Here is a 57,671-nt window from a genome sequence, read left to right on the forward strand (position 1 = left end):
ATTACCCTGGCGCAGGGGCTGTTTGAAAGCGGCAGCGGCAACAGCGAACTGGCCAAGGTTGCCAATAACCACTTTGGGATTAAATGCGGCAGTACCTGGGCCGGCGAAAGCTATTATAAAAATGATGATAACGAGAACGATTGTTTTAGGGTTTATAATAACCCCGAGGAGTCTTTTCGTGACCACTCCGAATTTTTAAAGAAAAAGAATTACGCCAGGCTGTTTGAGCTGGATAAAAATGATTTTAACGGCTGGGCATATGGCCTAAAAGCCTGCGGTTATGCAACCAACCCCAAATACCCCCAACTGCTGCTAAACATTATTACCAAATACCAGCTTGACCAATATGACCGGCCCGAAGGCGAACTGGCTAAAATAAAACGCGAAGACCGGGTGTTAGCCCAGATTAACGACAATATTAATACCCCGCAGGACAGCATCTCCAAAACCCCGCCTGATGATAAAATTTACACCGTAAAACAAGGCGATACACTATACAATATTTCTAAACGTTTTGGTATCACTGTTGATGAATTAAAAGCGCTTAATAAGTTATCTGACTATGGTATTAAGCTTGGGCAGAAACTTGTTGTAGTGAAATAGTGCGTTAAAGATTGTTAAAGAATAACATTACCCCCCATAATTATGTAGCTTTAAACTTTATAATGAAGTTATGGCTTGTTCTTTTTTTTAGTGTACTTGGCACAACTGTTTTTGCCCAGCAAAAGCAGTTTACCGGCATTGTGTTTGATAAAGAGAGCAAAGCCCGCGTTGCAAAGGTTAACGTGCAGAATATCACATCGGGTAAATCGGTATATAACAACTTTCAGGGTGAATTTACAATTGTAGCCGGCCCGGGCGATGTACTTGTTTTTAGCAAGGCCGACCATTACAGCGATACCATTAAGGTAAAAAGCTACCAGCCGCTGGCCATTTATTTAAAGCCCAACGCCATAGCCCTGCGCGAAGTAACCATAAGGGACAGTATGTTAAGCCCGCAAAGGCGCCTGGCAAATACACAGCGCGAATACAGCAAAATTTACGGATCGTTAAACAATGCCGACCTGTTAAGTGTAGGCAGCGGCGGTGTAGGCTTTGGTATAGATGCGCTGTATAACGCCTTTAGCAAAAGTGGCCGTAATGCGGCCAAACTGAGGGATATTATTGATGCAGAGTATCGGCAGTCTATCATCGATTATCGTTTCAACAAAGCCTTTGTGCAGGGGGTTACCCATTTAGAGGAACCTAAATTAACCGATTTTATGCAAAAATACCGCCCGGGTTACTACCTGGTTACCACAGCCGGCGATTATGAATTTATAGATTACATCAGAAAGAATTTAACACGCTACCTGCGCCACCCTAAAGCGTATGAACTTGCCCCCCTGCCACAAGTTAAATGGGAAAACGAATAATAGTAACGCCGTTTTTAAAAGTGAGCGGCATGGCGCTGTATCCGTTTATACTCATCAGCCACCAGGCATTGCTGGCTGATGCGGTTTTAATTAACCACGAAAGGATCCATTTAAGGCAACAGGCAGAATTGCTGGTAATACCTTTTTATATTTTATACCTGTTAAATTATTTGATAAACCTGGCTATATACCGCAACCATCAAAAAGCATATCTTAACATTGTTTTTGAGCGTGAGGCATACGCCCGCGAAACCAACCTGAATTATCTTAAAAGCAGAAAATGGTATAATTGGATAATGTATTTTTAATTAATACAATGAAATAACAGATTTTTGCGTTTTATTTGCGAATATGTTGAAAACCAGTATCAGGCTTATTTTCTTACTGTCGTTCTCGATTGCATTGTCGGCAAATGCACAAACTACTGATACCCTAAAAAAGGATACGGTTAAAATAGATACCAATCTGCTTAATAAGTACCGCATTCAAACTAAAAAGAATGCCATACCGGTGCCACCTACCCCTATACAGATACAGCAGGAACTGATACCGGTTACCATGCTGGATTATAAGATTAGTTACTGGCGTAAGTTTGTAACATTTGGCTTAAATTTTAACCAGGCGGCGTTTAGTAATAATTATGCAGCGGGGGGCGTTTCTTCTATCGCACTTGGGTCTACCTTTATATACCGTACAGAATACAACAAAGCGCCGTTTAGCTTTGTATCAGAGCTTAACCTGCAGTATGGTAAATCAAAAAACAAGGGGCAGTCGTCGCGTAAAACAAACGACCGTATTTTTTGGGATAATAAAATAGCCACCCAGATGTCTAAACACTGGTTTTTCTTCGGCTCGTTAAGTTTCGAATCTCAGTTTGACAAAGGGTACCAATACGATGCCAGTAATGTTTTGCCCCCTGTGCTGATCTCGAACTTTATGGCGCCGGGTTACTTAACCGAGTCTGTGGGTTTTGAATATAAGCCAACTACCTATTTCGATCTGCGATTAGGTACGGGTACCGCCCGCCAAACCTTTGTGCTGGATGACGTGGTGCGTAAAACACAAAGTTATGGTGTAGATACCGCAAATAATAAAAGCGTACGCAACGATATCGCGTTCCAGATTGTAGGAATCTTTGATAAAGACATTGCCAAAAACATGCACCTAACATCACGTTATGAAATGTTTATACCCTACGGGCAGCCAATTAGCTATACCCGCCACCGTTTAGATGCCGTGCTTGCTGCCAAGGTTAACCGGTTGATAAATGTATCTATCAACGGCACATTGCTGTTTGATAAAAATACCGGCATTAATGATGTGCAGGGTACCGAGGGATTATCATTAGGGATCTTATATAAATTCCCGTAATTATTATGCACCAAATAAACGCGTCATTGCTTCGTACCGCAATGACGTGATAATAGAATCAATAAAAAATCCCGGCATCTCTGTCGGGTTTTTTCATTGTTTTGAGCAACGCGAATTTACATTTTTGGCATCCGGCGCATCATGTTAGCCATAGCTGCCGGGTTGCTCATTTGTTTCATTACCTTACGCATGTCTTCAAACTGCTTCATCAGGCGGTTAACCTCTTGCAGATCGGTACCAGAGCCTTTGGCTATACGGTTACGGCGGCTTGGGTTGATCAGGTCGGGGTTTTCTTTCTCCTTCGGTGTCATAGATTGGATAATGGCTTCGATGCCTTTAAAGGCATCATCGCTTACTTCTACGTCCTTCATCATTTTGCCAACACCCGGTATCATCCCCATCAGATCTTTCATGTTACCCATTTTTTTGATCTGCTGTATCTGGCTGTAAAAATCGTTAAAGTCGAATTTATTTTTACGGATCTTTTTTTGAAGTTCGGCAGCCTCTTTTTCATCAAACTGTTGCTGCGCGCGCTCAACCAACGATACTACGTCACCCATTCCCAGGATACGGGATGCCATACGGTCCGGGTGGAAAACGTCAAGCGCTTCCATTTTTTCGCCGGTACCAATAAACTTGATCGGCTTGTTAACAACCGATTTAATGGATAGCGCTGCACCACCGCGGGTATCGCCATCCAGTTTGGTTAATACAACACCGGTAAAGTCAAGGCGATCATTAAATACCTTAGCGGTATTCACGGCATCCTGCCCGGTCATGGCGTCAACCACAAACAAAATCTCGTGTGGGTTAACGGCAGCTTTAACCTGCTCAATCTCCACCATCATGGCTTCATCAATAGATAAACGGCCGGCGGTATCAATAATTACCACATTGTTGCCATTCTGTTTAGCCTGTGCAATGCCTTCGCGGGCAATAGCAATCGGGTCTTTAGATTCCGGGTTGGCGTAAACTGGTATGCCCACCTGCTCGCCTAAAACCTGTAATTGGGTAATGGCCGCCGGGCGATAAATATCATCGGCTACCAATAACGGTTTTTTGCCTTTTTGGGTTTTTAGGTAATTGGCCAGTTTACCGGTAAAGGTTGTTTTACCTGCACCGTTCAAACCCGCTATCAGGATAATGGTTGGCGATGGCTTAAGGTCCAGCTCGGCGGTGGTGCCGCCCATCAGTGCGGTAAGCTCGTCGTTCATCAACTTGGTTAAAAGCTGGCCCGGCGAAATGGAGGTTAATACGTTTTCGCCTAATGCCTTTGTCCTTACATCATCTGTAAAGGTTTTGGCTGTTTTATAGTTAACGTCGGCATCCAAAAGAGCTTTGCGTATCTCTTTCATGGTTTCGGCCACGTTTATCTCCGTAATTGATCCCTGACCCTTCAGTACTTTAAACGCCCTGTCGAGTTTATCCGATAAATTTTCAAACATTATTTAATTCCTAATTTTTGAGGATACAAAGTTAAGATTTTGAAGCAATTCGCCTTAATAATCATTACACAATTCGGTATTTAACATTTAGCCGTTAATAATTAACAAAAAAACTTGTAACGTTTTTACGCCTGGCGCATCTTATGAAAACTATTAACCAGCCTGAATGAGAGTTTTTTTACTTGCCATATTGTTGTTTGCTATAACATTAAATGCCTTTTCGCAAAAAGACAAGAAAACACTGGTTGCTGTAAAAACGCAGGCAGCCCCCAAAATTGATGGCGAACTTGATGACGCTGCCTGGCTGAATGTACCCGTCGCAACGGATTTTGTGCAGTTGCGCCCCAATGCCGGTACGCATGAAACCACCGCAGAACGCACGGAAGTAAAAATAATTTATGATAACGAAGCCATTTACATTGGCGCCCGGATGTATGAAAAAGACCCGGCCAAAATTGCCCGCGAATTTGCCACGCGCGATCAGGTGGGCAACGCAGATTTTATTGGGGTGATATTTGACACCTACAAAGACGGAATAAACGCATCCGGCTTTTTTGTAACCGCTACCAACGGGCAGTTTGATGCTAAATATGCGCTGCCAAATGCCGAAGGTAACTCCGAAGACCCTACCTGGAATGCTGTATGGATAAGCAAGGTAAAAATTGACAGCCAGGGTTGGACAGCCGAAATAAAAGTGCCCTACTCTGCCCTGCGCTTTGCTAAAAAGGATATCCAAACCTGGGGGATGAACATCATCCGCAAACGGCAGAACACCCAGCAGCAGCTTTTTTGGAACGAGCTTGACCCAAAGCAAAATGGTTTTATAAACCAGGAAGGCATCCTCACAGGGATAGAGAAAATAGCGCCACCCGTTCGCCTGGCCTTTTTTCCTTATTTTTCTACCTATGTAAACCATTACCCATACAACACAGCGGGCGTTCCAAATACTAAAGCATCTGTTAACGGCGGTATGGATGTTAAGTACGGCATAAACGAAAGCTTTACACTTGACCTTACCCTAATACCCGATTTTGGCCAGGTGCAATCAGATAATAAAATACTAAATCTTACACCATTTGAGGTAAAATATAACGAGAACCGGCCCTTTTTTACCGAAGGTACCGAGCTGTTTAATAAAGGTAACTTGTTTTACACGCGCCGGGTTGGCGGGCAGCCCATTAATTATAATGATGCCTACAACAACCTACAACCCGGCGAAACGGTTGTGAGCAACCCTACCGAAACTAAACTTATTAATGCGTTTAAGCTATCGGGCCGTACGTCAAAAGGGTTGGGTATCGGGCTTTTTAATGGGGTTACCAATACGGCCTATGCAACTATAGAAGATTCGGTAGGTAAACAGCGTCAGGTAGAAACCAGCCCGCTGACCAACTATAATATTTTGGTGCTGGATCAAAACCTCAAGTATAACTCGTCGGTGACGCTCATTAACACCAATGTTAACCGTTTTGGTAAAGATTACTCTGCCGATGTAGGGGGCTTTGTTTTTAACCTTAATAACAAAAAGAATTCGTATAATTTATCTGGCTATGGGTTAATGAGCAATAAGTTTTATAAGGCGGAGCAAACGGTTACCGGCTATAATTACAACCTTACTTTTGGTAAAACGCTGGGTAATTTTACCTGGAGCGTATCGCAAGACCGGGTAGATAAAAAGTACGACCCTAACGACCTGGGCATTTTGTTTAATAACAACTACCTGGATCATAACATTAACCTGTCGCTGGCTAATTATAAGCCCAGGCACCTTTTTACCAAGTGGAGCCTATGGACAAACACCTACTCATCTTACCGGGTATCGCCATACAGCTATCAGTATTTTAACCAAAACTTTGGCGCCGAGGCTAACTTTAAAAACTTTTGGTACGCCAACTTTAACGGGCACATCCGCCTAAGCGGGAACGATTTTTATGAGCCGCGCGTACCCGGCCGTGTATTTAAAACGCCCGAAACCTTTATATTTAACTTAAACCTGCAAACTAACGAAGCCAAGCCATTTTCTGTAGGAGTATTTTATTCAAATAAATGGCTTAACCGCTATGATGGCAAAGGCACCGATGTAGAATTGTTTTACAATTACAGGGTAAGCAACAAGTTTTCTGTAGGGGGCGATTTTATGGTTAGTCCGCGAATAAACTACACCGGTTTTGCTACAATCGCTAATGATAATACCACACCAATATTTGCCTTGCGTAACGAACAGACGGTACAAAACATTTTTAATGTAAAATACACATTCACCAACATCATGGGCCTAACTTTTAGGTTAAGGCATTACTGGAGCAAGGTAAACAACAAACAGTTTTTTGACCTGGCCCCAAACGGTGCATTGGCTAATTTGGTAACTGCAGATTTTGACCATAATGTTGACCGCAACTTTAACACCTGGAATATTGATATGATCTATGTTTGGCAATTCTCGCCGGGCAGCGAGATCAGCCTTGCCTGGAAGCAATCTGCACAGAGCTACACTAACGAAGGCAACCAGAACTATTATCATAACTTTAAGGATACCTACAACCTGCCGCAAAACAACAACCTATCTGTTAAGGTACTTTATTACGTAGATTTTCAAAGTTTAAGAAAGCATCATAAAGGGTAATACTTACTTTAACCCAAGGGGTATAATATAAAAAACAAGCAATATATTTACCGGTATGAAAGTATGCTTAACCTTTGTCCTGACCTGTTTTTGTGCCGGATTGCTCGCTCAAACCAAAACAATAAAAAGCATTAACCCCGAACTTAATATAAAAGAAACGTACACGGTTTTAAAGGCTAACCCCGAAATAAAGGATGGAGGCTACAAGGCCACAAATGCCTACAATAATTCTGTAATTTGCGATGGCTTTTATAAAAACAACTTAAGGGATAGTTTATGGATTTTTTATGGTTATCAGGGCAAAATATCTGCTGAGGGTTCTTTTAAAGAAGGCAAGCGTGTGGGTATCTGGAAAATGTATGGCTTTGATAAGGAGATGAAGGCAGAGTATGATTTTACAAGCGGCAGGCTTATTTATCTTAAACAAAACGATAAGGAAAAGGATGCGCTTTATGACGTTATTACGAACGAAGGTATTACGAAACAAAAATTAGAGCACCCGCCTATATTTTTGGGAGGCGAAGGAGCGATAATAAAGAGCTATGTACAGAATATTAAATACCCCGCCATAGCACGCGAAAACAATGTAAAAGGCAAGGTAATAATAGGTATAACCATTAACCAGGATGGTATAGTTACCGGTTATCGCGTTAAACAATTTGTTGGTTCCGGGTGTGATGAAGAGGCTTTACGTGCCGTTAAATTAATCTATGGTGATTGGTTGCCGGGTATATTAAATGGTGTGCCGGTTAAGGTAGAATACGATATGCCGGTTAACTTCACTTTAGCGAATTAATTATCAGCATTACATTGCTTGCGGGTTAAACCATAAACATAATTTTATAATATTATACCTTATGCGTAAAAAATTATACTTATTATTATTTGCACCATTAATTTGCTTATATGCCAGGGGGCAGGCACCGGGTGCTAATGTTGATGTACAGCATTATCGTTTTGCCATCACTTTAAACGATGCAGATGATACGATAAAGGGGCAGGCTACTATTAGAGCCAGGTTTTTAAAAGCATCTACCAAACTAACGCTCGATCTGTATAAAAAGAACACCGCCGGTAAGGGTATGCTGGTATCTGTGCTGAAGGATAACGGAGTTTCTGTAAAGTTTATGCAGGATAGCGATAGGCTGATCATTAATACCAAAGCTGCTGCAGGGTCTGTACATCATTATACAATAATTTACCGGGGGATACCAACAGATGGTTTGATTATTTCAACCAACCAGTACAATCACCGTACCTTTTTTGGCGATAACTGGGCAATAAGGGCGCATTACTGGTTGCCTTGTGTAGACAACCCTGCTGATAAAGCTTCTGTTGAATTCCTGGTAACGGCCCCGGCAAAATATACCGTAGTGGGTAATGGCTTAAAGGTGCTTGAAAAGCCCCTGCCGGGTAATAAAAAGCTTACCCAGTGGAGCGAGGCCGCTAAACTGCCAACCAAGGTTATGGTTATTGGCGTTGCCGATTTTACGGTGGCCAACCCCGGTAACCCGGATGGTACGCCGGTGTATAGTTATGTTTTCCCTGAGGATAAGGAGAATGGCCTTAAAAATTATGCGGTTGCTACTAAAATTTTGCCTTGGTTTGTAAAGCATATAGGCGCTTTTCCGTATAAAAAGTTGGCTAATGTGCAGTCTAAAACCATGTTTGGTGGTATGGAAAATGCCGGGGCTATATTCTATTATGAAAGATCGGTAAATGACAGTAAAGGCATTGAACCATTAATGGCTCATGAAATTGCGCACCAGTGGTTTGGCGACGCTATCAGCGAAAAAAGCTGGTGGCATGTTTGGTTAAGCGAAGGGTTTGCCACTTATATGACTAATTTATACATGGAAGGTACCTATGGCCCCGATACTTTAAAAACCCGCCTTGCTATTGATAGGGATGCAATATTTAATTTCGAAAAAAGATATAAAACCCCGGTGGTAGATTCGGCGTATAAAGGGCCAATGCTAAACATACTCAACACCAATGCATATCAAAAAGGCGGATGGGTGCTGCATATGCTTCGCCGTAAAATCGGGGATGCCGCTTTTTGGAAAGGGATAGCCGCATATTATAAACAATATAACGGCAGCAATGCCAACACAGATGACTTTTGCTTGGTAATGGAAAAAGCCTGCGGGCAAGATCTTAAACCGTTTTTTAAGCAATGGCTGCGTACTGCCGGCCATCCTGATCTAAAAATAACCTGGGAGTATCAGCAAAAAAGCAATACGGTTGTAATGCACATTAAACAAATGCAGGAAAACCCCTACCAATTTGCGCTGGAATATCAGATAGATGGCAAGCAGGCCTTTGTAAATATAAAAGAGGTATCTACCAGCATCACTATACCAGTTAACTCGGCCTACCCCGAAATTAAGATAGACCCCAATGTAAACCTGCTGGCAATATTTAACATCAATAATAAACCTTCTGACCAAAAAACGGTCGAATAACAGGCAGGCATAATAGTTTAATCGTTACAAAAAAGCCTATTGGCCTAATAAAATTTTGTAAAATAAATTTTTACAAAACAATATACTTTATTTAAATGTTTTTCGTATAATTGATTCATAAAATTAACCGCATTAGTTCACTTAATTATTAACATCATGACAAAAGCCTATCAAGCCATTTATGTAATGTTTTACAGGTGGAGTTTCAAGCATTTTGGGCAGGGCACATTGCCCCAGTTTAAATCGTTGTTTAATGTTAGCTTTTTGCTGGTTGTAGTGCTAACAAACGCTATGCTGATTACAAAACTAATGGTTAATGCACAATGGCTAACCATAAACACATCAACCTATGTTGCTATACTGTTTGGCGCGGTTGGATTTTTACTGATCAACCATTTTATACTGCTAAATAACAGGATGTTTAAACAATTGAACACGCGCCTGGCTACCATTAGCGTACATAATAAAAATATATTTTCGGTAGTATTGCTGGTGAATGTGGTGTTTGCCTGCGGCTTATGCTTTATCAGATAGATATTTTATATGCTATATAAAAACCCGTATCATACCCGATGCGGGTTTTTTTGTGGCTTGTTATATGGCATGTATGCGATCAATTGGCAATGTTTTAACTATTAGAATTTTTGCCCTGATTTATTGATATATATATTAATTAATAATATTAACTTTAGGTAACAAGCCAAAAGCCAATAAACCACTTACTTACCAATTAAAACCAATTATTTATGAAAAAGAATTTAATTTATTCGCTTATTGCCGGTATATTATTAACCGGTTTATTATCATTTACAATAATTAAGGTAAATAAAAAGGCAACCCCGCTGCCGGCAAAAAAAACAGGGAACGTAAAAGCCAAAAAGTTTGCCTGCTCCTGTGTTATAACAGGGATAAGTAATTCCGGCACTACTTTTACCTGGACAACAAATAGTCAGCCTGTCGATCATTTTAACTATGGTGGTTATTACCAGGCTGGGGGTACATTTTCTGGAAGTACTTATTCTCCACCGGTATCTATATCTTACAAAAGCGGTGGCGGCAGGTTTAGCGTAACGCCTATTTGTGCCGATGGCTCGTCCGGCACTTCTATGAACATATTATTTTAATTTTAAAATTTTGGCCTGTTGTATCCCCCTGTCAACACACTTTGGCAGGGGGATATTTCTACTGACATATTCTGTTATCCCCTCAAATAAATTCTATATCTTTCGCCAACAAATTCCTATCACGTGTTAGTTAAGACCTTTGGAAGTGCGGTTTATGGTATTCAGGCTATTACCATAACAGTTGAAGTGAATATCAGCGGGGGCAAACTGGCCTATTTTATTGTTGGCCTGCCAGATAATGCGGTAAGGGAATCCATGCAACGGGTAGAAACCGCATTGCAAACAAACGGCTACCGTATGCCGCGGCAGCGTATTGTGGTTAACATGGCCCCGGCAGATATCCGCAAGGAAGGGTCTGCCTATGACCTTACAATTGCCGTTGGGATACTTTCCGCTTCGGGGCAGATCCAATCAGAAGAGTTAGAGAAATACCTGATCATGGGCGAACTGTCTTTAGATGGTGGTTTGCAGCCCATAAAGGGGGCCTTGCCTATTGCCATACAAGCCCGTAAAGAAGGCTACAAAGGGTTTATTCTGCCAAAGCAAAATGCCCGCGAAGCCGCCATTGTAGATAACCTGGAAGTTTACGGCGTAGAGAATATCAAACAGGTAGTAGATTTTTTTAACGGCGATGTTGCTTTACAGCCCGAAGTGGTAAATACCAGGGATGAATTTTTTAACAGCCTAACCGCTTATGACAGCGATTTTAGCGATGTGCGAGGCCAGGAAAACATCAAACGCGCATTAGAAATAGCTGCGGCTGGCGGCCACAATGTAATATTGATTGGCCCGCCCGGGGCAGGTAAAACCATGCTAGCGCGCAGGCTGCCGTCTATACTGCCGCCATTAAGCCTGTATGAATCATTAGAGACCACCAAGATCCATTCTGTAGCAGGTAAGCTGTCTACTGCTGATGCACTGGTAACCACAAGGCCGTTCCGGTCGCCCCACCATACCATTAGCGATGTGGCTTTAGTTGGCGGTGGCAGCAACCCGCAGCCCGGCGAAATTTCGCTGGCGCATAACGGTGTGTTGTTTTTAGACGAACTGCCCGAGTTTAAGCGCAGCGCCCTTGAAGTAATGCGCCAGCCGTTAGAAGAAAGGCGCGTAACCATATCGCGGGCCAAGTTTACGGTTGATTATCCCAGCAGCTTTATGCTGATAGCCAGCATGAACCCCTGTCCCTGCGGGTACTACAATCATCCCGAGAAAGAATGTATCTGCCCGCCGGGGACGGTTCAAAAATACTTAAGCAAAATTTCCGGCCCGCTGTTAGACCGGATCGACCTGCATGTAGAGGTTACACCGGTAAATTTTAGTGAATTATCGTCAGACAGGTTAGCAGAGAAGAGCGACCCGATTCGCGAACGGGTAATTAAAGCCCGAGAGATACAAATGGAACGCTTTGGTAACAAGCCCGACCTGCATGCCAATGCACAAATGAGCCCGCAAATGGTGCGCGACGTTTGTAAGATAAATACCGCAGGGCAAACCCTGTTAAAAAAAGCGATGGAAAAGCTGGGGCTATCTGCACGGGCTTATGACAGGATACTGAAAGTGGCCCGCACAATTGCCGACCTTGCCGGGACAGAAGAAATTTTGTTAGAGCATCTGGCAGAAGCTATCCATTTTAGAAGCCTGGACAGAGAGGGTTGGGCGGGTTAAGCCGCTGCTATATCTCTAATTAAAAAATTTGCTTTTTTTAAAACTTATTTATAGCTTCACCCCTCTACATTACCCATGAACGATAAAACAAAAAAGATCATCATTTTTGACGATGATGAGGATATTCTATCTATCTGTAGCTATATATTAGAGGAACAGGGCTGGGAAGTTTTTACTTATACAGACTGTAATGATATTACCGAAAAGGTTGCAGGAATTGTACCTGATGTGATATTAATGGACAACTGGATACCGGATGCCGGGGGAATTATTGCAACCCAAACTCTTAAGAAGGATGAGGCTTTAAAAGCGATACCGGTGGTATATTTTTCTGCCAACAGCGATATACAATTACTGGCCGACCATGCGGGGGCAGAAACCTATCTGGCCAAGCCCTTTGATCTGGATGAGCTTGAAAAGGTTATCAATTCAGTAATTACACATAACTAAATAAAGATATTTTAAACAAAAAACCCATCCGTAAGCAACGGATGGGTTTTTTGTTTAAACCGGTTTATAGCGGCCCGCCGCCCGGAGGGGGGCCACCCATGCCGCCGCCCGGCCTGTCTCCACCACTTGGCCTTTCGCCACGGCCGCCTGCCCTGCCGGGGTCGCTGGCAGGCGCCTTACCCGAGAATTTAGACAGGCGGAAGGTAAAGGTAACCAGGTAGTATCTGCCAAGTCTATTAACATTACTTTGGGTAACAGTGCTACCGTTATTTACAACAGAAAAGCCGGTGTTCTCATTAAATAAATCATATGCTGCAAAACGCAGGGTGCCGCGGTTATCCTTCAGGAAACGGCGTTCTACATAGGCGTTTAATATGTTGGGGTTTTTAACGGCTATAGTGTATCCGTAATTTAGCGTTTTGGTATAATCGTAACTAAAGGTCCAGTCTTTCCAAACATAGTTTTTACCGTTTATCCCCAAATCTACCGAGTTAATGTTGGTGTTTTGGTTAAATGCGGTGCTTAACGTATTGGTACTTTTGTTTAAAGAGTACCGGGCAAATGCCTCTGCATCTATAATATCGGTAACATTTACCCTGAAACGTAATTGAGGCGCAACAGTAAAGGTTTTAGCAATGTTTTTATTTGCAGCGGTAATATTGTTAAGCGAATCTACATTTTGCGAAAAGCCTATATTGTTGGTATAATTAACCTGCCCGCCAAATATTATGGTGTATTTACGTTCGCTCCATGGTTTCGAGTACATAAAATTTGCCCCTGCGGTGTAATAGCCATCGGTATTTAAATATTTAATCAGGTTGGTGTTTTGCAGGTTTTTCAGATCCGGATTTTGTGCCAGCGTAGCATCTGTAAACCTGGTTGGATAAGTAACGATGTTCTGAACGATTTTATTTGACGTTTGCGAGTAGTTTAAACCGATCAGAAAAATGTTACCTGTTTGAAAGCTGAACATATTATAACGTGCCGACAGGTTGTTGGTAAATTCGGGCTTTAAATTGGGGTTACCCTGTACCGGGTATAAGGCATTAGAAAAATCAATAACGGGCTGTAGCTGGTTAAATGACGGCTGGTTGCTTTGCCCGTTATAATTAAAGCGCAAAGACTGGCTCCGGCTGAAGTTATAATTAAAGCTGGCTGCAGGTATTACATTAAATGTAGATACGCTGGTAGATACGTTATTTAACAGGTTGGTTCCGTTAAGTGATGCGGGTTGTGCGCCAACGCCTAAGGTTAAATTGTATTTCTTTTCGATGATACGGTAATTAAGGCCAAAGCGGTTGGTTGTAAAAGTGTATTTATAATTGTTGCTTAATAAATCGTATTTATAATAAAAATCGGGGTTGGATTCAAACAGTACATCGGTTTCTTTATCGCTGGTGTTATAATTATGGTTAAAGGCATAATTAAATTCCAAGAAAGACACCTTGCCTATGGGTTCCTGGTAGGACAGGTTTAGGCCATAAGTATTAGTGCGGCCATCGGTATAAATTACCTGGTTTAGCGGCGCCGTTGGGGTGCCGGCAGTATATTTATATATCGGGTTATCATACTGGTTGTTTATGCCAATGTTAGCGTTAAACCCGATATTTAAATTACGTTTACTGTGTTTAAAACGATGATTGTAAAAGCCCGTAACCCCATAGCTTGGAGATGATGTAGTGCTTACCGAATTTGAAGTGTACGCCAGGTTGGTAACACTATTTCTGGCCGATGTTACATCATCCACGCTGCTTACATTACTGCCCGAATAGTTGAAGGTGGGGGTAGCCTTTAAATAGTTTAAGGTATCCGGCTTCCATTCCAGGTTAAAGCTGAAGCGGTGATTGGTAGGGTTATTGGTTTCGCGGCTTAACTGGTTGCTTGTATTGGTTGATGTTACTGTTTGGCCAGCCGCATTCTGAACAGAAACGGTATTGGTTTGTAACGAGGATGAGTTGGTAAATATCGTGTTGTCTGTAAAGCTGTAGGTACCGTAAACGGATAAAGTTTTACCCCACTGATCGGCATAGTTAACGCCTATAGACCGCGCGTTGGTTATCCCGTTGGCATTGGTTGTAGAGCCGCTGCCGCTGCCACGCAGGGCATTGCCCCGGCCACCGCCGCCACCGCCTCCAAAACCGCCGCCGCCTGTTGCTCCCCCGGTTGGCGAGCCATAAGTAAAGGTATTAACATTGGTGTTATTGATGTTGCCTAAAACAGAGATTTGCTGGTTGTTGTTGAATTTAAAGAACCTTAGCAGGCCAATGTAGCGGTTATCATTAGTAACGCCGGGGTTTTTAGGCAGCAGGTCGGAGCCATCGCCGGCTGTTGCCTGGCCATAATAGCCATAGTTTTTATCCTTGCGTATGGTAAAGTTTAAGATCTTGTTCGGCTCGCCTGTTTTAATGCCGGTAAGGTTTGCCTGATCGCCATAATCGTCAATGATCTGTACGCTTTCTATAACGTCTGCAGGCAAATTTTTAGTGGCGCTTTGTACGTCGCCCCCAAAAAAGTCTTTACCATTTACGCGAACTTTGGTTATTTGCTTTCCCTGCGAGCTCACGGTGCCGTCTGTTGCTACATCAACTCCCGGTATTTTTTTAAGCACATCTTCAATTGGTGCATCCTGCCGAACCTTGTAGGCAGACACGCTGTATTGTACGGTATCTTCTTTAAAAACGATGGGGTTAACACCAACAATGGTTACCTGGCCAAGCTGTTTTGTTGCCGATTTAAGCACAATAGGATCAAGCACAACCGCTTTGCCATCTGCCGGCAGGGTATAATGTTTTATCAGCCCTTCATAACCTATCGAACTTATTGTAAGGGTTATTTTTGTGCCCTTTACCGATGGAAATGAGAATTTACCATTAACATCTGCAATAGAAATTGTACTGTCTCCCAGATCTGTACGCAGTTTAATATTACTGCCGGGTAACGATAGCCGGGTAGAATCGATAACAGTACCGCTTATTTGCCGGGCGGTTTGTGCATTACCGCGTGTAATGCCTAAGCATATCATTGCCAATATTAAATAAAGGTATTTCATCATATTTTTTTAAATGCAGGGGTGTCATATATGCCCTTATAGACACATTTAGAATACAAATGTTCACTTAATTCGCTTTAAATATTTAATAATCATACTATTGTTACATTTTTAATATCGGCACCATAAAATTGTTACATATAACACAAAAAGGCCCCGCAATTGCGAGGCCTTTGAAGTGATTTTTGAAATAAGCTGTACAATTAACGTGCAGCTATTTAAGGTTATCTTAAAGTATTTACTACCTGGTTGTAGTTTTTAAGATTTAAACCAGGATGTGTAACAGATAAGGTAGATATAGATGTGCCCGGCACAACCACTACCCTAAAATCTAACCCGTCTCCGCTAAAGTTTGCTTTAATATCAATATAGCCTACACCGTAGCTTGATATGCTTAACGTGCGGTCTGCTTCAGCATAAGGGAGAGCATAATAACCAGTAGTTGAGCCTGTAACCCTAAAATAAACCAATATCAAACCTTTATCAACAATATCCTGTGTAATTGCAGGGATAGAAAGGCGGGTAAAACCGGTTAACGTTACCGATTTATTGGTAAGTAAAAAGTTTTGCACTTGGGCATTACCGTCTTTACCGGCTGCGCCGGTGGCACCCGTTGCGCCGGTAGCACCAGCCGGGCCTGCCGGGCCTTGTGGCCCTTGTGCGCCAGTAGCACCTGTTGCGCCGATAGCACCTACTGCACCAGTAGCTCCAACAGCACCGGTGGCGCCTGTTGCACCTACTGCGCCTGTAGCGCCGGTATCACCTTTTGCTCCTGCAGGGCCTTGTGGTCCGGCTACACCAGCAGCACCTGTTGCTCCCACTGCGCCTGTTGCACCGGTAGCGCCTGTTGCACCAATAGCTCCTGCAGGGCCTTGTGGGCCTGCAGCGCCAACAGCACCGGTAGCGCCTGTTGCACCAATAGCTCCTGCAGGGCCTTGTGGGCCTGCAGCACCCACAGCGCCAGTAGCGCCTGTGTCACCTTTTGGTCCTGCGGGTCCCTGTGGTCCGGTAGCACCTGTAGCACCCGTTGCTCCGGTAGCGCCTGTTGCACCAACCGGGCCGCCTGCAGGGCCAGCGGGTCCTTGTGGTCCGGTAGCACCTGTTGCGCCGGTAGCTCCGGTTTCACCTTGTTCGCCCTGTACTCCCTGCGGGCCTGGCGTTGTAGATTTTTTACATGCACCAAAGCTTAAAAAACTAAGCGCTATAGCAGCTAAAATAAGTCTGTGTTTTTTCATATATGTTTTTGTGAGTGTTAGGTCTTGTACGGAGTTATTAACATTTGGTTTCAAAAAAAACAGGGTGTGGAATAAAATCTTTTTTTATTCAAAATAATGTGTTATGTATTGACCGGTAAATTTTACAAATGTTGATAAGTTTGTTTGGTGAACAATAACTTTTAACCACAGGCTTTCGTTATACCTAAAAAAATGTTTAACCTATGGATAAGTTTAAAGGGTCTTTGCACAACAAGGTGCATCATTGGATCGATGCGATAGGCTTTAGGCTTAATACATCACAAATAAGCGGTAAAAACAAAGTTACCACCAACCATTATTTTTTTGAAACCTTTAATTTTTTTGAGAAATGGAATGGTAATGAGCCGGCGAAAGCAAAATTTTTATGCTTTGACACCTATGGAGAAAAAGTAAGTGTAAAAACTTTGCTGGATCTGCAAACGGCTTTTTTTGAAAATATAAGTCAGCTTAAATAACATTACAGCAAAGCCCTCCTAAATACGAGGGCTTTGCTGTTTAAAATGCGGGCAGCTTAAAAAGTTGTTGCCGGCCAGCAACCATTGTTTTGTTGCATTGTGCCATCTGTAAAGCGGCCGACAGGGCTGCCGGAGTTGATATTAACTACAGGGCGGGTTGGGTATAATGCCTCTTTGATGCGCAGGCGTAAATCTGTATAGTGGGCGCTTGTTAAGGCATCACCGCCTTTTGGCAGGCTGGTGGTTATTTTAGCAAGCTCGGCACGCACCATCGGCCTGATATCAGATAAAGCAATATTAATAGGCGTTAACCCCATATTTGCTAATTGTGCAGCGGTAGCACCAGGGAAACTAAAGCTGGCATCTTCATTCAGCAAGCTCTTTAACCTGTCAATATACCCGCGTTGCAGGTTGCGTTTAAATTCATCAGGAACGCCGGACGCAAATATGCCCGAGCGCAGATCTGTAAATAATTCGGTAACGGTGTAGGCTTTGGCGCCATTTTTAGATTGATTATCAAACATTCTGGCCAGGCGCGATGCATTTAAAACATTTGCTACAGCATTAACCTGCACGGCTTTTATCCGGCTAATCACCACACCATTATCAAACTTGCTTAATTCATCGGCATTAATGAGCCATTTAGGGGTTGTAAATACCTGCTGATTTAAAAAGGTAACAGCATCGTGCTGTAAATTTTTGCCGATAAAGCTATACACCGCCCCTTTCTGATCATAGGTTTTAAAGTTTTCACTCATGCCACCTATATTCATGGTTACGTGGCCTATGTAGCGATTATACTGGCCTATTACTTCGTTATATAAGGTTACCAGGTCATCATATTCCTCCCCTTTCTGAAAGGTCCATTTTTCAATATTTGGCAAGATCCTTTTCAGGTTGGCAATACCATAAGTGCTTGCTTTCATGGCATTATCGCCCAGGTCTTCATTTTGGAGGCGCGGATCAATGGATGTGCCCTGCCTGCCGTAGTAGTACAGCGGGTTGCCGGCGCGTTCTTTGGTCCAAACATCTAACATTTCTTTTTCCTGCTGTGCGGTTTTCTTACCGGGGAAATAGCTATAGCCCCATTTAACCGACCAAAGATCATACTCACCGATTTGCGGATAAAGGTGTGTAACGCCATCGCCCGGCTGGGCAATATAATTAAAGCGGGCATAGTCCATAATAGATGGCGCGGTGCCGTGTTTATCGGTAAATGATTTGGAACGCAAAGAGTCTACCGGGTAGGCGTAGCTTGACCCAAAGTTATGCGGCAGGCCCAGGGTGTGGCCAATTTCATGAGATGATACAAAACGGATCAGCTCGCCCATTTGCGCATCGGTAAATTTAGCCATGCGCACATGGGGGTTAACTGCAGCCGTTTGTATAAAAAACCAGTTCCGTAAAAGCATCATTACGTTGTGGTACCAGCCAACATGGCTTTCCAATATCTCGCCTGTGCGCGGGTCTGATATGTGTGGGCCATAGGCATTCTGCACATCCGATGCAAAGTATCTTACCACACTATAGCGCGCATCTTCTGTACTAAACTCCGGGTCTTGCTTTGCCGTTGGGGCTTCTTTACCAACAATGGCATTTTTAAAACCTGCGGCTTCAAATGCCTTATTCCAATCGTTGATGCCGGCAATAAGATATGGCACCCATTTTTTTGGGGTTGCGGGGTCTATATAATAAACAATTTGCTTCTTGGGTTCCACCAGTTCGCCGCGGGCGTATGCCGCTTCGTCTTTAGGCTCCAGTTTCCAGCGATGAATATAAGCGGTGGCTTCTGCCTTTTGCGCGCCTGTGCCATAATCTGTTTGTTGCTGGCCGAAATAACCAACGCGGTCGTCATTTAAACGTGCTTTCATCGGTGTTTTTGGCAGTAACAGCATCGATGTATTCAGTTCAAAGGTTAATGCGCCGTTGGTGTTGTCTGTAGGTGATTCTGATGCACGATAGGTTTTAAGCGTGCGTGTCTCGATATTTATCGGGAAACTTTTTACTGTATCTATGTATGACCGGCCGTTATCCAGGCCGGTTATTTTGTACATTTTTTTGATATTATCGGGCAGGCCTATGGCGGCTAAATCGCCATTGTAAAGGTCGGTAACATCAACCAAAACTCCCGTTGTATCTTTGTTGTAGGCCTTAACATCAAATGAAGCCAATATGGCATCCAGGTTTGAGTTTTTAACCGACTGGTACATATCGCTGGTGCTATCGGCCTTTACCGAATAGCTTGGCACCCGGATGAATACCTGCTTATCATGACGCTCCCACTTCCAAACCTGGTTGTTAACCTCTTCGCCGCCGTATTGCTGGCCAAAAGATTTTAGCCCCGCCGGGGTTTTAACAAAACGGGTAACCACCAGCATTTCGCGGCTAATTAAGCTATCGGGTATTTCAAAGTAATATTTACCGTCTATTTTGTAAGTATTAAAAAGGCCGGTGTCTGCTTTGGTTTTGCCAACAAGGTCACTAAATTTTTTGATGCCCTCTTTTTTACCGGCACCGATGGTTGCAACAGCAGTAGAGCCTCCTTGTGTAGTGGTTGTTTTAAGCGTAAGGGTACGGTCGGCCGTGGTTTTTTTGGTAGCGCAAGAACTTGCCATGGCTGCAATGGCAATAGCCGCTACGCCCAGGTAGGTGTTTACCCGCAGAGTTTTATTCATTTGTTTTAATTAAAATTAGTAAAGGCTAAAAATATCGAATATATTTTTGAGTTAGCAAACGAAACAATTTAGTTACGAATAAACAGGGTTAAATGCGTTGTTTTAAAGTCATGATCACCCTGTCGTACTTTTTATCATGATAGATTTCGAGCAGCAGGCTGCGTTCGGTGGTTTTAAAGTAGGCGTCAATTTCTTCGAGGCTCATTTTTGATACCGGTTTAAAGTTTATAGAGGTTATTTCATCATCTTTTATCAGCCCGATAATGTCTGCCGGCGACCCCGGCTCAACGCGGCCGATTATTAAATGATTAAGGTTTTCGCCGGCTGTATAATATTCCATACCGCTCATATCATGCTCAAATGGGGCATTAAAGCGCTCGTTTGCTTTTAAGTACATTAGGTTGTTGGTGTAATCAAATATCACGTTAAACCGTTTTAAAATACCCAGGCCAATATTACCATCGCGCTTTACCGAATAGTTGCGTTTTATATAGTCAATATCCGGAAAAGAGGTGATAACTTTTTTTATTTTATACTTGCCCATTTCAATAGCGGCCATACGGCCTACATAGCCTGTAATGGGGCCATTAAGCGCAACGCCAAGGTTTGCCTTAACGGTTTTTTTGGGTAAGGCATTGTTTTGGGGCAAGTTTTCCAGCGAAAGGGGGTGCCCGGCGCCAAGGTCAATGATGAATTTGTTTGAAATACGATTACCATCCGGAAACGTAATCATAGCGTTCATGTACGGCTTTTGTTCTTCTATGGTGATAGGGATCTTTTGGCTGCGCTTAAAAGGCTTAAGGTGTTTGGGGCTGCAAACGGTTATAGTGCTATCGGTGAAGTTGATTTTAACAGCCAGATTGTTAAAAAACTCGTAACCTAAAAGGCCGTGCACCGGCATCCCTACGTAGCCCGACAGGTTAAAATAATCGGTTTTTAAAACAGCTGCTGATATATTACTGCTTAAAAGGCCCGGTATGTGTACGTTTAAATGCGGTGTTACAAAAGCCTCGAATGAATCGCTTTCGCCAAGCCCTGCCAGTTTAATAGTTCGGGGGTTTACTACGTTGATAGAATCTATCAGCTTAGGCTCTGTTATTACCATAAGGCCTACCCCGGTATCTAAAATAAAGTTATAAGGCCCGCGGTTATTGATGTTGAGTTTAATCATCATCATATTACGCACAATCTTAAACGGGATATCTACATTGCGGCGGCCGCTGTCTACTTCAAAAAATTGCGCATTCGCCGATAAAAAAAGGCAATGAACTATGACTGTAAGCCATATGTGTTTAAACTTAGGATATTTATATCTACCGGCTAACACCTGGTTGTAATTGGAGTTTAAATCTACGTTATTATTTTATAAAAATAACAGAAGAGTTTATCCTCCAATTCAAGATCTTGGGGCTGTTAGCAGCCCTCGGGCTTTTTGCCATCTTCATCGGGGTCGCACCGTAAATTACCCTGTAGCTCGGGGTTTTGCGGCGGCAGTTTGGTTACGGTGCGCTCAACCTCGGTTTGCTGCACATGCACGGCATATTCTGCAGGTTCTATGTGGCTGCCTATGGCTTCGGCATATACCTGTGTAAACTCTGCCCCGATATACAGAATGGCTGATGTATAGTAGATCCAAACCAATATTACAATGAGCGAGCCTGCCGCACCATATGTAGAACCCTGTGCGGTATATTGAATGTATAAGCTGATGATATATTGCCCTATCATAAAAAGTACCGCGGTGAACATAGCGCCCGAGCGTACATCTTTCCACCTGATCTTAACGTCTGGCAAGAACTTAAAAATGATCCCAAACAGGACTGAAATGACCGTAAAAGACACAAAAAGATTAATACCCTGAATAAGGTATTTGGTAACGCTTGGAACGAAACGGATGATCTGATCATTTAAAGCGTTAATAAATAAATTAACCGCTAACGATACCAGCAGTAAAAAACCTAAGCTTAAAATAAGCGAAAAGGATAGAAACCTGTTTTGAAGCATTTTTACCCAGCCCCGTTTAGGCTTGGCCTTTACCCGCCATATGGTATTCAGCGAATCTTGCATTTCAATAAAAATACTGCTGGCACCCACCAGCAAAGTAACAATTGATATTACTACGGCTAAACCCGTTTTACCCGAAAATTCCAGACTTTTTAGCATCTCCTGGATCTGTTCGGCAGCCTTTGAGCCTACATAATGTTCAATCTCGGGGTATAAACGGCCTGTTGCGGCATCATGCCCAAGTATCAATCCGGTTACCGAAATTATTAATATTAATAATGGGGCAAGCGAAAAAACAGTATAATATGCTAATGATGCACTGAATTTTAATCCGTTGTCATCAGAAAAACCGCTGAACGTGGCCACCAATACCTTCCAGAATTGCTTTAAATATTCTTTGCTAAAAAACTTCATATCAAAAATCAAATATATTTGTTAGTACCTTGTAGTTAAAAGCAGTTAACACCATGAGAATTATAAAGATGCCCCCTAACTTTTTTAAGTTATTGTTTATTTGTTTTTTAATAAGCAATTTTAGTGCCTTAGCTCAAAAAACCAACATATACATTGTTAGGCATGCCGAAAAAGTGGTGTCGCTGCCGAAAGCAGACGACCCGGTTTTGAGCGAGGCCGGCACTAAACGCGCCCAGGCTTTAGCTAAAGAACTAAAAGGCCAACACATTAAAGCTATATATATAACTAAATATAAACGCACTGGCTTAACCGCCCGGCCCCTGGCATATAAAGCCAAAATATTACCACGTGTTTATGTTGATACCGCGCTTAAAGTGTTTGCCAAAACCATTATTAAAAATTTTAGGGGTGATAATGTTTTGATTGTTGGACACTCTAACACCATTATGAAGCTATTAGAGGCTTTTGGCGCCGATACCCCTTTTGCCGAACTGGACGAAGAGGATTACGATATGCTGTTTAAAGTAACCATCAAAGAGAATGGGGATGTGCAGCTGGCCATTGATTATTATGGCGATAAACACCACACCAATGAAATACCCGAAAAATACCAGCCCGAAATAAACCACCCCGAGGCTGTACGGCCGTTCACGAATTATTAAGCAGAAGCAAGAAGAAGGAAATCAAGAATCAGGAAAAGAGATCTCAGTTAGTTTTGTTTTCTTGATTCTTATCATCCTGATTCACCTAATGATTGGATACCACCAGCAGATCGAGGTCTTTACAAGGGATGTTAAAGCGCTCGCCCATGTGCTTGCTGGTGAGGTGGCCCTGGTATATATATACCGATTTGCGGATGCCTGCCTTTTGCCAGATCACATTTTTCAGCCCACCCATTTCACCAATATCCAACAATATAGGCGCAAATATATTGGTAAGAGCATAAGTGGCCGTGCGTGCCACGCGCGATGCAATGTTGGGCACACAGTAATGGATTACATCGTACTTGCGAAAAACCGGGTGCGTATGGTTGGTAACTTCTGATGTTTCAAAACAGCCGCCCTGATCTATACTCACATCAATAATTACCGAGTTAGGCTTCATTTTGCTAACGGTAGCTTCGGATACGATCTGCGGGCTCCGGCCATCTTCGGCCCTTATGGCGCCTATGGCCACATCGCAGGTAGTGATGGCCTTCTCTAAAACAATGGGCTGCACAACCGATGTAAATACACGGGTGCCAATGTTGTTTTGCAAACGGCGAAGCTTGTAGATGGATGGGTCGAAAACCTTTACCTGGGCGCCTAATGAGATAGCTGTACGCGCAGCATACTCGCCTACGGTGCCTGCGCCCAATATTACAATTTCTGTTGGCGGCACACCGGTTATGCCTCCCAGCATCAGGCCTTTGCCATCAAAAATATTGCTCAGGTATTCTGCGGCAATAAGCACGGATGTAGCGCCTACAATTTCGCTCATGGCGCGCACCACGGTAAGCGAACCGCCTTCATCCTCCAGATGCTCAAAACACAAGGCCGTTATCTTTTTTTTCATCAGCGCATGCAGGCAATCGGCCTTTAAGGTTGAGAGCTGCAGGGCAGATATCAGCAGCTGCCCGGGTTTCATCAGCTCAATCTCTTCTTTGGTTGGCGGTGCAATTTTAATGATGATATCGGCTTCGTAAACTTTTTTGGTATCGTAAACAATTTCTGCGCCCTGTTCGCTATAGTTATTGTCGGTAAAATTAGCGGCCTGGCCGGCGTTGCTTTCCAGCATTACGCTGTGGCCGTTGTTTATTAGTAAAGCAACCGAAAGCGGGGTGAGCGGGATGCGGTTCTCCTGGAAGGAAACCTCTTTTGGGATGCCAATATAAAGCTTGTCTTTTTTACTCTTAACCTCCAGCATCGACTCCTGGGGCTGCATCATTGCCTGCCTGGCAACGTCTGAAAACCCGCTGTATTTCCCTGTGCTCATGATATATAATTGTTTTCCGGCTGATGAAGATAAGAAAAAAACAGACTTGCTTGTTAAATGTTTTCAATGGTTATTTGCCTGCTGTTGGCATCAACCACTTGTATGCGCACACCCGTATAGCTATCGGGTATCAGGTTGGATATCTTTTCCGGCCACTCTATAAAACAGTAATTGCCAGAGTAAAAGTATTCTTCATAGCCCATATCCAACGCCTCGCTTTGGTCTTTTAAACGATAAAAATCAAAGTGATATACAGGCCCGTTTTTACCCGCATATTCATTTACGATAGAAAATGTAGGGCTGGTAACAGCATCACTAACATCTAACGCCGCACACATAGCTTTAATAAGTGTGGTTTTACCCGCGCCCATATCACCATAAAACAGAAAAATGCGCGTATCACCAGCAAAGTTTAATATCGCGTTTGCCGTTTGTGGCAGGTCGGTAGTGGATGTGGTGTGTAAGTCCAATTTTTTATACTTATAAAATACGTCATTGCGAGGTACGAAGCAATCTCTGAACTTTGCATGCCGATAAGCATGTGTGGAGATTGCTTCGTACCTCGCAATAACGTGTGGGATTAATTGTTCAAATATATCCTATTTAGGCCCGTAAGTTACTATCGGGATGATCATCTCTTCTAACGAGATCCCGCCATGCTGGAAGGTTTCGTTATAAAAATTAACAAAGTGGTTATAGTTATTAGGGTACACAAAGTAACTATCGCTTTTTGCAAAAACAAAGCTACTGCTTACGTGCAGTTTAGGCAGCATGGCATCGTGCGGGTTACGAATATGGAATACCTCTTTAGCGTTGTAGTTCAGGTTTTTGCCTTGCTTGTAACGCAGGTTGGTATTGGTATTGCGGTCTCCGATGATCTTGCTCGGGTTTTTAACCCGTATGGTGCCGTGGTCTGTAGTGATCACAACCCTTACCTGTTTGGATGCCAGGAATTTCAGCAGGTCAAACAAAGGCGAGTGCTCAAACCACGATAAAGTTAGGGAACGGTAAGCGGCGTCATCACTGGCCAGCTCGCGGATCATCTGCATATCGGTACGGGCATGACTAAGCATATCCACAAAGTTGTACACCACCACATTCAGTTCGTTATTCATCAGGTTATTAACCGATTCGTTTAAAGCACGGCCCTCATCAATATTCAATATCTTATGGTAGGAGTGCTTTACATCCCTGCGTAACGTCCGTTTTAACTGGTCGGCCACAAAATCGGCTTCAAAAAGGTTCTTGCCACCTTCATCCTCATCGTTCTGCCACATTTGCGGGTACCGTTTTTCCATTTCCAGCGGCATTAAGCCCGAGAAAATGGCATTACGTGCATATTGTGTTGCTGTTGGCAGGATGCTGTAATAGGTATCCTCTTCCTCCAGCCTGAAGTATTCTGATATGATAGGGTTAATGATCTTGAACTGATCGTAACGCAGGTTATCTATCAATATAAAAAATACCGGCCCGTTGCCATCCAGCTTCGGGAAAACCTTCTTTTTAAATAACTGCGGCGAACTTGTTGGCCCGTTCTCCGGGTCTTTTATCCAGCCCAGGTAATTACGCTCTACAAATTTGCAAAACTGTACATTAGCTTCGGCCTTTTGCAGGGTAAGTATCTCGTGCATGCCGGCATCTTCCAGGGTTTCCAGCTCCAGCTCCCAATAGATCAGTTTTTTATATACATCTACCCATTCCTGGTAGCTCAGGTTATCGTTAAGTGTCATGCCCAGGTTCCGGAAATCCTGCTGATAAGCCATCGTGGTTTTTGCACCAACCAGCTTCTTATTTTCGGTAAGCTTTTTAATGGTCAGCAGTATTTGCTTGGGGTGTACCGGTTTAATCAGGTAGTCGTCTATTTTGGAGCCAATGGCATCCTCCATTAAGTACTCTTCTTCGTTTTTGGTGATCAGTACTATTGGTACATCGTTATTCAGATTCTTTATTTGCTGCAGGGTTTCCAGGCCGGTAAGGCCGGGCATGTTCTCATCCAGAAAAACCAGGTCGAAATAGCCTTTTTTAAATTCATCAACAGCATCATTACCATTGGTAACGGTAGTTACCTTGTAGCCTTTTTCGCCCAGGAAAAGTATATGTGGTTTAAGCAGATCAATTTCGTCGTCGGCCCATAGTATAGTGGTATCCTGCATAATATATTTTAATTTTACCACCCTATAACCTTTGGATAGTGTATTTTGTTGTAAAAATAGGCAAAGGATTAACATTAATTAACAAATAGAGGGTGCTTGTTTTGTCATAATTCAACACTTTTGCATTTTTACAAGCTGCTTTGAATAAAAAGAAAATCATCAACGACCCGGTGTACGGGTTTATCAGCATCCCTACAGAACTGGTGTATGACCTGATAGACCATCCATACTTTCAGCGCCTGCGCTATATTAAGCAGCTGGGGATGACGCACTTGGTATATCCCGGCGCGCTGCATACTCGTTTCCACCATGCTTTGGGCGCCATGCATTTAATGAGCCTGGCCATAGAAACGCTTTGCAATAAGGGGCTGGAGATCTCTGCGGAAGAAAAAGAAGGCCTTACCATTGCCATTTTACTGCACGATATTGGCCACGGCCCGTTTTCGCATGCGTTAGAGCATACCATTGTAGAAGAAATAAGCCACGAGGACATCTCTATTTTGCTGATGAATAAGCTGAATGAGGAGTTTGAGGGTAAATTATCTTTGGCCATCAGCATCTTTAAGGGCGAATATCATAAGCACTTTTTGCATCAGCTGGTAAGCAGTCAGCTGGATATGGACAGGATGGATTACCTTAACCGCGATAGTTATTTCACCGGCGTATCCGAAGGGGTTATCAGTTCTGACAGGATCATTAAAATGCTGAATGTTAAGGATGATAGTATTACGCTGGAAGAGAAGGGGATCTATTCGATAGAGAAATTCCTGATAGCGCGCCGGCTGATGTATTGGCAGGTTTACCTGCACAAAACGGTTATTGCTGCCGAGCAGCTGCTTTGTAAAATATTTACCCGCAGCCGCGAACTGGCTTTGCAGGGCACCCATTTCCCGCTAACGCCTGCCTTAAATTATTTTCTGGAAAATGTGATCAGCAAAGAGGCATTTATGAACAGCGATGCCCATTTAAAAACATTTGCCCTGCTGGATGATACCGATGTAATGGCAGCAGTAAAGATATGGGCAAACAGCGATGATTTTGTACTGGCCAAACTTTGCAATAGCCTGATAAACCGCAGGTTATACCATGTGGATATTAATGCCGAAAAACCCGGCGATGCCTTTGTAAATGAATTAACAGGCAATGCGATGAAAAAATTTAACATCAGCGAGCACGAGGCATCCTATTTTGTATTTACGGACAGCATCCGCAATAACGCATATAATAAAGGCGATGGCAACATCCATATTTTAATGAAGGATGGTACCATTAAAGATATTACCCTGGCCAGCGATAATTCAAACCTGGAGGCATTATCAAAAACCGTAAAAAAATATATACTTTGCTACAGTAAAGAGCTGTTATAGGTTGGGGCGTAGAGAATGGTTAAGCGGTGAGTGGTTGTAAAACGGCTAACAACCTAAATTCACTCATTATTAATAATTTGTTGCTATGGTTTTAACATTTAAATTTGTACGATGCAATTTACCGCAAAGGATATAGCCTTTATGCTAAACGGAACAGTTGAGGGCGATCCGCTTGTGGCGGTTAGCCGGCTGGCCAAAATAGAAGAAGGCAGCAACGGGGCGTTATCATTTTTAGCTAATCCTAAATATGAGCAATACCTGTACACAACCCAGGCATCTGTTGTAATTGTAAATAACGACCTGCAGCTAACAGCCCCGGTAAAGGCAACTCTTGTACGTGTAGAGAATGCTTATACGTCGTTCTCGCTCCTGCTGGAAAAATATAATACCATAAAACTTAATAAAACAGGCATAGAAGAGCCCAGTTTCATCCACAAATCGGCTAAAATTGGTAAAGACCCTTATATTGGTGCTTTTACCTATATAAGCCAGGATGTTGTTATAGGCGATAACTGCAGGATCTATCCCGGTTGTTATATAGCCGATAATGTAAAGCTGGGTAATAATGTAACTTTGTTCCCCGGTGTTAAAGTGTATTTTGATTGTGTAATAGGCAATAACGTAGTGATACACTCGGGTGCAATTGTAGGCAGCGATGGTTTTGGCTTTGCGCCCAATGCCGATGGCAGCTATACCAAGGTAGCCCAGATAGGCAATGTGATTATTGAAGATAATGTAGAAGTGGGCGCCAATACCACTTTAGACAGGGCCACGATGGGGTCAACCTATATCAGAAAAGGCGCTAAAATAGATAACCTGGTGCAAATTGCCCATAATGTTGATATAGGGCAAAACACGGTGATTGCAGCACAGGCCGGTATTGCCGGCAGCACCAAACTGGGCGAAAGCGTAATGCTTGGCGGGCAGGTTGGCGTAGTTGGGCATATTAGCCTTGCAAAAGGCACAAAGGTACAGGCACAATCCGGGGTTGGCCGTACAATTAAGGAAGAGGGTAAGAGCTGGGCCGGGTCACCGGCTATTGCATACGCTGCAGATATGCGATCTAACGTGGTAGTAAGCCGCCTGCCCGAACTGGAAAGAAGAGTTAACGAACTGGAAAAGATAATTAAAGAACTAAAGAACAGAGATGTTCATTAGTTCAATTGTTCATTAGTTTATCAGGCTATATGCCCTATAATAAACTATTATCAATGAACCATTGAACCGATGAACCAATGAACATCACAACATGAATGTAAAACAAAGAACTATTAAAGCGCCGGTATCGGTTTCGGGTACCGGGTTACACACAGGGCAAAGCGTTACCATGACGTTTAACCCGGCTGCTGAAAAGCATGGCTACAAGTTTCGCAGGGTTGACCTGCCCGGCCAGCCCATTATCGATGCCGATGTGGATAATGTTACCGATACATCCAGAGGCACAACCCTTACCCAGAACGGGGCAAGTGTTAGTACGGTTGAGCATGTGCTTGCTGCTTTGGTAGGGTTAGAGATAGACAACGTTTTAATAGACATGAACGGCCCCGAAACGCCCATAATGGATGGCAGTTCGATACAGTTTATTGATGCGATTGAAAAGGCCGGTTTTGAAGAACAGGCTGCAGACAGGGAATATTATCATATCCCCTACAATATCCACTACTCTGAAGCCGACCGCAAGGTTGATATGGTAGCGATGCCTTTAGATGATGATTACCGCTTTACCTGTATGGTTGATTACAACTCGCAGGTTTTGGGCAGCCAGCATGCTACCATCTCCAGCCTGGCCGAGTTTAAAAAAGAAATTGCATCCAGCCGCACTTTTTGCTTTTTGCATGAGCTGGAAATGCTGGTCAAACACGACCTGATCAAAGGCGGCGACCTGAATAATGCCATCGTTGTGGTTGATAAAGATGTGGATGAAGAAGAGCTTACCCACCTGGCCAAGCTGTTTAACCGTAAAGATATTAATGTTGCCCCGCAAGGGATTTTAAATAACATAGAATTACGCCACCAGAACGAGCCGGCACGCCACAAACTGCTGGATATGATTGGCGATTTAGCCCTGGTAGGTGTTCCGCTTAAAGGCCATATTATGGCTGCCAGGCCGGGCCACGCGGCAAACGTAGCCTTCGCAAAAAAAATAAAGGCACTGATCAAAAAAGAGCGCAGCCGCAAACACATCAAGGTTTACGATCCAAACATGACGCCGGTGTACGATACGGTACAGATCATGAACATATTGCCGCACAGGCCGCCGTTGCTGTTGGTTGATAAGATATTAGAGCTTACCAAAACCCACGTGGTTGGTTTAAAGGCCGTAACCATGAACGAGCCCTTCTTTGTAGGCCATTTCCCCGGTGCACCGGTTATGCCGGGCGTATTGCAGATAGAAGCTATGGCCCAAACAGGGGGAATATTGGTATTAAATACCGTACCCGACCCCGAGAACTGGTTAACACTTTTTCTTAAGATTGAAAATGCAAGGTTTAAGGATAAGGTTTTGCCGGGCGATACGTTAATATTCCGTTGTGACCTGATTGCGCCTATCCGCCGTGGTATAGCGCAAATGAAAGGCATTGGCATGGTGGGCGAAAAAGTTGTGGTAGAGGCTGAGCTGATGGCACAGATAGTTAAATATAAATAAGTATGATACAGCCGTTAGCATATATACACCCACAAGCCAAAATTGCCGATAATGTGGTTATAGAACCCTTTGTTACCATCCACAAGGATGTAGAGATTGGCGAAGGGACCTGGGTGGGCTCAAACTCCGTAATTATGGATGGTGCCCGCATTGGTAAAAACTGCCGTATCTTCCCGGGGGCTGTCGTATCTGCCCCGCCGCAAGACTTGAAATATAAGGGCGAGCCAAGTACCGTTACCGTTGGCGATAATACCGTTATCCGCGAATGCGTAACCCTTAACCGCGGTACCGCGTTAGATAAAAACACTACAACCATTGGCAGCAACTGCTTACTGATGGCTTATGTGCACGTGGCACATGATTGTGTTATTGGCGACAATGTGATCATCGCGAACGGCGTACAGCTTGCCGGTCACATCAATGTTTATGATTATGCCTTTATCGGCGGCACTTCTGCCGTGCACCAGTTTGTAGAAATTGGCGCACACAGCATGATATCCGGTGGATCATTGGTGCGCAAGGATGTGCCGCCATTTACAAAGGCCGGCCGCGAACCTTTGTCCTATATCGGCATCAATTCCGTTGGCCTGCGCCGCAGGGGCTTCAGCGCCGAAACGATCAACGAGATCCAGGAGATTTACCGCATCATCTTCCTGAAAAAATATAATATGACCAAAGCTTTAGATATTATTGAAGCGGAGTTTGTACCCACCGTTGAACGCGACGAGATCATCAACTTTGTACAGAACTCGCAACGCGGCATCATGAAGGGTTTCGGAATAGGCTAATAGTTTGAATCAGAATTTACAGAATGAAAGGATTATCAAAATCGTTCTGTAAATTCTTAAATCCTGAAAATTCTGATTCAGACCATGAACATCACCCTCCAAAACATAGGCCGCCGCTTTAACCGTGAATGGATCTTCAGGGGGGTAGATTATACCTTCGAAAATGCGGGTAAATACGCTGTATTGGGGTCTAACGGCTCAGGCAAATCTACCTTGCTGCAGGTATTGAACGGCAGCTTGGGGCCATCTGAAGGCATCATTAAATATTTTGATGGTGGCAAAGAAATTGAAGCAGGTGCTATATTTAATTCATTAAGCCTTGCAGCCCCCTATCTGGAAGTTATAGAAGATTTCTCACTGAATGAGATGATTGATTTTCACTTTAAATTTAAACCGTTTAAAGCCGGGATGGATAACAATGCCGTAGCGGATCTGCTGAACCTGGAGGGTAGCCGTAATAAGCTCATCAAATACTTTTCATCCGGCATGAAGCAAAGATTAAAACTGGCGCTCGCCTTTTGTGCCGATACACCGATACTGATGCTGGACGAACCTACATCCAACCTGGATACACAAGGGATAGACTGGTATTTAAACCTTATAGAAAAGTTTAGCGATGGCCGCCTAACTATTGTATGCTCTAACCAGGAGCATGAGTATAGCTTTTGTAACAAAAGGTTAAGCGTAGCGGATTACAAGCCCCGGCCCGTTGGTGCCTGATATAAGTTTTAAGGGGTATTATCTCAAAACACCTCTCTGAAATTTAAAATCAATTACATAATTTTGTACGCTCAATTATAAATTTTATGGCAAAAGCATCTGATGTAAAAAATGGGAACGTGCTTCGCTTTAACGGCGAACTGGTACAGGTAGAGGAGTTTTTACACCGCACACCGGGCAACCTGCGTGCATTTTACCAGGCCCGTATGCGTAACGTAAGATCGGGTAAATTGGTAGAGTACCGTTTCCGCACGGATGAAGAAGTGGATATTGCACGTGTTGAAACCAACAATTACCAATATTTGTATGAAGATGGCGAATCATTGGTTATTATGGATAATGAGACCTTCGATCAGCATAATGTATCAAAAAAATTGTTTGGCCCCTCGGTTAAATTTTTAAAAGAGGGTATGAATGTTATTGTAGCTTTTGAAAGCGAAGAGCCTATTATGGCATCTATCCCCAACTCTGCCGAGTTGGAGGTTACCTATACCGAGCCTGCTGTAAAAGGTGATACATCTACCGGCGCCATGAAAAGTGCAACTGTAGAAACAGGCGCCGAAATTAAAGTCCCTTTATTCATCAATATTGGGGATAAAGTTAAAATAGATACGGCTACCGGTAGTTACGTAGAGCGTGTGAAGGGTTAATACTATTAAATATCATCCAGAAAAGCCTCCAGTTTGGGGGCTTTGTTGTTTGAATAGATTTGTACTCTATTTGATTATGCAACAAATAGAAAATTATAAAGCGCGCGGCTATATTTGGGTCTGTTGCAAAGGGAGAAAGCTCGGATAGTAGCGACATTGACCTGCTAATTAAAGGAGGGCAAGATTTTACTATGTTTAAAATGCTTTCTTTAGAACAAGAAATATCTAAATTAATTAATAAAAAGTTGATCTTGTAGAATACAACGCTCTAAAGCCATCTATCCGAAAAGAAGTGCTTCAATCTGCTATATCTATACTATGAGCAGGACTGACTCTGTTTATATTCAGGATATTCTTGAATCAATAGTTATTATTGAGAACTACATTGGAAATAAGTCCGAATTTGATTTTACACATCATATGATGGCATAAGATGCCGTAGTACGAAGATTTGAAATTATAGGCGAAGCGGCTTCCAAAATTATCAGAAAACTTAAAAAGTCAAAATCCTGCTATACTCTGGCGCTTGATTTACCAGTACTTAAAGAACAGCTATTGGCAATTAAAAAGCCCGCTTAAAATTCCAGCTCCAGCAATACCGGGCAATGGTCTGAATGTTTTGCTTCCGGCAGTATGGCGCAACGTTTAATATTGGGCTCAAGCTCTTTACTGGCCAGGGCATAATCAATACGCCAGCCCAGGTTTTTGGCTCGGGCATTGGCGCGGTAACTCCACCAGGTGTAGTTGTGTGGTTCTTTGTTGGTATGCCGAAAGGTATCTACAAAGCCCGATTCTATAAAGTTCTCCATCCATTCGCGTTCTTCGGGCAAAAAGCCTGATGAATTGGCGTTTGATTTTGGGTTATGGATATCAATAGCCTTGTGGCAAATATTATAGTCGCCGCAAATAACCAGGTTGGGTATGCTGGCCTTTAGCAAGGTTAGGTATTTACCAAACTCATCCAAAAACCGAAATTTAAAGATCTGCCGCTCGTCGCCGCTTGAACCGGATGGGAAGTAGACACTCATGACAGATACCTCATCAAAATCTACCCGGATACAACGGCCCTCGCGGTCAAAATCGGGGATACCGCATCCGTACTCTACATGTTTAGGTAAACGTTTGCTGAAAATAGCCGTGCCGCTATAGCCCTTTTTTTCTGCCGGGAACCAAAAATGCTGGTAGCCCATGGCATCAACCAGGCCAAGGTCCGTCAGCACATCAGGCGTTGCCTTAATTTCCTGCAGGCAAACCACATCGGCATCTGTAGCCTGTAACCAGGCCAGCCAGTTTTTATTAATGGCAGAGCGGATGCCGTTAACGTTATAGGTAATTATCTTCATACCCCCTAACCCCCTGAAGGGAAAATTTTTCTTTAATAGTAAATAAATATAAGCCCTTCAAAAGCTCACCCTTCAGCGGGCTGTGGGGCTAAGTAGTTCATCAAGTCGTTTACATTCTTTTTTACTTAATAACTCTATGGTCATCGGTATATCTGTTTCAGGCCGGTCCCGTTCATCCTTTTTAACGGCAGCAATCCGGTCAACCATATCAATGCCGGTAACAACCTCGCCGTAAACCGTATAGTTTTGATCCAGGTGCGGCACTCCGCCAACAGTGGTGTATATATCGCGCTGCCATGCGGGGATCTTGCGGCCCTTAAGGCGGGTGTTCTCTAAGGTATCTAATTTGCCTGCGGTAAAACGCTTGCCCTCCACAATATAAAACTGGCAGGCGCTTGATGCTTTCTTGGGGTTATCGTCCCTTGCTGCCGCTAAAACACCACGCTTATGAAAAAGGCTGTCTTTAAACTCGGCCGGTATGGTATATTTCAAATCGCCGTTGCCCAGTTCGGCGCCGGCTTTGTTTTTAGCCGTATCGCGCGAATCCGGGTCGCCCCCCTGGATCATAAAGTTTTGGATCACCCTATGAAAAAGCGTGCCGTTATAAAAGCCCTCTTTGGTTAATTTTATAAAGTTGTCGCGATGCAGGGGCGTTTGGTTATATAAACGGATAATTATATTCCCATAGCTGGTTTTGATGCGCACATACTGGTTTTTAGGCGGTTTGGCAAAAACAGTGCTAATCGTAAGTAGTAATAAACAAAGGGTAAAAAGTTTCTTCATATTATTTTAGTTTTACCAATTAAAATTCCCATTCCATTTCAGCCTCAAAGTAATCAATTATTAACGATTTGATGAGCATCTCCTGCTCCAGTATGGTATAATTTGGCACAACCTTAACCAGTTTCCAATGCGGCCAGCCATCCTGGTCCAGCCCTTCCAATTCGTAAAAACCCATTTTGCTGAATAACTTGCAGTTGGCAATATGCATCAATTCCTCTTTTTGCCTTTTGCTGAATTTGCGCGGGCCCTGGCCAAGCTCCTGCACGCCAATTAAAAACAGTACTACCTTAATATCGGGTTTTTCGTTATCAAACTCGGTAGCGATACGTTCTTGCAAAGCGGCCCATTTTAAATTGATCTCAGCAGGTTTCATAACCGCAAATATACTGATGTAGGGCGGTTATCAGTATTTATACTTCCGGGCAATTAACAACATTGTTACGTTTTTAAAATAAGTTTAGCACTTTATTAATTACTTTTGCGTTGTATTGCCAAAAGCATAGCTTGTTTTGAAGAAAAGTACTTACCAAATTATTTGCGCCTGGGCGCTAATGTTCTGTTTTATAACAGGGCAGTATATGGTATTTGCGCATCAGCACAACATCATTAAAACAATACATGCAAAAAACTGCAACGATTGCCATAATACCGCAAAGCAAACCTTAAAAGAAAAATGTCAGCTTTGCGATAGTATGCACCATACCCACATGGAGGTGCTTACAAGCAGTTATCACCATGTATTCTTTGCTTCAAACCATAGCTTTGTTAGCCTTAATTACGCTTTCAAGAGCATCGGTCTCGTCCTGTCCCAAGGCCGGGCCCCCCCTGTAAATTCATAATAATTCCTGCCCCAGTCAAAAGCCGCTTTGTGTGGCGTTTTCTTGTATTTATTAAAATTTTATTATGAAACTTAAGCTTATTTATTGCTTTATATTTTTATTGATTCGGTTTACTGCATTTGCAGATGTTATTGATATTAAAGGGAAGGTTGTTGATGCCAAAACAAACCAGGGCCTTGCCGGTGCCACCGTAAGCATCCCGGATCTGCGCATAGCCGTTGCTACCAACATCGATGGCGAGTTCACCATCAAATCTATCCCTACCAAAGGTAAATTTGTAGTACAGGTACAATATCTTAGCTATAAAACATTAACCCAAACGGTAGATTTTTCATCCAGGGCATCATTAGTGTTTGCTTTGCAGCCCAGCGTTATCGAAACACATGAAGTGGTGATAACCGGCACACCTATTACATCGGGCAGCCGCAGCAACAGTACATCGGCAACTGTGGTTTCTAAAGAGCAGCTGCTGGGCTCGTCAACCAATTTGATTGATGCTTTGGCCCGCCAGGTGCCGGGCGTAAGCCAGATAACCACCAGCCAGGCTATTTCTAAACCGGTGATACGCGGGTTAAGTTATAACCGTGTAGTAACCTTAAATGACGGCGTTAAGCAGCAAGGCCAGCAATGGGGCGATGAACATGGTATTGAGATGGACCAGTATGCAGCAGGCCGTGTAGAGGTTTTGCGTGGTGCAGCATCTTTACAATATGGATCTGATGCGTTGGGTGGTGTTATTAATGTGATAGACCCGCCCACCCCTTCTGAAGGTAATATTGCCGGTGAGTTTTTAACCAATTACTCTACCAACAACGGTTTAAGCAATACATCGGTAATGTTAAGCGGCAACCAGGATGGTTTTGTATGGCGCGGCCGTGGTACCTATCAAAATGCTTACTCGTTTAACACGCCGGCCGGCCGTTATATCAACAGTGGCTTTAACCAAACCAATGCAAGCGGCATGTTCGGTTTAAATAAAAGCTGGGGCTACTCGCATTTAAACTTCTCGTATTTTAAAGATAATATTGGCTTTTACGATGCCGACCCGGGCGACCCCTTATACAATAACAGCACCAGCCGTACCATTGATTACCCCCGCCAGGATATCCGCCATTATAAAGTGGCTTTGAACAATAATTTTCTGTTTGGTTCCAGCTCGTTAAAGTTAGACCTGGGTTATCAGAAAAACCAGCGCCGGGAATTGGAAGAGAACCCGGTGCCCAACCTGTTCTTTGATATGAACACCTATTCGTTAGATGCCAAGTATTACCTGCCCGAAAGCAATGGCTGGCACCCGGTAATTGGTTTAAGCAGCAGCCTGAGCCATAGTATTAACCTGGGCGAAGAACTATTGATACCTGCTTATGACGAATATAGCACAGGGGCGTTTGTTTATGCTAAGAAAGTATGGGGCCAAAATACATTTAGTGCCGGTGCCCGCTTTGATTACATCAAAAACAAGGGCAAAGCCCAGAACGATGCGGAAGGCAACCCGATATTTACCGGGTTTGACAATAAGTTTTCTAACGTAAGCGGTGCCTTAGGCTATACCCATATTTTTAATGATGTATTAAGCTTTAAGGCAAACGCAGGTAGTGCTTTCCGTGCGCCAAACCCGGCCGAGTTAGGCTCTAACGGTGTGCACGAAGGCACCAGCCGTTATGAAATTGGAGATGCCAACCTGTCACCAGAAAGAAGTTACCAGGCGGATGCTACCCTGGAATACGGATCGGGCTTTGTAACCGGCAGCTTCGGTATTTATGAGAATTATATCCATAATTATATTTATGCATCCAATACCAATAAAGAACAAACGGTAGTAGTTGATGAAGAAACCGGTTTGCCTCGCTCATATGATACCTACAGGTACGGGCAGGTAAACGCTAATCTTTATGGCTTTGAAGGTAATTTAACCCTGCACCCGGTTTCATTTATTCACTTCGAAAATACCTTTAGTTATACCGAAGCCAGAAATACTTCGTTCGACAGGCCGTTGCCGCTGATCCCTGCAGGTGTATTGCATAACACCCTGCGTTTTGAACCGAAGTTTAAAGGCATTAAAGATTTTTACTTTTATGCCGGGATAGATAACTTTTTTAAGCAAAACCGCATAGACCCTACTTTTGAAACGCCCACAGATGGTTATACGTTGCTTAATGCCGGTGTAGGCGCTACATTTAATGTAGGCAAACAGCCGCTTAAATTATATGTATCGGGCACTAACCTTACCAACAAGGCATATTATGATGCCCTTAGCCGCTTAAGGCCGGGCCGTTTTAGCCAGGAAGACCCAACCTATGGTGTTTACAACATGGGCCGCAATATAACCTTTGGTGTTTACATCCCCTTCGGAACCAATAAATAGTACAGTTAGTTAGTTTAGTTAGAAAGAGAGCCCCGAGTAGTTAACGGGGCTTTCGTTTTTTATCAGGATGATAACAAGTTGATTAAATGATCCCTCTTGATAACAGGGCATCCTTTAACTGATGCGGCGAGATGAAATGAACAGAAGCTATCCCCTGTTTTTCTGCCGCTAATATGTTGCGCAGGTTGTCATCAATAAATAAGGCTTCTGCGGCTTTAACCTGGTATCGGTTTAATAAAAGCCGGTAAAATTCTGGTGCCGGTTTACGCATTTTTTCTGTTCCGGATACTACGATGCCATCAAACCAGCTCAGGAAATCGTAACGAGCAAAAGCAACCGGGAACGTTTCTGCCGACCAGTTGGTGAGTGCATATATTTTGTACCTGCCGCTATCTTTAAGCTGTTTAAAGATCTCAACAGTCCCATCAATGGCGTTGCCCAGCATTTCATCCCAGCGGCCGTAAAAGGCACGGATGTTAGCTTCGTGCTGTGGATATTGTGCAACCAGCAGTTCGGTGCCCTCTTGCAGCGATCGCCCGGCATCCTGTTCTTCGTTCCAGTCGGGTGTGGTAATGTTTGCCAGAAAATTTATCCTCTCCTGTTCATCAGCAAATAGCTTTTGGTAAAGGTAGTTCGGGTTCCAGTCGATAAGTACTGCCCCGAGGTCGAATATTATGGTGTTGATCACTTTTTCCTTTCTGCGTTTTGTTTCTCAAACTTTAGTTTAAGCTTTTCTTTATTATCCTTTTCGATGATCTTATAGCTGCTTACTACCGAGTCCGGGTTAAGGTACAGTACCAGGCTTTTAGCATAAATGGTATCAATGCCATCCATTTTGCGTACGATCTCATACTCCATGCTCTTTTCTTTTGAGCCATTACGCTGCGGATATTTTAACAACCCTAAAGCCTGTTTGTAAGTAAGCCCTTTAAGTTGATGGGTTGCCACCAGGTCGTCGACCATGCTGTTGCGTTTAGGGAAATCGATGCCGTCGCCATCATCCCAGCCACGGGTGGTAAATTTTTCCTTTTTTATATCACAGCCGTACAGGGTAACAACAATAAAAATGAAGGTAAAAAGTTTAACAGCCGTGCTTTTATACATGATGATAGTGCTATGCATTATTAAGCAAATATCCTTTAAATTCTTCAAAGCCGGTGCCTAAACTTGTGGCGTGATGTTCTTTTTTCTCTAAAGCTTTCACTTGAGCCGGGATATCAATTTTATCGGCTATTTCCGGTGTAAAAACATCCGGGAACTTACAGGGATGCGCGGTTGATAAAAATACGCCCGCTACATCCTCCGTATGATTTGCCTGCTGATACTCCTTTAACGCTTTCCAGGCTATAGCGGTATGCGGGCAGGCCACATAGCTATATGCTTTATCTATGGCATCTATGGCCTGCAGGGTTTCTTCGTCATTATAGGTATAGCCAACGATCAGCTTTGTAAGGGCCCCGGGTTGTTCGTCAAACAGGTTGGCTATGCGCACCCAGTTGCTTGGGTTGCCTACGTCCATTGCGTTAGATAAGGTTGCTACAGATGGCTTCGGCTCGTACACGCCTGTTTTCAGGAAGGCGGGCACAGTATCATTAGCGTTAGTTGCTGCGATGAATTGCTCAACTGGCAAACCCATCTTCCAGGCCAGTAAACCGGCGCCTATGTTACCAAAGTTACCGCTTGGTACAGCGAATATTACTTTGTTGATACCTTGCCTAAGCAGCTGTGCGTAAGCATTAAAGTAATAGAACGTTTGCGGAATAAGCCTGGCTATATTGATAGAGTTTGCCGAAGTGAGGCGGAATTTCTGGTTAAGTTCGTTATCTGTAAAAGCTTGTTTAACCAGCGCCTGGCAATCATCAAACGTGCCGTCAATTTCTAATGCGCGGATGTTTTGGCCGTTAGTGGTTAACTGCTGTTCCTGTATCTGGCTTACCTTGCCTTTTGGATAAAGAATGGTTACCCGCGTATTGGGTACGCCTAAAAAGCCAAGAGCCACGGCACCGCCGGTATCGCCGGATGTGGCAACCAGCACATCCAGTTGTTTTTCGCCTTCTTTTAAAAAATAGCTCATTACACGGCTCATAAAGCGTGCGCCAAAATCTTTAAACGCCAGGGATGGGCCATGAAAAAGCTCCAGCACGTAAATGTTCTCTTCGAGTTTAACCGCGGGTGCATAAAAGTTTATTGCATCATGAATGATCGTTTTCAGGTCATCTGCCGGGATATCGTCGCCCAGCAGGTTTTGCGCTACATGGTAGGCAATCTCCGGCAGGGTATATTGGTCCAGATTGTTCAGAAATTTATCATCAAGCCGAGGGATCTCAACCGGCATATACAAACCCTTGTCTTGCGGCATGCTGTTAAAAACCGCCTCTTTAAAACCTACTCTTAAATCTTTATTGTTTGTGCTGTAAAATTTCATTTGTCCGAATCAGAATTAACTGAATTTTAAAATTAACTGAATTTGATGTCTTGAACCTGATTAGAATTAGGATATTCTGCAAATCCTGTAATTCTGTAAATTTTGATTCAGACACTTTTTTATCCCAAAACCCTTGGCCCTGCATCATTGATGGTTGATACATAACCGTTAGAGCCTATTTTAATATTGGTTAAATGTTGTTGTAGTTTTTGGGTGATGCGCTTGGCGGTTTCCTCATCGCGGGTAAAGGCAAATACCGAAGGCCCCGAGCCGGAGATACCGAAACTCACCGCACCCAGATCCATCGCCATTTGGCGCATCATGTAAAAATCGGGAATGAGCATGCTGCGTACGGGCTCTACCAATACATCCTTCATGCTGCGGCCAATCAGGTCAATATCCTGCATGAACAGGCCGCTTACCAGCCCTGCTATATTCCCCCATTGGGTCACCGCATCCTTCATCTGGATGTTTTTACGGATGATCTGGCGGGCTTCTCTTGTTGGTACATCCACATCCGGGAACACAATGGCACACCATAAACCTGCCGGATGCGGTAAACGCACCACATCCAAGGGCTCATAACTGCGAATCAAAACAAAGCCACCCAATAAAGCAGGGGCAACGTTATCTGCATGGCCATGGCCGCATGCCATTTCTTCGCCCTTCATGGCAAAGGGTAGCAGGGCAGATGGGTCGCTTTCATCACCCAGTAAAGTTTTTATGGCAAACAACCCTGCCACCGTACTGGCCGAGCTGGAACCCAAACCGCTGCCTATCGGCATTTTTTTATGCAGCTCTATATCCACGCCCACATCAAGGCGATCAATACTTCTCAGGTAGTGTTCTACGCTTACACTTACGGTGTTTTTTGCCGGGTTAAGCGGCAGCCTGCCATCATCACCTGTAATTTTACTAATGGTGATGCCGGGCTTATTAGCCATGCGCATAATTACCTCATCGCCGGGTTCGTTCACAGCGAAGCCCAGCACATCAAACCCGCAAACCACATTAGCAACAGTTGCCGGTGCAAAAACGTGGATTCCCCCCCCGCCCCCTGAAGGGGGGGCTTTTGAAGGGCTTGGTTTCTTTATTTCTTTTATATTTTCCATTATATTAAATTCTGTTCCCCCTTCAGGGGGTTAGGGGGTTTAATTAGCACCTACATTTATCAGATCGGCAAACACACCGGCGGCAGTTACTTCGGCACCTGCACCGGGGCCTTTAACCACCAGCGGGCGCTCTTTATACCTGTCGGTAGTAAAGGATATAATATTATCACTACCACTCAGCATATAAAATGGGTGGCTTTCATCAACCATTTGCAGGGTGATAGATGCTTTGCCGTTTTCCAGCTTGCCAATGTAACGCAGCACTTTCTTATCGTTTTCGGCCTGTTGTTTCAGGTTGGTAAAAAATGCGTCTTCGGCTTTCAGGGTGGCGTAAAAATCTTCTACCGTTTGGGCTTCTAAGCAGGCTTTAGGCAATACGCTTTCTATCTGTACATCGGCTTCTTCCATTTCGTGGCCGGCATCACGGGCCAGGATCAATATCTTACGCATAAAATCCTTACCGCTCAGATCATCGCGCGGATCGGGCTCGGTGTACCCTTTTTCCTGCGCTTCTTTTACCACATCATGGAAATTGGCATCACCCTTAAAGTGGTTAAAGATAAAGGATATTGTGCCAGAAAGGATAGCCTCTATCCGCTGGATGCGGTCGCCGCTGCTCATCAGGTCTTTTAAGGTACGGATAATGGGCAGGCCTGCGCCTACGTTGGTTTCGTAAAAAAAATCAACCCCGTGGCGACGGGCGGTATCTCTGAATGTTTTGTATTGGGCGAAGGAAGCCGAGTTACCTATTTTATTACAGGTTACTACAGATATATTAGATTTAAAAACATCTTCGTAAAAAGCTATTGGTTTAGGGCTTGCCGTATTATCAATAAACACACAGTTGGGCAGGTTCATCTCTTTCATTTTGGCGATAAATCCGGCCAGGTCGGCTTCATGGTCAGAGGCCTGCAAATCGTTTTGCCAGGTATCTAACGATAAGCCATCGCTGTTGAACACCATTTTACGGGTGTTGCTGATGCCTGCAATTTTAACCTGGATGCCGTTATTTTTCTGTAGAAAGTCTTTATGGGCATTTAGCTGGTTAAAAAGTGTTTTACCAATATTGCCTGTTCCCAAACAAAATGCATGCAGCGTTTTGGTTAGTTCGATAAAGAAAGCATCGTGCACGGCGTTTAAGGCCTTAGCAAGATCATGCGCCGAAATAATCACCGAGATATTATACTCCGACGAACCTTGCGCAATTGCTCTTACATTGACACCGTTACGGCCCAGCGCGTGGAATAATTTACCGCTCATGCCGGGGGTTTGTTTCATGTTTTCGCCTACGATGGCTAATATAGCCTGATTGCGCTCTATAACCAGCGGCTCCAGTTTGTTGGCCAATAGTTCCAGTTCAAATTCCTGTTCTATCAGTTGCTGGGCCTTGTCTACATCGTGCGGCTGCACGGCAAAGGTGATGCTATGCTCTGATGACGATTGGGTGATGAGGATGATATTGATCTGCTCGCGCGCCAGCAGCGAGAACAGCCTGCCGCTAAAACCCGATTTACCTACCATGCCGCTTCCTTGTAAATTAAGGATGCTGATGTTGTTGATAGATGAGATACCCTTGATAGGCAAAGTAGAAACTTTACAATCATGGCGGATAACCGTACCGGCAAATGCCGGCTCAAAGGTGTTTTTGATCACTATCGGGATCTTTTTAAGAAACGCCGGGATCATGGTTGGCGGGTAAATTACCTTTGCGCCGAAGTAAGATAATTCCATTGCTTCGGTATAAGTCAGCTCTTCCAGCGGGAAGGCTTTTTGCACCATGCGCGGGTCTGCCGTCATCATGCCATTCACATCCGTCCAGATCTGTATCTCTGCAGCATTAAGTGCAGCGCCTAATATAGCAGCCGTGTAATCGCTGCCGCCGCGGCCTAAGGTGGTTATCTGCCCGGCATCATTACCCGCAATAAAACCGGTAACGATCAGCAGTTTATCGTTGTTTTGTTGGTAAAATGATTTCAGCAGCACATCTGTCAGTTCGCTGTTTACTTTTGCGTTGCCAAAGGCGTTATCAGTTTTGATCAAATCTGATGCATCAACAAAAAGCACATCTTTAAAATGCTGGGCGGCTATTTTGCTCACCATTAAGGCCGAACAACGCTCACCAAAACTCAGGATCTGGTCGCGGGTTTTGGGGGTAAGTTCACGCAGGGTAAGTACCCCCTGCAGCAATTCTTCCAGTTGGTTAAAATGAATTTTTAGGCGGGTAAAGGCAGGGTTTTGGTTTTGCACATCAAGCAGTGCTTTTACAACATCAAAATGGCGTTTTTCCAGTTCGGCTAATGCTGCGGTAAACTCACTCCCTTCGGCTGCACCCTCTGCCATGGCAATAAGCAAATTAGTTACCCCGCCCATGGCAGATAGTACCACCACGGGGCGGCTGCCCGGTTTATCCTCGTCTTTTAGAATATCCAACAGGGTTTTGATGCTGCCTACCGAACCAACCGACGTACCTCCGAATTTTAATACTTTCATTTTTTGTATCTGTTAATAACTTCTTAAACCCACCTAAATGCTCTCGCTTAGAGAGGATAAGGTGAGGCCAAAAAAAAGCCTTCCTCTTTTGGAGGAAGGCTTCTGTTTGGTTTGTTTATGTTTTTACACCATACGATTACTTTCCTCCGAAATATTTGCCGGTGGTAATAATAGTAATAATTGTGGTGTTGTTAATTGTCATATATAATGCCGGTAAAGTAAGTAGAATTAATTTTAAATACCAAATGTAAAATGGTTTTATTTTTTCAAAGCCTTTAATCTTTCCTAAATTGCGCACTTATGCAGGGACTCATTACAAAATCAACCGGGAGCTGGTACCAGGTAAGGTGTGGAGAAGACACGATAGACTGCCGGATAAAAGGTAAATTCCGGATCAAGGGTATCACCACCACCAACCCATTGGCCGTTGGCGATGTGGTTGATTTTGAGATGGAACCGGAGCAGGGAACGGGAGTGATCACTAATTTACACCAGCGTAAAAACTATATTATCCGTAAGGCTATTAATCTTTCCAGGCAGGCGCAGATCATTGCCGCCAATCTGGATAGGGCCTTGCTGGTGGTTACCCTGGCATCGCCACGTACCTCTCTGGGGTTTATAGACCGTTTTTTAGTTACTGCCGAGGCTTATGATATCCCTGCCTGTTTAATATTTAATAAGCTGGATCTGTTTAGCGATGAGGGCCTTGAAATACTGGCCGAATATCAGGCGATATATGAAAGCATAGGCTATCCCTGCTATTCGGTATCTGCGTTAGCAGGAACTAACATTGATGAGGTGCAGCAATTGCTTAAAGACAAGGTAACCCTGTTTTCGGGCCACTCGGGCGTAGGTAAATCCAGCCTGATCAACCGGTTATTGCCCGACCTTGACCTGCGCACACACATGGTATCTGAATGGAGCGACAAAGGCATGCATACCACCACTTTTGCCGAAATGTTTGAACTGCCCCAAGGCGGATACATTATTGATACCCCCGGCATCCGCGAACTGGGTGTGATAGATATTGAGAAAGAAATACTCAGTCACTTTTTCCCCGAAATGCGCGAACGTATGAATCGATGCCGGTTTAATAACTGTCGCCATATTAATGAACCCGGCTGCGCCGTATTGCAAGCCCTTGAACAGGGTGAGATCTCGCCATCCCGGTATGATAGTTATTTGAGTATTTATAATGGGAACGATACCAGGGCTTAAAGGAGACAGGATATTAAGAATCAATAAACAGGAAAGAAATAACTACAATAAGAAGTCTTGACTCTTGCGTCCTGACTTCCTGAATCTATTAAATATGCGGGCAGTAATACAACGTGTTTCAGAAGCATCATGCAAAGTTGATGGCGAAATAACCGGGCAAATAGGCCCGGGCTTTATGATTTTGTTAGGTATTGAAGATGCCGATACCGACGAGGACCTGCAATGGCTTGCCCAAAAAATAACCGGCCTGCGTGTTTTTGGTGACGAGAACGGATTGATGAATAAAGGGCTTGCCGACATTAACGGCGAGATCCTGCTTATCTCTCAGTTCACGCTTTTTGCGCAAACTAAAAAAGGTAATCGCCCATCCTTCATTCGCGCTGCAAGGCCTGATAAGGCTATACCTATGTACGAACAAATGATCAAAATGCTGGCAACCATTACCGGCAAAAAAATAGCCACCGGCATTTTTGGTGCAGATATGAAAGTGAGTTTAGTGAACGATGGCCCGGTTACCATTACGATAGATACTAAAGTTAAGGAGTAAGAACTGTACTTAAACCCTTTTTAGAAACCGGTGGTGTGAGGCAAAAAAAATGCCCGGTCAATTGCTGACCGGGCATTTTTTTATTCTATTCTTCTTTATGATTATTGAACTTCAAAAACATTGCTGAAACTGCCGCCATCAGGATAATAACCGGTGATGATCAGCCGGCCGTTTCTTAGGCTGGTAATTACTTTATCCATATCGGCAACGCTGTTAATAGGCTGCTTATTGATAGACGTAATTACTGAACCTACCGGGATTTCGGTGTCGTCAAAAATCCCGCCCGGGCGAACCTGAGTTACCAATACACCAGAGTTTACATGGAACTTAGCTTTTTGAGCCTGGTTCAATGGTTGGAAGCTTGCACCCATTTTATTAAACAATTCTGCCGCTGATTTTGAAACTGCTGCAGTACGTGGGGCCGGTGCGTCTGCTTTAAGGGTTACCGCAAAGTTCTTTTCGCTGCCGTTACGTAAAACAGTCAGGTTAATCTTATCGCCGGGCTGTAAACGTGCTACGCGCTCCTGCAGGTCGGATGATTCGTAAACCGGATTACCTTCAACTTTGGTGATGATATCGCCGGTTTTAATACCTGCTTGTTCTGCACCGCCGCCTGTTACCAGGCTGTTAACATATAAGCCGTTGGTTTTATCGCTGTTTACGCCTTTGGCTGCATCAGGGTCGCTCAGGTCGGCAAAGCTAACGCCAATATAACCGCGTTTAACCGCCCCAAACTTTTTAATGTCATTTAATACCTTTTTTGCCAGGTTAATAGGGATGGCAAAACCATAGCCTTCGTAAGAGCCGGTATGCGATGCAATAGCCGCGTTAATACCAATCAGTTCACCGGCAGTATTCACTAATGCACCGCCGCTGTTACCCGGGTTAATAGCCGCATCGGTTTGAATGAAAGATTCAATGCCTTTTTTCAAAGTAGGGTTTTCCTGCTGCCTCACCGGGAATGGATTATCATCATCCTCGTCTCCGCGGCCAATAATACCTATGTTACGGCCTTTTGCACTTACAATACCTGCCGTAACGGTAGAATTAAGTTTAAAAGGGTTACCTACAGCTAATACCCATTCGCCTACGCGCACGGCATCAGAGTTGCCCAATTTTACAATTGGCAGGTTGGTAGCATCAATTTTAATCAGGGCAAGGTCGGTATTTGGGTCGGTACCAATAACTTTGGCCTCAAACTGGCGGTGGTCGTTGGTAACAATTTGTATTTTTTCTGCCTTAGCAACCACGTGGTTATTGGTTACAATGTAACCGTCGGGCGAGATGATCACACCAGATCCTGAGGCCATCTGCGGCCCTTGCGGGCGCATACGCTGGCCAAACATTTGCCCGAACATCTGTTCCAGCTGATCCTGCTGACCGCTGCTTTTATCAGAATAAGTGGTGCGGATGTAAACTACTGCCGGCGTTACCTCTGCAGCCGCCTGTGTAAAATCTACCGAGCCGGCAGATGATACCACGTTACCTGTACCTTTGTTGCTTGCAAAATAAACCTTTTGTTTATCTTCAATGCTCATATTGTCGGCATACTTGTTTTCGGCAAGTTTATATACGCCTAACGCCATGGCCCCACCTACAAAGGCGGTTAATAATGTTAAACCAAATTTTTTCATATTCTTAATCAATTCGTTTGTTATTTACTCTTGGGTTTCAAATTTAATACCATATAGACGATATAATCAATAATAAGTTATGTCTATTTTTGTTAAAATTTGTTAAATTAAGATGAACATCAGCCTATATTTGTTACGTGCTGTTACGTTCAGCTTATTTAACGAACCAGATAAGAAACCATTGTGCAAATAAAATTTTATAAATACCAGGGTGCCGGTAACGATTTTGTTTTAATAGATAATCGTGAAAATGAAGTTAAAGGCATTGATAAAGAGATTGTTGCAGGGTTTTGCGACAGACGTTTCGGTATTGGAGGCGACGGCCTGATGCTACTGGAAAACGAGCCAGGCTTCGACTTTAAAATGGTTTATTACAATGCCGACGGCAACGAAGGCAGCATGTGCGGTAATGGTGGCCGCTGCATCGTAGCTTTTGCCAGGCATCTGGGTGTTATTGCAGACACGACAAAATTTCTGGCAACAGACGGAGTGCATCATGCCAAAATTTCAGAAGCGGGCAATTGGGTTAGCCTGCAAATGATAGATGTAGCTGATATTAATAAAGACGGCGAGGCCTATATTTTGAACACAGGCTCACCGCATTACGTGAAATTAACCGCTAACCTTGAGGTTAAGGATGTATATAACGAGGGTTACGCTATCCGCAATAATCCGACATACAAACAGGATGGTATCAACATAAATTTTGTTGAGAAAATGGATAAAGGTTACTTTGTGCGCACTTTTGAACGCGGCGTAGAGAATGAAACCTATGCCTGCGGCACGGGTGTTACAGCTGTTGCGCTGGCTATGGCTAAACACAACCACCAAACGGGCACGTTAACTACACCTATAAAAGTTTTAGGCGGAGACCTAAGTATCCGTTTCGATTATGATGGAGAAACGTTTAGTAATATATTTTTAGAAGGCCCTGCAGAACTGGTATTTGAAGGCGTAATCAATCTTTGATCAGATCCGCAGTACATTTTTACCACCCTTTAAATAATAGCTTTTACCCATCCACACAAACACACCATCTGTTTTAACAGGCAGGCTGATAATGATATCCCATTTAGTGCCGGTTTTGGTATAGCTAACAGCAATGGTTCCGTTAGGATGCGGCATTTCGCCTGATGCCTTTTCCATTTTGCCTAAATGTGGCGCTATTTTTATTTTACTAAAGCCGGGCGCATCACTGTCGACACCTAAAACAGTACGAAAAAATTCAATATTAGGGCTGGCACCCCAGGCGTGGCAGTCTGACCGGTTGTGCTCCAGATCAGAGATCTCTGCCCAGGTGGTCAATCCGTTTTTGATGTTATTGCGCCATACATCCAGCCAGGCCGTATAATTATTACCCAAGCCGCCTTTTACCATAGCCTGGTGTACATAATACTTAAAGTAAATGGTGGCCTGTACCAGGCAGGTGTCGCTTTCCAGCTTTTTTGCCAGTGTATTTGCTGCAGGCCCGCTTACTGTACCGCTTAAAATAGCCAATGCGTTAGCATGCTGCGAATAGGTGTCTTTATGTTTTGTATCGGCATATAACCCTTTACCTGCTACCCAATACTTATGCTGAATGGTTTGCTTTAACTGTGCTGCACGGGCGCTGTATTGCTGCGCGTAAGCTGGCATGCCCAGCCTGGCTTCCATTTCGGCGGCTTGTCTGTAGGTCCAAAGCAGCTGCATGTCTAATATGGCAGAGTTGCCGTTGCCGTCTTTTGGCGGCTGGCCAAAATCCCAACCTTTTTTATCTTTCGAGTTTTTGTTTATCCAGTCCACAAAGTTCCAATAAGGCACATTTTTAAGCGAGCCATCTGCCTGCTGGTATTTGGCAAAGAATGATAGTACCTGCCTTACACCTTCCAGCTTATCCTTTACAAATGCGGCATCGGTTCGGTACATCCAATAATCATGCAGCATGGCAATGTACCATAAAGAGAAGGTAGAAATGATCTGCGGACTATAAGATGGGTGCCTGCTCAACGTAAGCCCTTCGGCCACACGCGAATGGTCTATCAGGTTAATGGCGTTGCGGGCAAGGCGGTCATCACCGGCATTGTAATAAGATACCATGGCCTGTATGCGGCCATCGCCAACATATTGCAGTTGTTCGTAATAAGGGCAATCAAAGTAAGTTTCAACGGCGCAAAGGCGGGCGGTGCGCCAGCCAATATCCAATATCTGCTCATCTTCGGGGCTTCCGGTTTGCAGTTTGGCGTTCATTTTAAATGGATAGCCGGTAAATGTGCCGTAAATATCATTAATGGTTAACGGCTCGTTTTTGGTGGTGATGTTTACCAGGATATACCGGAAGGTTCTGAAAGTAAGCGTAGTAAAAGTTTGGTTGGCAGATCCATCTGCCGTGATGCTATCCTTACGCCCCACAAATTTGTATCCTTCCACGTTGTTACGGTTTGGTTTAACGATCTGGTAGGTGTTGCCCACATTGACCATCGGCGATTCGCAGTAGGTTAACGAAATACCTGCCTTATCACCTCCGCTTATGTTTAGAGTAAAATAGGCGTTTGTTAGAAAAGATTGATCCAGCAGCATAGAGGCCTTTGTATTTGCCGGAATAATGACTGCATCTTTCGCTGCCGGGAATCCCTGCGGTGCATCAAAACCTGCCGTTTTACGTACCGATGCAAGGCGCTGTAACTTTAACTCCATTTGCGGAATGGATGAGGGTACCAGCATCCAGCCAAAGGCATTGGCAATACCTTTGGGGTTGCCGTTATCTATCTTTTGCGCCTGCTGCCATTCGCTGTCGTTAAAGCTAACGGCGGCCCAGTTTTTTATCATTTTATGCATGTCCAGCATCTCTCCGGGGCCTGCCACGTAATAAGTGGAATAACCTACGCCGGTTAAGGGTTGATAAGCCGGGTCACGCGTGCCTTTCCAGGTATTGTTGGTGTTCAGCACTTCTTCATCCGGGGTATCGCCCTGTAAGATAAAACCTGTCCGTTCAGATATTTGTGCTTCGGGCCTTACATCGCCTTCATTCCAAACCAGCGCAGCAATCGTATTTTTGCCTGCCGTTAAATATTGGGCGATATCAATCGTTTCATAATTCCAGTAATAAGTATCGCCACGGGCCGGCCCCATGCTCACCAACCTTTCATTCACATACAGCTTATAGCGGTTGTCTGCCGAAACATGGATCACAAATTTGGCAGGCTTAGTGGGCAGGTCAACATTCTTCCTAAAATAATAAACTCCGTAAGCTTTATTCAATTCATTAGGTACCGAGATCCATTGCGCCTTCCACTGTTTACTTAACAGATTTGGATTAATATTTTGCGCTGAACCCTCTTTAGGATCAATAAAGCATAGTAAAAGAAGTATAAGCTTAACAAAAGTTTTCATAACAGGCGGGTTACCGGAGGTGCCTTAAAGTTAGGGTTAGCTTTGACAAATTCAAAATTTGCCCAAGCGATAAGCTTCCAACTTGGTTTATAGCCACTAAGGCCTTGAAGCAGGCTTACCATACTTAGCGGTGCGGGCATCTTTGATAACACCTTTCCAATTCAAGCCGTAAGCAAAATCATATACATGGCCTTCCGAATCGGTATAACATTTCATGTCATGCGGCACATCTTCATACTGTCCTTCAACAACCTTCATGTCTAAAGGCATCTGTAAAGGTAACAGTGCCGATGGTTGTGCCTTGCCCGTCAAAATATCCAGACTGGCCTGCCCCTGTACACCAAAATCGGCTATGATGGCATTGGCATTTTTTTCAAATTCGGCAAATACCATTGGGTTGCTTAGGTTTACCGATACAATAACGGGCTTGCCCTTCATTTTAGCGTAAGTATCATTTACCATTGCCAGGTCGGATACATTGGTTGATGTTTCGGCTTTGCCTTTGTAGCTGCGGTTTGTAAATTTTTCCAGCGGGTCGCCGCCGGCTATACTGGTTTCGCGGGCTGTTCCTGCCATATATTTACCATATTGCAACGATACCGGCAAATAGCCGTTGCCGCCGCTTTTAGCATCGGCCTCATCATAGCCGCCGTGGCCTATTGGACTGGCAATAAATACCAAGGCATAATCAGCCTCTTCGGGATTATCGGTCACTTTAAAATATTTTTTAACCGTTTCCATATTTACCGGATATTCCAGCTTTTCGGGATAAGGCATGCCCAGGAAATTTTTGCCCGCCGGCGTGAACTTTTTGGGTACATAAACGGTTTTGCCTGTTTGCAGCGGCAAAATGTTAGCCTTGTTCTTCAGCATTACAATAGATTTTAATTGTGCCTCGTAGCCAGCTTTCATAAAATCGGCATTACCTACTGTTTGTTTAGTATTTTCTATATTCAGATATGGGTTTTCAAACAACCCCGTACGGAAAATGCCCCGTAGCAAACGTACGGCAGATTGCTCGAACCTGGCTCGCATAAAAGCCTCGCCATGTTCTTTGATGCCCATTTGGTAGGCTTCTAATACGGGTGCGGCATCGTTGTTGCCGCCAAACTGGTCTACCCCGGCCATTAGTATTTTGTAGTGGCGCTGTGCAACGGTTGCTTTCTCCATCCCCCATGATTTACCGGATAGGAAGCTATTGATCACTGTTTCATCACCGGTTACCAGCCAGTCGGTACAAACCACGCCATCGTAGTGGTATTTATTGCGCAACAGATCGGTAATAATGTATTTATTGTAATTGTTGGCCACATTCTCGTGGTTTTTGGTGTCCTGGTTAAAGCTGATGGTATAATAAGGCATTACAGCTGCGGCCATGCCGGTTTTACCATTAAGTTTAAATGCGCCTTGTGTAAAAGGTATCAATGCTTCGTTAAAATTATTGCCAGGATAAACCGCATATTTGCCGAAGCCATAGTGCGCATCGCGGCCACCTTCGCCCGCGCCGCCTCCCGGCCAGTGTTTTACCATTGCGTTAACACTGTTGTAACCCCAGCCGCCGCTGATCTCCTGGGTGCCGGCAGATGTTTGAAATCCATCTATATAAGCCCTTGCCATATCTGCCGCCAGCTTCGGATCTTCGCCAAAAGTGCCGCTTACGCGGTTCCAGCGCGGGTCGGTAGCCAGGTCAACCTGGGGCGACAAGGCCGTAGCTATGCCCAGCGCCCTATATTCCTGCGCAGCAATATGCCCGAACTTTTGGGTTTCGGCAGGATCAAATGTTGCAGCCATGCCTAATGAGCCCGGCCACATAGAGATGGTGCCACCGGCCCCTGCATTAAATTCAGCAGTGGCCAATGTGCCGTGCCGCGGGTCTGAACTGTTATTAGCCGGGATCCCTAAACCGGTACCTTCTGCAAAGGCCTGTACGTTATTGTTCCATTTGGCAGCAACCTCAGGGCTCTGCACAGATGTGATGAGCACGTGGCGTACATTATCGGTTCCTAAAAACTGTTTTTGCTGGTCAGACAGGTCATATGGATTAGCGCCGCTTTCTGCAAAGGGTTTTCCACCATAGGTGCCCGCAAAGGGCCCAACCGGAATGGTTGGGATCATTTGATGCCGGCTGTATAACATTAACCCGGCAATTTGTGCCACGCTTAATTTAGCGGCAAGATCTTTAGCGCGGATATCAACAGGCAGCCTCCAGTCTTCGTATTTATCCAGTTTGCCGTTCTTATTCAGGTCTTTAAAAGCAAGGCCGTCAACCGTAAGGATCTTTACACCGGATGTGGCAGCATAACCCAGCCTTTGGCCGCTCTGGTTAGTTATCAAGGTAATATCACCATTTTTGGTTTCGGTCCATTTGGTTTGGGCGGATGCAAATGCAGGCAGCAATGCCAACAGCAAAAGATAATTTTTTTTCATAAACAGTTTCAGCTTAAAGCGGTTTACATAAAGCCAGGCAGCGTTATGCTATATTTGGTTGTTGATGACACTTTAACCTTATTGTGTCATACTTACACAATTGTAAATAATAATATTTTAATTAACAAGCTTTTAAGCATTTACATTTTTTTGCACAAAAAAAACCTGCGCGCTTATTTGCTGCGTATATTAAACATCCCTATTTAATTCAAGCATGTTATCAGATAAACTAAAAGAAGAAACCCAAAATAACCATCAGCTATTAGAGAAGGTATTAGTAGGGCAACTGAAAGCGATACGTACCCCACATGAATATGTTAATTTGCTTAAAACATTTTACAGTTATTTTGGCGGACTGGAAAAACGGATAAATGAGGTGATTGATACCAGGCTGTTGCCAGATAATGTTGAACGACGCAAAACACAGGCTATTGCTAACGATATAGCCAATCTTGGGGGCGAGGTATCTTTAATGGCATCTGCCGATGACCTTCCAGCCATCAATACCCATTTAGAGGCATTAGGGGCTTTATACGTGATAGAGGGATCTACCCTTGGCGGCAAGATCATCAGCAAGATGATGCAGCAGCAATTGGGTGCAGATAAAGGGATGACATTTTTTGCAGGTTATGGTGATAAAACCGGGCAAATGTGGGATACCTTTAAGGATGCGCTTAACGGGCAACCGCAAAACACCGAACAGGAGGCCGTAGTAATTGCCGCCGCTAACCAAACCTTTTTAAAGTTTGGCGAATGGTTTGATAAAACAAATCAACGGGTGCCAATAGATCTGGCATCCTAAAGCCGACGTTATTTAATAAATGCGATATTAAATGTAGAGCCTGCGCCAAGTTCGCTGTCTACCCAGATTTTGCCGCGGTGTTTTTCTATAATTCGTTTTACAATGGCCAGCCCAACGCCAGATCCCTCTATATCGCCAACATTATCTGTACGGTGGAATAACTCGAATATGCGCGGCAGGTGTTTAATATCAATGCCCATGCCATTATCCGTTATGGTATAAACCACCTCGTTCTCGTTTTCCATACCCTCTATAACCACTTTTGGCGGCTCAGATTTCATGGAGTATTTTACAGCATTACTGATAATATTGGCAAACACCTGCGATATCATTACCGGGTCGCCTTGTATTTTGGGGGTATTGCCGATGGTTATGCAGCTTTCATCAACGCCATAAACCAACAGCAGATCGTTCACAATATCACGTATGATGTTGCCTGGCTGAATTTCTGTAAGCACGAAGTCTGACCGGTTGATGCGCGAATAGTCTAACACCTCGTTGATCATGTTGTTCATCTTATCGGCACCGTTATTAATACGCTCCAGTACCTTTAGCGTTTGTGGCTTCAGATCCTTATCGCGTAGCAAGATCTGGGTAAAACTTTTAATGGTACTGATAGGATTCTTCAGATCGTGCGATATGGTAAAGCTAAACGTATCCAGCTCTTCATAAGCCTGTTTTAACTTCTCATTGAGCAGGCGTATGGCCCCTGCCTTTTGGTTAATGGCGTAAGTGATCTCGCTGCGCAAGCGTACTACAGATTTAACCTCCTCGTTGGTCCAGCTTTTAGACGTACCGGTAACTGTTTGCGACCATTCTTCGAAGGAGTTGCGCGGCGAAATATGCGCCATGCCGCCATCGTTGGTAACAATAGCAGGTTTTTCGGGGTTGCCGGCCCAGGTAATGGTTTGCAACTGCTCGGGCTTAAACCATATTACATATTCGCCAAGTTCGCGCGACAGTACGGTAGCCATGATGCCTGATGCTACATCCCTAAATAGAGTAGCTTCCGGATAGGCCGAGGGCAGGTTGCTGGTGTAATAAAAAGTATCGGCAATATTATTTTTTAGCCAGGCGGTAAGGCTTGTTATTTGCGAATCGGTTGGGGTTACACCCAATTTGATCATATTGTTCTCAAACAATAGCACGGCACCGGCAGCATCAACTGCATTCATCAGTGTAACAGCATGCCCGGTTAGGGCATACTCAATATTATTATCTTTCAGCATCAGGCGGCTCAACTGGTCAACAGCGCTTTTATAACGTTCCTGCTGTTGCTGATTCTCCTCGTCTTGCCTGAACTCTAATGCCGATGACAGGATCTGCCCGATCAATTTGGCCGACTCGCGCGACCGGTAATCAATAAAGCGCGGTGAATAACTATGGCAGGCAATAAGCCCCCAAAGTTCTTTTTTATACAATAATGAAATGCTGAAGCTCGACTCGACCCCCATGTTTTTGAGGTATTGAATATGTACCGGCGATACCGCCCTAAGGTGCGATAGGGTCATATCCAATGGTTGGGTATTGTTTGCTGCTGCTAATATGCCCGAAGGTTCGGTATGTACATTTGCAATTAAACGGGTTAAATTCTGCTTATAAAGTTCGCGGGCTTGCTTGGGGATGTCTGTTGCGGGATAATGCAGCCCAAGCCACGATGTCAGTTCGGCATTTTTTGCTTCGGCAATTACCTCGCCATGTCCGTCTTCTGCAAAACGGTAAACCATAACACGGTCATATCCAATTACATTTTTTACCTGCACGGCGCTGTTATTAAGCAGGCTTTGCAGGTTTTTATCGGCCAGCATTTCAGAGATGGAGCGGCCGATCATCCGGTGCACATCTGTAACGCTGTCTGATTTTGCCGGTTCAAACTCCAGCAGGTAAAAGTCTCCGGAATGAGATATAATTAAGTGAAATGCTTTTCCCTGTATATCGGTATTAAACGGGTTGGTTTGCTCAAAGCCGTTTGTGCGGCCAAATGTAATCAGCTTGTTTATAAAGTCCGGCGGTTCGTTTTTACCAATAATAGATTCAATAGAGCTAATATGTTTATCTATCAAATTCTCGGGAATCTCGGGTATAAAGTTTTTAATGTTTTCGCTGTGGTAATGAATCGCTCCATCCTGGCCTATAACTATTAAAAACCCATGAGATTGTATTTTACCGGGGATATGGATAGGTTCTTTATCGCAATTAGTAAGATCTATGTTCACAGGAGGTGTTTTGTATGGGGTAATAAATTAAACAAATATGAAAAAATAATAGGTAAATGCTTCGTTTAATTGGTTTGTTATCAATATTTAATATTTTAATGGCTGTTACAGGCTGAATTGAAATAATAAATATAAAAAACCATGTCGGGATTTGCCCTGTAAATAGTCGCATAACACCCTAAGGTTGTAAGGTAACGGTTATATATTTGATGTAATTATAAACCAATTTAAAACTAAATACGATGACGAAGGAACTTTGGATGAACCTGCCCGTAAAGGATATCAAACGGTCGAAAGCGTTCTTTACCGGGATAGGCTTTACCATTAAAGAAGGCCCCGGCAGCACAGATACCTCTGTTGCTTTATCAGTAAGCGAAAAAAACACCATTATCATGCTTTTTCAGGAAGATGTATTTAAAAGCGTTGCACAAAATGGCCTGGTTGACACTTCAAAGGCTACAGAAGTAATGTTTAGTTTTGGTGCCGAAAGCCGCGAAGAGGTGGAAGAAGTTGCCAGAAAGGTAATTGCAGCCGGCGGTAATGTTTTTGCCCCTCCGGCAGAAATTCAGGGGTGGATGTATGGCTGCGCCTTTACCGACCCCGATGGACATCGCTGGAATGCCTTATATATGGACATGAGCAAAATGAACAGGTAATAGCCATGAATAAACCAAAAGACGTTGATGATTACATTAGGAATTATCCGGCTGATGTACAAGTCAAATTGCAGCAATTGCGCAATACTATCAAAAAAACGGCACCGCAAGCCAAAGAGGTTATCAGTTACAGTATGCCTGCTTACAAAGCAAACGGTGTGTTGGTTTATTTTGCCGCCTGGGAAAAGCATATTGGCTTTTACCCCGGTGCAGGGGCTATAAGCCACTTTAAAGATAGGTTATCTGTTTACAAGGGCGCTAAGGGATCGGTACAATTCCCTTTGGGTGAACCGTTGCCATTAGAGTTGATAAATAAAATAGTAGATTACAGATTGCATGAGGATGAAGCGAAAGCGATAGCCAGACGAATAAAAAAAGCTAATGAACTACCTCGGCAAATCCTTAAATGCAATAACCGGCGGTATTGTTCGCGGTTTAATTGCCAGCTTTTGGTTTAACTGCGTAAGTCCGTTAAAAAAGCCGCCGTTTTTAAGATAAAATATTTTGCCGTTTGTGCCGCCGGCATAGTCATTTCGGTAATTTTTTCGTGCAGCTTCATCACCTGTAAAGGTTGCACTACATATTGGCTGCCATTGGCCACTGCTATCAGCAACCCATTGGTTTGTGTAATAAGCAAGCCGGGTTTTATCACCGTTTTCAGGTTCGAAATTTTCCAGGAAAGAATGCAGCCCTTTCAAATAAGTTGTTGTTTTTGGCCTGCTAAAACTTGCTATC

49 protein-coding genes (2 of these 49 only partly in view) are annotated in these 57,671 nt (G+C 43.9%); 27 read left to right on the top strand and 22 right to left on the bottom strand.

Going from position 1 to position 57,671, the window contains the following annotated elements:
* The 4 genes from E2R65_RS08970 to E2R65_RS08985 all read left to right on the top strand — a co-directional run.
* Window positions 1-603, top strand: partial view of a glucosaminidase domain-containing protein gene (locus tag E2R65_RS08970; protein WP_134336157.1) — the 3' portion only. Its footprint begins 225 nt before the window's first position; only the last 603 of its 828 coding nucleotides appear in the window; its start codon lies beyond the left edge, outside the window; the stop codon is at window positions 601-603.
* A gap of 62 nt (window positions 604-665) precedes the next feature.
* On the top strand, window positions 666-1,415 hold the full coding sequence (locus tag E2R65_RS08975; protein WP_134336158.1) for a peptidase associated/transthyretin-like domain-containing protein: 750 nt from the start codon (window positions 666-668) through the stop codon (window positions 1,413-1,415).
* Window positions 1,400-1,723: a hypothetical protein gene (locus E2R65_RS08980; protein WP_134336159.1), complete on the top strand. Its 324-nt coding sequence runs from the start codon at window positions 1,400-1,402 to the stop codon at window positions 1,721-1,723. The genes E2R65_RS08975 and E2R65_RS08980 overlap by 16 nt, the downstream gene beginning before the upstream one ends.
* A 43-nt stretch (window positions 1,724-1,766) precedes the next feature.
* A complete protein-coding gene (locus tag E2R65_RS08985; protein WP_134336160.1) occupies window positions 1,767-2,786 on the top strand; it encodes a DUF3078 domain-containing protein in 1,020 nt (339 codons plus the stop codon).
* Between the two features lie 116 nt (window positions 2,787-2,902).
* On the opposite strand, the gene ffh is transcribed toward E2R65_RS08985, so the two are convergent.
* The gene (ffh, locus tag E2R65_RS08990) at window positions 2,903-4,231 is read right to left on the bottom strand and encodes a signal recognition particle protein (protein WP_134336161.1); all 1,329 of its coding nucleotides are present in this window, start codon (window positions 4,229-4,231) and stop codon (window positions 2,903-2,905) included.
* A gap of 166 nt (window positions 4,232-4,397) precedes the next feature.
* Here ffh and E2R65_RS08995 point away from each other — a divergent pair, with 166 nt between their 5' ends.
* The 7 genes from E2R65_RS08995 (at window position 4,398) to E2R65_RS09025 (ending at window position 12,558) form a co-directional block, all read left to right on the top strand.
* Window positions 4,398-6,854, top strand: coding sequence for a DUF5916 domain-containing protein (locus tag E2R65_RS08995; protein ID WP_134336162.1), 2,457 nt, complete (start codon window positions 4,398-4,400; stop codon window positions 6,852-6,854).
* Between the two features lie 55 nt (window positions 6,855-6,909).
* Window positions 6,910-7,650 (top strand): energy transducer TonB, encoded by a 741-nt coding sequence (locus E2R65_RS09000; protein WP_134336163.1) that lies wholly within the window; start codon window positions 6,910-6,912, stop codon window positions 7,648-7,650.
* Window positions 7,651-7,711: 61 nt separating this feature from the next.
* Window positions 7,712-9,319, top strand: coding sequence for a M1 family metallopeptidase (locus tag E2R65_RS09005; protein ID WP_134336164.1), 1,608 nt, complete (start codon window positions 7,712-7,714; stop codon window positions 9,317-9,319).
* A gap of 156 nt (window positions 9,320-9,475) precedes the next feature.
* On the top strand, window positions 9,476-9,853 hold the full coding sequence (locus E2R65_RS09010; RefSeq protein ID WP_134336165.1) for a hypothetical protein: 378 nt from the start codon (window positions 9,476-9,478) through the stop codon (window positions 9,851-9,853).
* A gap of 212 nt (window positions 9,854-10,065) precedes the next feature.
* A complete protein-coding gene (locus E2R65_RS09015; RefSeq protein WP_134336166.1) occupies window positions 10,066-10,443 on the top strand; it encodes a hypothetical protein in 378 nt (125 codons plus the stop codon).
* 123 nt (window positions 10,444-10,566) lie between these two features.
* Complete coding sequence (locus tag E2R65_RS09020; RefSeq protein WP_134336167.1) at window positions 10,567-12,108, top strand: YifB family Mg chelatase-like AAA ATPase; 1,542 nt, start codon at window positions 10,567-10,569, stop codon at window positions 12,106-12,108.
* Between the two features lie 75 nt (window positions 12,109-12,183).
* Window positions 12,184-12,558 (top strand): response regulator, encoded by a 375-nt coding sequence (locus E2R65_RS09025; RefSeq protein WP_134336168.1) that lies wholly within the window; start codon window positions 12,184-12,186, stop codon window positions 12,556-12,558.
* A 64-nt stretch (window positions 12,559-12,622) separates the two neighbouring features.
* On the opposite strand, the gene E2R65_RS09030 is transcribed toward E2R65_RS09025, so the two are convergent.
* Window positions 12,623-15,610: an outer membrane beta-barrel protein gene (locus E2R65_RS09030; RefSeq protein WP_134336169.1), complete on the bottom strand. Its 2,988-nt coding sequence runs from the start codon at window positions 15,608-15,610 to the stop codon at window positions 12,623-12,625.
* A 221-nt stretch (window positions 15,611-15,831) separates the two neighbouring features.
* Window positions 15,832-16,842: a collagen-like domain-containing protein gene (locus tag E2R65_RS19900; protein WP_134336170.1), complete on the bottom strand. Its 1,011-nt coding sequence runs from the start codon at window positions 16,840-16,842 to the stop codon at window positions 15,832-15,834.
* 203 nt (window positions 16,843-17,045) lie between these two features.
* On the opposite strand from E2R65_RS19900, the gene E2R65_RS09040 reads away from it, so the two are divergent.
* Window positions 17,046-17,318, top strand: a complete 273-nt coding sequence (locus tag E2R65_RS09040; protein WP_134336171.1) for a hypothetical protein — start codon at window positions 17,046-17,048, stop codon at window positions 17,316-17,318.
* 56 nt (window positions 17,319-17,374) lie between these two features.
* Here E2R65_RS09040 and E2R65_RS09045 read toward each other — a convergent pair whose 3' ends face one another.
* The 3 genes from E2R65_RS09045 to E2R65_RS09055 form a co-directional block, all read right to left on the bottom strand.
* Window positions 17,375-19,993 carry a zinc-dependent metalloprotease gene (locus tag E2R65_RS09045; RefSeq protein ID WP_229704628.1) on the bottom strand — a complete coding sequence of 873 codons (2,619 nt, stop codon included), beginning with the start codon at window positions 19,991-19,993 and terminating at the stop codon, window positions 17,375-17,377.
* An 88-nt stretch (window positions 19,994-20,081) separates the two neighbouring features.
* Window positions 20,082-21,170: a PDZ domain-containing protein gene (locus E2R65_RS09050; RefSeq protein ID WP_134336172.1), complete on the bottom strand. Its 1,089-nt coding sequence runs from the start codon at window positions 21,168-21,170 to the stop codon at window positions 20,082-20,084.
* A gap of 236 nt (window positions 21,171-21,406) precedes the next feature.
* On the bottom strand, window positions 21,407-22,411 hold the full coding sequence (locus E2R65_RS09055; RefSeq protein WP_134336173.1) for a YihY/virulence factor BrkB family protein: 1,005 nt from the start codon (window positions 22,409-22,411) through the stop codon (window positions 21,407-21,409).
* A gap of 68 nt (window positions 22,412-22,479) precedes the next feature.
* On the opposite strand from E2R65_RS09055, the gene E2R65_RS09060 reads away from it, so the two are divergent.
* Complete coding sequence (locus tag E2R65_RS09060) at window positions 22,480-23,073, top strand: phosphoglycerate mutase family protein (protein WP_158285244.1); 594 nt, start codon at window positions 22,480-22,482, stop codon at window positions 23,071-23,073.
* An 85-nt stretch (window positions 23,074-23,158) separates the two neighbouring features.
* Here E2R65_RS09060 and E2R65_RS09065 read toward each other — a convergent pair whose 3' ends face one another.
* The 3 genes from E2R65_RS09065 to porX form a co-directional block, all read right to left on the bottom strand.
* Window positions 23,159-24,385 carry an alanine dehydrogenase gene (locus E2R65_RS09065; RefSeq protein WP_134336175.1) on the bottom strand — a complete coding sequence of 409 codons (1,227 nt, stop codon included), beginning with the start codon at window positions 24,383-24,385 and terminating at the stop codon, window positions 23,159-23,161.
* A 53-nt stretch (window positions 24,386-24,438) separates the two neighbouring features.
* A complete protein-coding gene (tsaE, locus tag E2R65_RS09070) occupies window positions 24,439-24,855 on the bottom strand; it encodes a tRNA (adenosine(37)-N6)-threonylcarbamoyltransferase complex ATPase subunit type 1 TsaE (protein WP_134336176.1) in 417 nt (138 codons plus the stop codon).
* 129 nt (window positions 24,856-24,984) lie between these two features.
* Window positions 24,985-26,538, bottom strand: coding sequence for a T9SS response regulator signal transducer PorX (porX, locus tag E2R65_RS09075; protein ID WP_134336177.1), 1,554 nt, complete (start codon window positions 26,536-26,538; stop codon window positions 24,985-24,987).
* A 140-nt stretch (window positions 26,539-26,678) separates the two neighbouring features.
* Between porX and E2R65_RS09080 the strand changes: the two genes are divergently transcribed.
* From E2R65_RS09080 to E2R65_RS19990, 7 genes are all read left to right on the top strand, one after another.
* A complete protein-coding gene (locus E2R65_RS09080) occupies window positions 26,679-27,905 on the top strand; it encodes an HD domain-containing protein (protein ID WP_134336178.1) in 1,227 nt (408 codons plus the stop codon).
* A 111-nt stretch (window positions 27,906-28,016) separates the two neighbouring features.
* Window positions 28,017-29,063, top strand: a complete 1,047-nt coding sequence (gene lpxD / locus E2R65_RS09085; protein WP_134336179.1) for a UDP-3-O-(3-hydroxymyristoyl)glucosamine N-acyltransferase — start codon at window positions 28,017-28,019, stop codon at window positions 29,061-29,063.
* 91 nt (window positions 29,064-29,154) lie between these two features.
* Complete coding sequence (locus E2R65_RS09090) at window positions 29,155-30,552, top strand: bifunctional UDP-3-O-[3-hydroxymyristoyl] N-acetylglucosamine deacetylase/3-hydroxyacyl-ACP dehydratase (RefSeq protein WP_134336180.1); 1,398 nt, start codon at window positions 29,155-29,157, stop codon at window positions 30,550-30,552.
* A gap of 2 nt (window positions 30,553-30,554) precedes the next feature.
* A complete protein-coding gene (lpxA, locus tag E2R65_RS09095) occupies window positions 30,555-31,340 on the top strand; it encodes an acyl-ACP--UDP-N-acetylglucosamine O-acyltransferase (RefSeq protein ID WP_134336181.1) in 786 nt (261 codons plus the stop codon).
* Between the two features lie 84 nt (window positions 31,341-31,424).
* The gene (locus E2R65_RS09100; protein WP_134336182.1) at window positions 31,425-32,060 is read left to right on the top strand and encodes an ABC transporter ATP-binding protein; all 636 of its coding nucleotides are present in this window, start codon (window positions 31,425-31,427) and stop codon (window positions 32,058-32,060) included.
* An 86-nt stretch (window positions 32,061-32,146) separates the two neighbouring features.
* A complete protein-coding gene (gene efp, locus E2R65_RS09105; protein WP_134336183.1) occupies window positions 32,147-32,710 on the top strand; it encodes an elongation factor P in 564 nt (187 codons plus the stop codon).
* A gap of 95 nt (window positions 32,711-32,805) precedes the next feature.
* Complete coding sequence (locus E2R65_RS19990; protein WP_373867794.1) at window positions 32,806-32,967, top strand: nucleotidyltransferase family protein; 162 nt, start codon at window positions 32,806-32,808, stop codon at window positions 32,965-32,967.
* 318 nt (window positions 32,968-33,285) lie between these two features.
* On the opposite strand, the gene E2R65_RS09115 is transcribed toward E2R65_RS19990, so the two are convergent.
* The 3 genes from E2R65_RS09115 to E2R65_RS09125 form a co-directional block, all read right to left on the bottom strand.
* The gene (locus E2R65_RS09115; protein WP_134336184.1) at window positions 33,286-34,053 is read right to left on the bottom strand and encodes an exodeoxyribonuclease III; all 768 of its coding nucleotides are present in this window, start codon (window positions 34,051-34,053) and stop codon (window positions 33,286-33,288) included.
* A gap of 72 nt (window positions 34,054-34,125) precedes the next feature.
* Window positions 34,126-34,836, bottom strand: a complete 711-nt coding sequence (locus E2R65_RS09120) for a peptidylprolyl isomerase (RefSeq protein ID WP_134336185.1) — start codon at window positions 34,834-34,836, stop codon at window positions 34,126-34,128.
* A gap of 19 nt (window positions 34,837-34,855) precedes the next feature.
* Complete coding sequence (locus E2R65_RS09125; RefSeq protein WP_134336186.1) at window positions 34,856-35,209, bottom strand: hypothetical protein; 354 nt, start codon at window positions 35,207-35,209, stop codon at window positions 34,856-34,858.
* A gap of 530 nt (window positions 35,210-35,739) precedes the next feature.
* On the opposite strand from E2R65_RS09125, the gene E2R65_RS09130 reads away from it, so the two are divergent.
* Window positions 35,740-38,040, top strand: a complete 2,301-nt coding sequence (locus E2R65_RS09130; protein WP_134336187.1) for a TonB-dependent receptor — start codon at window positions 35,740-35,742, stop codon at window positions 38,038-38,040.
* An 82-nt stretch (window positions 38,041-38,122) separates the two neighbouring features.
* Here E2R65_RS09130 and E2R65_RS09135 read toward each other — a convergent pair whose 3' ends face one another.
* The 5 genes from E2R65_RS09135 to thrA all read right to left on the bottom strand — a co-directional run bounded on the left by E2R65_RS09135 (window position 38,123) and on the right by thrA (window position 44,067).
* Complete coding sequence (locus E2R65_RS09135; RefSeq protein WP_134336188.1) at window positions 38,123-38,728, bottom strand: HAD family hydrolase; 606 nt, start codon at window positions 38,726-38,728, stop codon at window positions 38,123-38,125.
* Entirely contained in the window at window positions 38,725-39,144 is a 420-nt protein-coding gene (locus tag E2R65_RS09140) for a hypothetical protein (RefSeq protein WP_134336189.1), read from the bottom strand. Before E2R65_RS09140 ends, E2R65_RS09135 begins: the two co-directional genes overlap by 4 nt.
* A 10-nt stretch (window positions 39,145-39,154) precedes the next feature.
* The gene (gene thrC, locus E2R65_RS09145) at window positions 39,155-40,465 is read right to left on the bottom strand and encodes a threonine synthase (protein WP_134336190.1); all 1,311 of its coding nucleotides are present in this window, start codon (window positions 40,463-40,465) and stop codon (window positions 39,155-39,157) included.
* A gap of 119 nt (window positions 40,466-40,584) precedes the next feature.
* Complete coding sequence (locus E2R65_RS09150; protein WP_134336191.1) at window positions 40,585-41,577, bottom strand: homoserine kinase; 993 nt, start codon at window positions 41,575-41,577, stop codon at window positions 40,585-40,587.
* A gap of 39 nt (window positions 41,578-41,616) precedes the next feature.
* A complete protein-coding gene (gene thrA, locus E2R65_RS09155; RefSeq protein ID WP_134336192.1) occupies window positions 41,617-44,067 on the bottom strand; it encodes a bifunctional aspartate kinase/homoserine dehydrogenase I in 2,451 nt (816 codons plus the stop codon).
* A 300-nt stretch (window positions 44,068-44,367) separates the two neighbouring features.
* Between thrA and rsgA the strand changes: the two genes are divergently transcribed.
* Together rsgA and dtd are read left to right on the top strand one after the other, a co-directional pair.
* Window positions 44,368-45,285, top strand: a complete 918-nt coding sequence (rsgA, locus tag E2R65_RS09160; RefSeq protein ID WP_134336193.1) for a ribosome small subunit-dependent GTPase A — start codon at window positions 44,368-44,370, stop codon at window positions 45,283-45,285.
* Between the two features lie 94 nt (window positions 45,286-45,379).
* A complete protein-coding gene (dtd, locus tag E2R65_RS09165) occupies window positions 45,380-45,832 on the top strand; it encodes a D-aminoacyl-tRNA deacylase (RefSeq protein ID WP_134336194.1) in 453 nt (150 codons plus the stop codon).
* Window positions 45,833-45,933: 101 nt separating this feature from the next.
* Here dtd and E2R65_RS09170 read toward each other — a convergent pair whose 3' ends face one another.
* Window positions 45,934-47,466 (bottom strand): Do family serine endopeptidase, encoded by a 1,533-nt coding sequence (locus tag E2R65_RS09170; protein ID WP_183500380.1) that lies wholly within the window; start codon window positions 47,464-47,466, stop codon window positions 45,934-45,936.
* A gap of 183 nt (window positions 47,467-47,649) precedes the next feature.
* Between E2R65_RS09170 and dapF the strand changes: the two genes are divergently transcribed.
* Complete coding sequence (gene dapF, locus E2R65_RS09175) at window positions 47,650-48,435, top strand: diaminopimelate epimerase (protein ID WP_134336196.1); 786 nt, start codon at window positions 47,650-47,652, stop codon at window positions 48,433-48,435.
* Here dapF and E2R65_RS09180 read toward each other — a convergent pair whose 3' ends face one another.
* Window positions 48,436-50,835: an alpha-L-rhamnosidase-related protein gene (locus E2R65_RS09180; RefSeq protein WP_134336197.1), complete on the bottom strand. Its 2,400-nt coding sequence runs from the start codon at window positions 50,833-50,835 to the stop codon at window positions 48,436-48,438. It abuts the gene before it with no gap.
* A 96-nt stretch (window positions 50,836-50,931) separates the two neighbouring features.
* Window positions 50,932-53,262, bottom strand: coding sequence for a glycoside hydrolase family 3 protein (locus E2R65_RS09185; protein WP_134336198.1), 2,331 nt, complete (start codon window positions 53,260-53,262; stop codon window positions 50,932-50,934).
* 214 nt (window positions 53,263-53,476) lie between these two features.
* Between E2R65_RS09185 and E2R65_RS09190 the strand changes: the two genes are divergently transcribed.
* Complete coding sequence (locus E2R65_RS09190) at window positions 53,477-54,064, top strand: biliverdin-producing heme oxygenase (protein WP_134336199.1); 588 nt, start codon at window positions 53,477-53,479, stop codon at window positions 54,062-54,064.
* 8 nt (window positions 54,065-54,072) lie between these two features.
* Here the strand turns inward: E2R65_RS09190 and E2R65_RS09195 are convergent, their stop codons facing one another.
* Window positions 54,073-56,280 carry an ATP-binding protein gene (locus E2R65_RS09195; protein ID WP_134336200.1) on the bottom strand — a complete coding sequence of 736 codons (2,208 nt, stop codon included), beginning with the start codon at window positions 56,278-56,280 and terminating at the stop codon, window positions 54,073-54,075.
* Window positions 56,281-56,522: 242 nt separating this feature from the next.
* On the opposite strand from E2R65_RS09195, the gene E2R65_RS09200 reads away from it, so the two are divergent.
* Both E2R65_RS09200 and E2R65_RS09205 read left to right on the top strand, forming a co-directional pair.
* Window positions 56,523-56,936, top strand: coding sequence for a VOC family protein (locus E2R65_RS09200; RefSeq protein ID WP_134336201.1), 414 nt, complete (start codon window positions 56,523-56,525; stop codon window positions 56,934-56,936).
* 5 nt (window positions 56,937-56,941) lie between these two features.
* Entirely contained in the window at window positions 56,942-57,394 is a 453-nt protein-coding gene (locus tag E2R65_RS09205) for an iron chaperone (RefSeq protein ID WP_134336202.1), read from the top strand.
* Here E2R65_RS09205 and E2R65_RS09210 read toward each other — a convergent pair.
* A protein-coding gene (locus tag E2R65_RS09210) for a DUF3472 domain-containing protein (protein ID WP_134336203.1) crosses the window boundary here: on the bottom strand, window positions 57,323-57,671 show its final stretch. Its footprint extends 926 nt past the window's final position; 349 of the gene's 1,275 nt are visible here — the last part of the coding sequence; the start codon falls outside the window, past its right edge — the gene reads right to left on this strand; its stop codon occupies window positions 57,323-57,325. The two genes, E2R65_RS09205 and E2R65_RS09210, sit on opposite strands and share 72 nt — an antisense overlap.

Origin of the sequence: Mucilaginibacter phyllosphaerae (assembly GCF_004378255.1) — a bacterium.
GTDB classification, from domain to species: domain Bacteria; phylum Bacteroidota; class Bacteroidia; order Sphingobacteriales; family Sphingobacteriaceae; genus Mucilaginibacter; species Mucilaginibacter phyllosphaerae.

Coding starts and splice junctions, on each gene's coding strand:
- E2R65_RS08975 (WP_134336158.1), top strand. CDS start 666: ATGAAGTTATGGCTTGTTCTTTTTTTTAGTGTACTTGGCACAACTGTT.
- E2R65_RS08980 (WP_134336159.1), top strand. CDS start 1,400: ATGGGAAAACGAATAATAGTAACGCCGTTTTTAAAAGTGAGCGGCATG.
- E2R65_RS08985 (WP_134336160.1), top strand. CDS start 1,767: ATGTTGAAAACCAGTATCAGGCTTATTTTCTTACTGTCGTTCTCGATT.
- ffh (WP_134336161.1), bottom strand. CDS start 4,231: ATGTTTGAAAATTTATCGGATAAACTCGACAGGGCGTTTAAAGTACTG.
- E2R65_RS08995 (WP_134336162.1), top strand. CDS start 4,398: ATGAGAGTTTTTTTACTTGCCATATTGTTGTTTGCTATAACATTAAAT.
- E2R65_RS09000 (WP_134336163.1), top strand. CDS start 6,910: ATGAAAGTATGCTTAACCTTTGTCCTGACCTGTTTTTGTGCCGGATTG.
- E2R65_RS09005 (WP_134336164.1), top strand. CDS start 7,712: ATGCGTAAAAAATTATACTTATTATTATTTGCACCATTAATTTGCTTA.
- E2R65_RS09010 (WP_134336165.1), top strand. CDS start 9,476: ATGACAAAAGCCTATCAAGCCATTTATGTAATGTTTTACAGGTGGAGT.
- E2R65_RS09015 (WP_134336166.1), top strand. CDS start 10,066: ATGAAAAAGAATTTAATTTATTCGCTTATTGCCGGTATATTATTAACC.
- E2R65_RS09025 (WP_134336168.1), top strand. CDS start 12,184: ATGAACGATAAAACAAAAAAGATCATCATTTTTGACGATGATGAGGAT.
- E2R65_RS09030 (WP_134336169.1), bottom strand. CDS start 15,610: ATGATGAAATACCTTTATTTAATATTGGCAATGATATGCTTAGGCATT.
- E2R65_RS19900 (WP_134336170.1), bottom strand. CDS start 16,842: ATGAAAAAACACAGACTTATTTTAGCTGCTATAGCGCTTAGTTTTTTA.
- E2R65_RS09040 (WP_134336171.1), top strand. CDS start 17,046: ATGGATAAGTTTAAAGGGTCTTTGCACAACAAGGTGCATCATTGGATC.
- E2R65_RS09045 (WP_229704628.1), bottom strand. CDS start 19,993: ATGAATAAAACTCTGCGGGTAAACACCTACCTGGGCGTAGCGGCTATT.
- E2R65_RS09050 (WP_134336172.1), bottom strand. CDS start 21,170: ATGATGATGATTAAACTCAACATCAATAACCGCGGGCCTTATAACTTT.
- E2R65_RS09055 (WP_134336173.1), bottom strand. CDS start 22,411: ATGAAGTTTTTTAGCAAAGAATATTTAAAGCAATTCTGGAAGGTATTG.
- E2R65_RS09060 (WP_158285244.1), top strand. CDS start 22,480: ATGCCCCCTAACTTTTTTAAGTTATTGTTTATTTGTTTTTTAATAAGC.
- E2R65_RS09065 (WP_134336175.1), bottom strand. CDS start 24,385: ATGAGCACAGGGAAATACAGCGGGTTTTCAGACGTTGCCAGGCAGGCA.
- porX (WP_134336177.1), bottom strand. CDS start 26,538: ATGCAGGATACCACTATACTATGGGCCGACGACGAAATTGATCTGCTT.
- lpxD (WP_134336179.1), top strand. CDS start 28,017: ATGCAATTTACCGCAAAGGATATAGCCTTTATGCTAAACGGAACAGTT.
- E2R65_RS09090 (WP_134336180.1), top strand. CDS start 29,155: ATGAATGTAAAACAAAGAACTATTAAAGCGCCGGTATCGGTTTCGGGT.
- lpxA (WP_134336181.1), top strand. CDS start 30,555: ATGATACAGCCGTTAGCATATATACACCCACAAGCCAAAATTGCCGAT.
- E2R65_RS09100 (WP_134336182.1), top strand. CDS start 31,425: ATGAACATCACCCTCCAAAACATAGGCCGCCGCTTTAACCGTGAATGG.
- efp (WP_134336183.1), top strand. CDS start 32,147: ATGGCAAAAGCATCTGATGTAAAAAATGGGAACGTGCTTCGCTTTAAC.
- E2R65_RS09115 (WP_134336184.1), bottom strand. CDS start 34,053: ATGAAGATAATTACCTATAACGTTAACGGCATCCGCTCTGCCATTAAT.
- E2R65_RS09120 (WP_134336185.1), bottom strand. CDS start 34,836: ATGAAGAAACTTTTTACCCTTTGTTTATTACTACTTACGATTAGCACT.
- E2R65_RS09125 (WP_134336186.1), bottom strand. CDS start 35,209: ATGAAACCTGCTGAGATCAATTTAAAATGGGCCGCTTTGCAAGAACGT.
- E2R65_RS09130 (WP_134336187.1), top strand. CDS start 35,740: ATGAAACTTAAGCTTATTTATTGCTTTATATTTTTATTGATTCGGTTT.
- E2R65_RS09140 (WP_134336189.1), bottom strand. CDS start 39,144: ATGTATAAAAGCACGGCTGTTAAACTTTTTACCTTCATTTTTATTGTT.
- thrC (WP_134336190.1), bottom strand. CDS start 40,465: ATGAAATTTTACAGCACAAACAATAAAGATTTAAGAGTAGGTTTTAAA.
- E2R65_RS09150 (WP_134336191.1), bottom strand. CDS start 41,577: ATGGAAAATATAAAAGAAATAAAGAAACCAAGCCCTTCAAAAGCCCCC.
- thrA (WP_134336192.1), bottom strand. CDS start 44,067: ATGAAAGTATTAAAATTCGGAGGTACGTCGGTTGGTTCGGTAGGCAGC.
- rsgA (WP_134336193.1), top strand. CDS start 44,368: ATGCAGGGACTCATTACAAAATCAACCGGGAGCTGGTACCAGGTAAGG.
- dtd (WP_134336194.1), top strand. CDS start 45,380: ATGCGGGCAGTAATACAACGTGTTTCAGAAGCATCATGCAAAGTTGAT.
- E2R65_RS09170 (WP_183500380.1), bottom strand. CDS start 47,466: ATGAAAAAATTTGGTTTAACATTATTAACCGCCTTTGTAGGTGGGGCC.
- E2R65_RS09180 (WP_134336197.1), bottom strand. CDS start 50,835: ATGAAAACTTTTGTTAAGCTTATACTTCTTTTACTATGCTTTATTGAT.
- E2R65_RS09185 (WP_134336198.1), bottom strand. CDS start 53,262: ATGAAAAAAAATTATCTTTTGCTGTTGGCATTGCTGCCTGCATTTGCA.
- E2R65_RS09190 (WP_134336199.1), top strand. CDS start 53,477: ATGTTATCAGATAAACTAAAAGAAGAAACCCAAAATAACCATCAGCTA.
- E2R65_RS09200 (WP_134336201.1), top strand. CDS start 56,523: ATGACGAAGGAACTTTGGATGAACCTGCCCGTAAAGGATATCAAACGG.
- E2R65_RS09205 (WP_134336202.1), top strand. CDS start 56,942: ATGAATAAACCAAAAGACGTTGATGATTACATTAGGAATTATCCGGCT.